We start from the raw sequence: 56,176 nt of genomic DNA, 5'->3' as shown, positions 1-56,176 counted from the left end.
ACGTGCTGGACTTCGACGACCTGATCCTGTTGCCGACGCTGCTGCTGCAACGCAACGAAGAGGTGCGCGAACGCTGGCAGCAGCGCATCCGCTACCTGCTGGTGGATGAGTATCAGGATACCAACACCAGCCAGTACGAGCTGGTTAAGCTGCTGGTGGGCAACCGCGCGCGCTTTACCGTGGTGGGTGACGACGACCAGTCGATCTACTCCTGGCGCGGCGCGCGGCCGCAGAACCTGGTGCTGCTGAAGGAAGATTTCCCGGCGCTGCAGGTGATCAAGTTGGAGCAAAACTACCGTTCCAGCGAGCGCATTCTGAAGGCGGCCAACATTCTGATCGCCAATAACCCGCACGTGTTTGAAAAACGGCTGTTTTCCGAGCTGGGGTATGGCGAAGAGCTGAAGGTGGTGACCGCCAACAACGAGGATCACGAAGCCGAGCGGGTGGTGGGAGAGTTGATCGCCCACCACTTCGTGAAAAAGACCAACTACGGCGACTATGCGATCCTGTACCGCGGCAACCACCAGTCGCGGGTGTTTGAAAAGATGCTGATGCAGAACCGCATTCCGTACAAGATTTCCGGCGGCACCTCATTCTTCTCGCGCCCCGAGATCAAGGATCTGCTGGCCTACCTGCGCGTGCTGACCAACCCGGAAGACGACAGCGCCTTCCTGCGCATCGTCAATACCCCCAAGCGCGAGATCGGCCCGGCGACGCTGCAGAAGCTCGGCGAATGGGCCAACCAGCGCAACAAGAGTTTATTCCACGCCAGTTTCGATCTGGGGCTGAGCCAGCACTTGACCGGACGCGGGCTGGAATCGTTGCAGCGTTTCACCCACTGGCTGGGCGGCATCGCCCAGCAGGCGGAGCGTGAGCCGGTGGCGGCGGTGCGCGATCTGATCCGCGGCGTGGATTATGAGAGCTGGCTGTTTGAAACCTCGACCAGCCCGAAGGCCGCCGAAATGCGAATGAAGAACGTCAATACGCTGTTCGGCTGGATGACGGAGATGCTGGAAGGCAGCGATCTGGACGAGCCGATGACGCTGACCCAGGTGGTGACGCGCTTCACCCTGCGCGACATGATGGAGCGCGGTGAAAGCGAAGAAGAGCTGGATCAGGTACAGCTGATGACGCTGCACGCCTCCAAGGGGCTGGAGTTCCCCTACGTGTTCCTGGTGGGCATGGAAGAGGGCCTGCTGCCGCACCAGAGCAGCATCGATGAAGACAATGTCGATGAAGAGCGGCGTCTGGCCTATGTGGGGATCACCCGCGCGCAAAAAGAGCTGATCTTCACCCTGTGCCGCGAGCGCCGTCAGTACGGCGAGCTGGTGCGGCCGGAGCCGAGCCGCTTCCTGCTGGAGCTGCCGCAGGACGATTTGGCATGGGAAACCGAGCGCAAAGTGGTGAGCCCGCAGGAGCGGATGCAGAAAGGGCAGAGCCATCTGGCCAATATCCGCGCCCAGCTGGCCAAGGCCAAAGGCGGGAATTAAAAAGACAGGGCTAGATGACTGACAAAGGAGGAAAAAGCGTGGTTTTTCCTCCTTTGTGGTTATCAGTCGAAAATCAATGAATTGATTTTCCTTATTTTTTATATGCTGTCTTCTGTAAACCTGGCAATGTCATCAGGTTTGCCATTAACCTCAGGCGTGAATCGCGCCCTGGTCATTTCAACGCTGTTCCTCCAACCGCAGCGTCCAGTGGACGTAGCTCTGCCAGTGGCTTTCCTGCTCCAGCGCCTCGGCGCGCAGCGGATGCTGTTCCAACCAACCCGGCGGCAAGATCACCGTCAGTTCATCGTCCTGATTGGCGCGCAACCGCACCGCCGGCAGCGTGTCATCGCGGCGGCGGCTGGCGAAGATGATCGCCAGGCGCAAAATGCGGCACAGACGCTGCGCAGTGCGCGGCGGCAGGGCGTTTTGCTGGTTCAACAGCGACAGGTCGAGGGGGTTGCTCTGGTTTTGCAGCAGGGTGGCCAGCAGTTTTTTCTGCGCCGGGGTAAAGCCGGGTAAGTCCAGGTGGCGGATCAGGTAGGCGGCGTGTTGCGGCGCCTGCTTGAAATCGACGCTGAGGCCGAGTTCGTGGATCAGACTGGCGCTGTGCAACAGCTCGCGACATCGCGCATCCAGCTGCCACTCGTTGGCGACCTGCTGCGAGAAGTTGGCGGCGAGTTGGCTGACGCGTTCGGCCTGCTCGGTGTCGATCAGGTAGCGGCGCTGCAGGTTGCGGATGGTGCGGATGCGAATATCCTGCTCCACCGGCAGATGCAGCATGCCGTAAACCAGGCCTTCACGCAGCGCCCCGCCGGCAAGCATCATGCTCTCGATGCCCAGTTCCTGGAAGATGGCCAACAGAATGGACAGGCCGCTCGGGAACACCAGCGCGCGCTCCAGCGTCAACCCTTCGATCTCCAGCTCTTCCAGCTTGCCGCACTGAATGGCGCGCTGTTTCAGCTGGCGCAGCTTGGGCAGGGTGATGCGCTCATCCATGCCTTGCGCCACCATGATCTCCTGCAGCGCCTGTACGGTGCCGGAAGCGCCGACGCAGATCTGCCAACCTTGCTGGCGCAGCTGCGGTGCGATCGGCCGCACCATTTCGCGCGCGGCCTGTTCGGCGCGCTCGAAGTTTTCTTGCCCGAGGTTGCGATCGCTGAAGTAGCGCTCCAGCCAGGTGACGCAGCCCATCGACAGGCTATACAGCTGCGATGCCTGTGCGCCGGTGCCGGTGACCAGTTCGGTGCTGCCGCCGCCGATGTCGACGACCAGCCGCCGATCCGGCCCGCCGGTGGTGTGCGCGACACCGTGATAAATCAGCCGTGCTTCTTCTTCGCCGCTGATCACCTGTACCGGGCAGCCGAGGATTTGCTCGGCTGCCTGCAGGAACTCATCGGCGTTGGACGCCAGGCGCAGCGTGGCGGTGGCGACGACGCGGATCTGCTCGCGCGGAATGTCCTGCAGGCGTTCGGAGAACAGCCGCAGGCACTGCCAGCCGCGTTGCATGGCCTCATGCGACAGGTGATTGTTCTGGTCCAGCCCGGCCGCCAGGCGCACCTTGCGCTTGATCCGCGCCAGGGTCTGAATGCTGCCGGCCACCTCGCGCACCACCAACATGTGGAAGCTGTTGGAGCCGAGATCGATGGCAGCATAAAGCGTGCTGGAGCTGAGCATGGCGATCAGCTCGAGCGTTTACGGTTGTTGCGCGGCGCGCCGCCGCGACGAGGCGCGGAGTTGCGACGTGGGCCGTTGCCGCCGCGCGGGCGCGACAGGCGTTTCGGCGCCGGCAGATCGGTCAGCAGCGCATCGCTATTGTACTTGCTTACCGGAATGCTGTGGTCGATATAGGTCTCGATCGCCGGCAGGTTGAGCGCGTACTCTTCACACGCCAGGCTGATGGAGTGGCCGCTGGCGCCTGCGCGGCCGGTACGGCCGATGCGGTGCACGTAGTCTTCGCAATCGTCAGGCAGATCGTAGTTGAAGACGTGGGTGACGGCAGGAATGTGCAGACCGCGCGCGGCGACGTCGGTGGCGACCAGGATGTCGAGGTTGCCTTTAGTGAAGTCGTCAAGGATGCGCAGGCGTTTTTTTTGCGCCACGTCACCGGTCAGCAGGCCCACGCGGTGACCGTCGGCGGCCAGATGGCCCCAGATGTCTTCGCAGCGGTGCTTGGTGTTGGCGAAGATGATGGCGCGATCCGGCCACTCTTCTTCGATCAGCGTCTGCAGCAGACGCATTTTTTCTTCGTTGGACGGGTAGAACAGCTCTTCTTTAATGCGGTGGCCGGTTTTCTGTTCCGGTTCCACTTCAACATATTCGGCGTTGTTCATCTGCTCGAAGGCCAGCTCGCGTACGCGATAGGACAGGGTGGCGGAGAACAGCATGTTCAGGCGTTGATCGGCCGCAGGCATGCGGCGGAACAGCCAACGGATGTCTTTGATAAAGCCGAGATCGTACATGCGATCGGCTTCATCCAGCACGACAACCTGCATCGCGCCGAGATCGACATAGTTCTGCTTGGTGTAATCGATTAAACGGCCGGTGGTGCCAATCAGAATGTCCACGCCGCTTTCCAGCACTTTCAGCTGTTTGTCGTAGCCGTCGCCGCCGTAGGCCAGGCCCAGTTTCAGGCCGGTGCTCTGGGAGAGCGCTTCTGCGTCGGAGTGGATTTGCACCGCCAGTTCACGCGTAGGCGCCATGATCAAGGCGCGCGGCTGATTGGTCTGGCGATCCTGTTTCGCCGGGTGAGTCAGCAAATAGTGAAAAGTAGACGCCAAAAACGCCAGCGTCTTTCCGGTACCGGTTTGCGCCTGACCTGCAACGTCACGCCCGGAGAGCGTGAGCGGCAATGCTAACGCCTGGATGGGCGTGCAATTGTGAAACCCTTTTTTCTCAAGGGCTTCAAGGACTAACGGGTGCAGGGCGAAGTCGGAAAACTTCTGTTCAGTCAAGTGTGTTTTGCTCATAGTGTGGTAGAATATCAGCTAACTATTGCTTTACGAAAGCACATCCGTTGAAATAAACGCGGTGCAATAAAATCACCTTGAGTTGGTTAATGCTACACCAACAAGGTAGACATAATCCTGTGGAGTAGAACATGAGCGATAAAATTATTCACCTGACTGACAGCAGCTTCGACGCTGACGTGCTGAAAGCGGAAGGGCCGATCCTGGTCGATTTCTGGGCTGAATGGTGTGGGCCGTGCAAGATGATTGCTCCGATTCTGGATGAGATTGCCGAAGAGTTCGAAGGCAAACTGACCATCACCAAGCTGAATATCGATCAGAACCCGGCTACCGCGCCCAAGTACGGTATCCGTGGCATCCCTACGCTGTTGCTGTTCAAGAACGGTGAAGTGGCCGCGACCAAGGTTGGCGCGTTGTCCAAAGGTCAGCTCAAAGATTTCCTGAACGCGAATCTGTAATCGGGCGGGAAGCCCAGTATCAGGCGCCTGGCGGTGATGTTCAATTCACCGCTAGACGCCTGCCAAGAAGCGTGTTAAGTTTAACCACACTGCATATAGAACTTGCCCGAAGTTTTAAATCTAAAGAGTTTGAATCTAAAGCTATACTCTGTGTCGAATCACTGGCGTTGAAAGTAAACTGAACTCAGCCCGTGTTTTGGCAATCAAACGGTTTTGCAAAAATCATTTTTAAGGTACCTTCGATCTTCAACCGTCAATGCGTGCGCCCGATGTAAGCCATTTCTTACCGCGACGGCTCTGCGCCCGGTGATCGAACGTCCAGTAAACAGGCACGCATCTCGCTGCCATACCATTCACGATACAAGTTCGAGACATACCCCGAGTTTAAGAACCCACCACTATGAATCTTACCGAATTAAAGAATACGCCGGTTTCTGAGCTGATTACTCTCGGCGAAAATATGGGGCTGGAAAACCTTGCCCGCATGCGCAAGCAGGACATTATCTTCTCCATTCTGAAGCAACATGCGAAAAGCGGAGAAGATATCTTCGGCGACGGCGTGCTCGAGATATTGCAGGATGGATTCGGTTTCCTCCGCTCTGGAGACAGTTCCTACCTCGCCGGTCCCGACGACATCTACGTATCCCCTAGCCAAATCCGCCGCTTCAACCTCCGCACAGGTGACACCATTTCCGGTAAGATTCGCCCGCCAAAAGAAGGCGAGCGCTATTTTGCCCTGTTGAAAGTCAACGAAGTCAACTACGACAAGCCGGAAAACGCCCGCAGCAAGATCCTGTTCGAGAACCTGACGCCGCTGCACGCCAATTCCCGTCTGCGGATGGAGCGCGGCAACGGCTCGACCGAAGACCTGACGGCGCGCGTACTGGATCTGGCGGCACCGATTGGCCGTGGCCAGCGCGGCCTGATCGTGGCGCCGCCGAAAGCCGGTAAAACCATGCTGCTGCAGAACATTGCGCAGAGCATCGCCTACAATCACCCAGACTGCGTGCTGATGGTGCTGCTGATCGACGAACGTCCGGAAGAAGTGACCGAGATGCAGCGTCTGGTGAAAGGCGAAGTGATCGCATCGACCTTCGACGAGCCGGCTTCGCGCCACGTGCAAGTGGCCGAAATGGTGATCGAGAAGGCCAAGCGTCTGGTTGAGCACAAGAAAGACGTGATCATTCTGCTCGACTCCATCACCCGTCTGGCGCGTGCCTACAACACCGTGGTACCGGCTTCCGGCAAGGTGCTGACCGGTGGTGTGGACGCCAACGCCCTGCATCGTCCGAAGCGTTTCTTCGGTGCGGCGCGTAACGTGGAAGAGGGCGGCAGCCTGACCATCATCGCGACCGCGCTGGTCGATACCGGTTCGAAGATGGACGAAGTGATCTACGAAGAATTCAAAGGTACCGGCAACATGGAATTGCACCTGGCGCGTAAAATCGCCGAGAAGCGCGTATTCCCTGCGATCGATTACAACCGCTCCGGTACCCGTAAAGAAGAGCTGCTCACCACTTCCGAAGAGCTGCAAAAAATGTGGATCCTGCGCAAAATCATTCACCCGATGGGTGAGATTGACGCGATGGAGTTCCTCATTAATAAGTTGGCGATGACTAAAACCAACGATGAATTCTTCGATATGATGAAACGCTCATAATTCGTTAAAAAATTCGCTGAACGCCACGCCTAGTCGTGGCGTTTTTCGCTTTTGGCGGATACGATAAGTAGCAGTAATGGAAAAGTAAGTTGTTTCCTCGACTTATTGAGAATTCATCTTGTTTGTCGGTCGGCTCGGTGCCGATCGGCTTTGCTGCTGTCGTTTTGTCAGCCGATGCGAAGAAAATAGGCATGAATCACCGTTGTCATAGGAAATGACCGAAAGGTGGCGGGGGTCGATGGCACAAGCTATTGCCCGTGGTAAGCTGCCTTATCTTCTACAGAGATCTGTTAACTGTGAACTTACTCACTATGAGTACTGAAATTCTATTTGTTTTCCTGTTTTCTTTGGCTTTTCTCTTTGTTGCCCGCAAGGCGGCAAAACGTATTGGTCTGGTAGATAAACCCAATTATCGCAAACGCCATCAGGGGCTGATTCCACTGGTCGGCGGTATTTCCGTTTATGCCGGATTGTGCTTCGCGTTTTGGATTTCCGAACAACCTATCGCGCACGCCAAGCTTTATCTGACCTGCGCCGGCATTCTGGTGTTTGTGGGCGCGCTCGACGATCGTTTCGACATCAGCGTTAAAATCCGCGCCCTGGTGCAGGCGTTGGTCGGCATCGCCATGATGGCGTTCGCCGGTCTGTATCTGCGCAGCTTCGGCCATGTACTGGGTGATTGGGAGATGTTGCTGGGGCCGTTCGGCTATCTGGTGACGCTGTTCGCGGTATGGGCGGCGATCAACGCCTTCAACATGGTCGACGGCATTGATGGCCTGCTGGGTGGGCTGTCGTGCGTCTCCTTCGGTGCGCTGGGTCTGTTGCTGTACCTGAGCGGCCACCATGAGATGGCGTTCTGGTGCTTTGCGATGATTGCCACCATCGTTCCCTATATTTTGCTCAACCTCGGCATTCTCGGCCGCCGTTACAAGGTGTTCATGGGGGACGCCGGCAGTACCCTGATCGGCTTTACCGCCATTTGGCTGCTGCTGCAAAGCTCGCAGGGCAAGGCACACTCGATTAATCCGGTGACCGCACTGTGGATCATCGCTATTCCGCTGATGGACATGATAGCAATCATGTATCGTCGTTTACGCAAGGGGATGAGCCCCTTCTCTCCCGATCGTCAACATATTCACCACCTGATCATGCGCGCCGGCTTTACGCCGCGGCAGGCTTTCGTGTTGATTACCCTGGCGGCCGCATTGCTGGCGGCGGTTGGCGTGATCGGCGAACGCCTGACTTTTATCCCAGAGTGGGTTATGTTGGCATTATTCTTGCTTGCTTTCTTCCTGTACGGTTACTGCATCAAGCGCGCCTGGCGGGTTGCGCGGTACATTAAGCGTATCAAGCGTCGCCTGCGGCGTTCGAGCGATAACAAGCAAGTATCTTAACCAGAGGCTTTTTGGCTGTGATGAATCCAGAAACAACGTCTGACAAGCATACCCCGGCGGTGGATAACGAACTCGATATCCGCGGCCTGTGCTGCACCCTGTGGCGCGGCAAACCGTGGATTATCGGCATTGCGGTGCTGTTCGCGGCGGTCGCGCTGATCGTCTCTTATCTGGTAAAGCAAGAATGGAGCGCGACCGCAATCACCGACAAACCCACGGTGAATGCGCTGGGCGGTTACTACTCCCAGCAGCAGTTCCTGCGCAATCTGGATGTGCGCACGCTGCCGGCGACGGCCGGCGATCAGCCGAGCATCGCGGACGAAGCCTACAATGAGTTCATCATGCAGCTGGCGGCTTACGATACGCGTCGCGATTTCTGGCTGCAGAGCGATTACTACAAGCAACGTCAGGAAGGGGATGCCCGCGCGGATGCGGCGCTGCTCGACGAGCTGATCAACAACATCCTGTTCACGCCGCGCGACGACAAGAAAGTGCCGAACGACGGCGTGAAGCTGACGGCGGAAACTGCCGCGGACGCCAACCGCCTGCTGCGTCAATACGTGGCCTTCGCCAGCCACCGCGCTGCCCTGCACCTGAACGAAGAGATCCAGGGGGCGTGGGCCGCTCGCACTACCTCAATGAAGGCGCAGGTCAAGCGGCAGGAAGCGGTGGCGGAGTCGGTTTACAAGCGCGAGCTGAACACCACGCAGCAGGCGCTGAAAATCGCCGAAAGCCAGGGGATCAGCCGCGCGCAGACCGACACCCCGGCCGAGCAACTGCCGGATTCGGATCTGTTCCTGCTGGGCCGGCCAATGCTGCAGGCGCGTCTGGAAGGTCTGCAGGCCTCCGGCCCGACCTATGACCTGGATTACGATCAGAACCGTGCGATGCTGGCGACGCTGAACGTTGGCCCGACGTTGGATGAGAAGTTCCAGACCTATCGTTATTTGCGCACGCCGGAAGAGCCGGTAAAACGCGACAGCCCGCGCCGGGTATTCTGGCTGATTCTGTGGGGCGCGATGGGCGCTTTGGTTGGCGCGGGCGTTGCCTTGGCGCGTCGGCCGCGTAGTTAAAAAATAATATAATAATCTGATGCAGGGCGCGTGAGCGCCCGATTCGCAGGCGTGGCCTGCGATTAACCGACCAAAAGAGAGTCGCTGTGAAAGTGTTGACTGTTTTCGGCACCAGACCTGAAGCCATCAAAATGGCGCCGCTGGTACATGCACTGGCCCAGGATGAGGCTTTTGACGCAAGAGTCTGCGTAACGGCACAGCATCGTGAGATGTTGGATCAGGTATTGCGGTTGTTTGAGATCACGCCGAATTACGACCTGAACATCATGAAACCCGGCCAGGGGCTAACGGAAATCACCTGCCGCATCCTGGAAGGGCTGAAAGGGGTGCTGGAAGACTTCAAACCGGACGTAGTACTGGTGCACGGCGATACCACCACCACGCTGGCGACCAGCCTGGCGGCGTTCTATCAACGCATCCCCGTCGGGCATGTCGAGGCCGGGCTGCGCACCGGCAATCTGTATTCTCCCTGGCCGGAAGAGGCCAACCGCAAACTGACCGGCCACCTGGCGATGTACCATTTCGCGCCAACCGAGAACTCGCGCCAAAATCTGTTGCGCGAGCTGCTGCCGGACAACCGTATTTTCGTGACCGGCAATACGGTGATCGACGCGCTGTTCTGGGTGCGTGACCGCGTGATGAGCGATGCCGCGCTGCGGGCTGGCCTGGCACAGCGTTATCCGTTCCTCGACGCCGACAAGAAACTGATCCTGGTCACCGGTCATCGCCGCGAAAGCTTTGGCGGCGGCTTTGAGCGGATTTGCAGCGCGCTGGCGGAGATCGCCCGCAATCACCCGGAAGTGCAGGTGGTGTATCCGGTGCATCTCAATCCGAACGTCAGCGAGCCGGTGAATCGCATTTTGAAAGGCATCGACAACGTCATGCTGATCGAGCCGCAGGATTATCTGCCATTTGTCTATTTGATGACCCAGGCTTACATGATCCTGACCGACTCCGGCGGCATTCAGGAAGAGGCGCCATCGTTAGGTAAACCGGTGCTGGTGATGCGCGACACCACCGAACGCCCGGAAGCGATAGATGCGGGCACGGTGCGTCTGGTCGGCACCGATGTGGCCAAAATTGTTGAAGCGGTGACCCGGCTGTTGACGGACGAAAGCGAATATCACGCGATGAGTCGGGCGCATAACCCATACGGTGACGGACATGCCTGTCAGCGTATCCTCGAAGCTTTAAAGAATCATCAGGTGACACTATGAGTTTTGACACTATTTCGGTTATTGGCCTGGGTTATATCGGCTTGCCAACGGCGGCGGCGTTCGCTTCCCGCAAGAAAAAAGTGGTGGGTGTAGGTGTTAACCAACATGCGGTAGATACCATTAACCGCGGCGCGATCCACATCGTCGAACCGGATCTGGACAAAGTGGTCAAGGACGCCGTCGACGGCGGTTTCCTGCGGGCGGTGACCAAACCGCTGGCGGCCGATGCGTTCCTGATCGCGGTGCCTACGCCGTTCAAGGGCGATCACGAGCCGGATCTGGCCTATGTCGAAGCGGCGGCGAAATCGCTGGCGCCGGTGCTGAAAAAAGGCGATCTGGTGATCCTGGAGTCCACCTCGCCGGTGGGGGCCACCGAACAAATGGCGGACTGGCTGGCGCAGGCGCGCAGCGATCTCAGCTTCCCGCAGCAAGCGGGCGAAGCGGCGGACGTGAATATCGCCTACTGCCCGGAGCGCGTGCTGCCGGGGCAGGTGATGGTGGAGCTGATTCAAAACGACCGCGTGATCGGCGGCATGACGCCGAAGTGCTCGGAACGTGCCAGCGCGCTGTACAAGATTTTCCTCGAGGGCGAATGTGTGATCACCAACTCGCGCACCGCCGAGATGTGCAAGCTGACGGAAAACAGCTTCCGCGACGTGAATATCGCCTTTGCCAACGAACTGTCGCTGATCTGCGCTGAGCAGGGGATCAACGTCTGGGAACTGATCCGCCTGGCGAACCGCCATCCGCGGGTGAATATTCTGCAGCCGGGGCCGGGTGTCGGCGGTCACTGCATTGCCGTCGATCCGTGGTTTATCGTGGCGCAGAATCCACAGCAGGCGCGCCTGATCCACACCGCACGCCTGGTGAACGACGGCAAACCGCTGTGGGTGGTCGACCGGGTGAAAGCGGCGGTGGCCGATTGTCTGGCCGCCACCGACAAGCGTGCGTCCGAGGTCAAAATTGCCTGCTTCGGCCTGGCCTTCAAACCGAATATCGATGATTTGCGTGAAAGCCCGGCGGTAGAAGTGGCGCACCTGATCGCCGAATGGCACGTCGGCGAAACGCTGGCGGTGGAACCGAACGTCGAACAGTTGCCGAAGTCGCTGGCTGGCCATGTGACGTTGACGCCAGTCGCGGAGGCGTTGCAGCAGGCCGATGTGATCGTGATGTTGGTCGATCACCAGCAGTTCAAGGCTATCCGGCCGGAAGAGATCAAGCAAAGCTGGGTGGTGGATACTAAGGGAGTCTGGCGTTGAAACGTATTTTAGTTACCGGTGGTGCCGGTTTCATTGGCTCCGCGGTTGTGCGGCACATCATCGAGGCCACCGGCGATCGCGTGGTGGTGGTGGATAAGCTGACCTATGCCGGTAACCTCGAGTCGCTGGCGGTGGTGGCCGAGAGCGAGCGCTATGCTTTCGAGCAGGTCGACATCTGCGATCGTGCCGAGCTGGATCGGGTATTTGCCCAGTATCAGCCGGACGTGGTGATGCACCTGGCGGCGGAAAGCCACGTCGATCGCTCTATCGACGGCCCGGCGGCCTTTATCGAGACCAACGTGGTGGGCACTTACACTATGCTGGAAGCGGCGCGCCAGTACTGGCAGCCGTTGGCTGCAGAGAAGAAGCAGGCTTTCCGTTTCCATCATATCTCCACCGACGAAGTGTATGGCGACCTGCACGGCACCGACGATCTGTTCACCGAAAGCACGCCGTATGCGCCGAGCAGTCCGTATTCCGCCTCCAAGGCGTCGAGCGATCATCTGGTGCGCGCCTGGTTGCGCACCTACGGTTTGCCGACCCTCGTGACCAACTGCTCGAACAACTACGGCCCTTATCACTTCCCGGAGAAGCTGATTCCGTTGGTGATCCTGAATGCGGTAGCCGGCAAACCGCTGCCGGTATACGGCAACGGCGCGCAGGTGCGTGACTGGCTGTATGTCGAAGATCACGCGCGCGCGCTCTATCAGGTCGTGACCGAAGGCGTGGTAGGCGAAACCTACAATATCGGCGGCCATAACGAGCGCAAGAATATCGAAGTGGTGCAGACCATTTGCGATCTGCTGGAAGAACTGGCGCCGAACAAGCCGCAGGGCGTGGCGAACTACCGCGATCTGATCACTTACGTGAAGGATCGCCCGGGTCACGATATGCGTTACGCTATCGACGCCGGCAAAATCGATCGTGAGCTGGGCTGGCGGCCGCAGGAAACCTTCGAAAGCGGCCTTCGCAAAACCGTGGTTTGGTACCTGAACAACGAAACCTGGTGGCGCCGGGTGCAAGACGGTTCTTATGCCGGCGAGCGTTTGGGGCTGTCAGATTAATTTAACGCCGTGTCGCTCTGCGGCTGCGCGGCGGGTTTTGGAGTACGTATGAAAGGTATTATTCTGGCCGGCGGTTCCGGTACGCGTCTGCATCCGATTACCCGCGGCGTATCGAAACAGCTATTGCCGATTTACGATAAGCCGATGATCTATTACCCGTTGTCGGTGCTGATGCTGGCGGGAATCAAAGATATTCTGATTATCTCCACGCCGGAAGATCTGCCTTCATTCAAGCGGCTCTTGGGCAGCGGCGAAGCGTTCGGCATCAATCTCAGCTATGCCGAACAGCCAAGTCCCGATGGCCTGGCTCAGGCATTTTTGATCGGTGAAGAATTTTTGGCCGGTGAGCCGAGCTGTCTGGTTTTGGGCGACAATATTTACTTTGGTCAGGGGTTCAGTCCCAAGTTGAGAAGCGTTGCAGCACGCACCACCGGCGCGACCGTGTTTGGCTATCAGGTGATGGATCCCGAGCGCTTTGGCGTGGTGGAGTTTGACGACCACTTCCGCGCGCTGTCGATCGAAGAAAAGCCGGTTAAACCGAAGTCTAACTGGGCGGTGACCGGCCTGTACTTCTACGATAGCCAGGTGGTGGAGTTTGCCAAACAGGTGAAGCCTTCGGAGCGCGGCGAGCTGGAAATCACCAGCATTAACCAGATGTATCTGGAACGCGGAGAGCTGAACGTCGAGCTGCTGGGGCGTGGTTTCGCCTGGTTGGACACCGGGACTCACGACAGTCTGCTGGAAGCCAGCAGCTTTGTGCAGACGGTAGAAAAACGCCAGGGCTTTAAAATCGCCTGTCTCGAGGAGATCGCCTGGCGCAATGGCTGGCTGGATGATGAGGGCGTAAAACGCGCGGCTCAGACGCTGGCCAAAACCGGTTACGGCAAATATTTACTGGATTTACTGCATGCGCGTCCACGCCAGTATTGAACCGCTGCAGTGGGAGAGCGACTTCTTCCACTTGGAAAGCGCCAAGTTACATTTCGATAGCTCGGCGGCACCCGTAGCCGAGGCTGATTTGGATGCCTATGCGTTGGTGCAGGCCAAAATCCCCGCTTGCCACCTGGAGTGGGCCGATGCGCTGTCGACGCTGGGATTCCGGCTGGTCGAAGGGGAAGTGGACCTGGTGGTGAACGTTGCGCCTGAAAGCGCGATGGCCGATGCCGCTTCGGCGGTTGCGGTGCGTCAGGCCGTTCCCGAGGACATCTCGTCATTGCGCGCTGCCGCCGGTGAGGTGTTCGCCGCCAGCCGATTTCGCGCCCCGTGGTACGATCGCGCCGATAGCGGGCGATTCTATGCGGCCTGGATCGAAAAAGCGGTGCAGGGCACCTTTGATCATCAATGCTTGCTGGTGCTGGATAGCCAGGGGCAACCCGAAGGCTTTGTCAGCCTGCGTGACATTGGCGGCCAGGAAATGCGCATCGGCCTGTTGGCGGCTTTCCCCGGCGCATCCGGCCGGGGCGTGGGCGCCAGGCTGATGACGGCGGCGATCGCCGAATGTCGGCAGCAGGGGATGCAGCGCCTGCGGGTTGCGACCCAGGTGGGCAATATCGCCGCATTACGACTCTATCAACGACAGGGTGCCGTGATTGAAAGCACCGCGTACTGGTTATACAGAGGTAGACATGATTCCATTTAACGCTCCACCGGTTGTTGGCACTGAACTGGAATATATGCAGGCTGCCATGGGCAGCGGCAAATTGTGCGGCGACGGCGGTTTCACCCGCCGCTGCCAGCAGTGGATGGAACAGCGTTTCGGCAGCGCGAAAGTGTTGTTGACGCCTTCCTGCACCGCGTCGTTGGAAATGGCCGCCATTCTGCTGGATATCCAGCCGGGTGACGAAGTGATCATGCCAAGCTTTACCTTCGTTTCCACCGCCAACGCCTTTGTGCTGCGCGGCGCCAAAGTGGTGTTCGTCGATCTGCGTCCAGACACCATGAACATCGACGAAACCAAAATCGAAGCGGCGATCACCGATAAAACCCGCGCGATTGTGCCGGTGCACTATGCCGGCGTGGCCTGCGAGATGGATACCATCATGGCGCTGGCGAAGAAATATAACCTGTTCGTGGTGGAAGATGCCGCGCAGGGCGTGATGTCGACCTACAAAGGCAAGGCATTGGGCACCATTGGCCATATCGGCTGCTTCAGCTTCCATGAAACCAAAAACTACACCGCCGGCGGCGAAGGCGGCGCGACGCTGGTGAACGATCCGGCTCTGATCGATCGGGCGGAAGTCATCCGCGAAAAAGGCACCAACCGCAGCCAGTTCTTCCGTGGCCAGGTAGACAAATATACCTGGCGCGACATCGGTTCCAGCTATCTGATGTCCGACCTGCAGGCCGCCTACCTGTGGGGCCAGCTGGAAGTGGCGGAGCGCATCAACCAGCGCCGTTTGGCTCTGTGGCAGAAGTACTACGACAGCTTCCTGCCGTTGGCCCGGTCAGGCCGCATCGAACTGCCGGTAATCCCGGCCGACTGCGTGCATAACGCGCACATGTTCTATATCAAGTTGCGCGATATCGAAGAGCGCACGGCCTTTATCGACTACCTGAAGGAAGCCGAAATCATGGCGGTGTTCCACTATATCCCGCTGCATGATTGCCCGGCCGGCGAACGCTTTGGCCGCTTTGCCGGCGAAGATCGTTACACCACGCAGGAAAGCGCGCGCCTGGTGCGCTTGCCGCTGTTCTACAATATGTCTGATGTCAATCAGCGTACGGTAATCAATACCATCCTGAGTTTCTTTGCCTGATATGTCGTTGGCAAAAGCATCGATATGGACCGCCGGCTCCACGCTGATCAAAATCGGCGTGGGGCTGTTGGTGGTGAAACTGCTGGCGGTGGCGTTTGGCCCCAGCGGGGTGGGGCAGGCGGGTAATTTCCGCCAGTTGATTACCGTGCTGGGCGTGCTGTCCGGCGCGGGCATTTTTAACGGTATCACCAAATACGTGGCGGAGTACCACCAGGATCCGCAGCGTCTGCGTCTGGCGGTGGGCACCGGGTCGAGCATCGTGCTGGGCTTTTCGACCTTGCTGGCGCTGGTGTTTCTGTTCGCCGCCGAACCGATTAGTATCGGGCTGTTCGGGCATGCCGATTACGTCGATGTGGTGCGCGCCGTCGCTTTCATTCAGATGGGCATCGCCTACGCCAACCTGTTTATGGCGGTGCTGAAAGGCTATCGCGACGCGATGGGCAATGCGCTGGCGGTGATCGGCGGCAGCCTGATCGGCGTGGTGGCTTATTACCTGTGCTTCAAGCTGGGCGGTTATGAAGGCGCGCTGGCGGGGCTGGCGCTGGTGCCGGCGTTGGTGGTGCTGCCGGCCGGGCTGATGCTGTGGCGGCGCAAAACGCTGCCGCTGCGCTATTTGGCGCCGCGCTGGGACAAACTCGTGGCCGGCAACCTCGGCAAGTTCACCGTCATGGCGCTGATCACTTCGGTGACGCTGCCGGTGGCCTATGTGATGATGCGTAACCTGTTGGCCGCGCATTACGGTTGGGATGAAGTGGGGATCTGGCAGGGCGTCAGCAGCATTTCCGATGCCTATCTGCAGTTCATCACCGCCTCGTTTACCGTCTATCTGCTGCCGACGCTGTCGCGGCTGACGGACAAGGGCGCCATCTCGCGGGAGATCGTGCGCTCGTTGAAATTCGTGCTGCCGGCGGTAGCGGCGGCGAGCTTTACGGTGTGGCTGCTGCGTGATTTCGCCATCTGGCTGCTGTTCTCGGACAAATTCGTCGCCATGCGCGATCTGTTTGCCTGGCAGCTGGTGGGCGACGTGCTGAAAGTCGGGGCTTATGTGTTCGGCTATCTGGTGATCGCCAAAGCATCGCTGCGCTTCTATATCCTGACGGAAGTCAGCCAGTTTCTGCTGCTGACGCTGTTCTCGCACTGGCTGATCCCGCTGCACGGCGCGCTGGGGGCGGCTCAGGCCTATATGGCAACCTACATCGTGTATTTCGCGCTCTGTAGCTGCGTATTTCTTATCTATCGTAGACGAGTATGACCACACTGATTCACGTTCTGGGATCCGATATCCCGCATCATAACCAGACGGTGCTGCGCTTCTTCAACGACGTGCTGGCGCCGCGTCTGCCGGCTGAGCAGACGCGGCATTTTATGGTGGCGGCCAAGGATGTGGCGGCACTGGGAGATTTCCCCGCCCTGAACATTGCGCCCTACGCGGACAAGAAAAGCCTGGCGGCGGCGGTCATCGCGCGTGCTCAGGCCGATCGCGATGCGCGCTTCTTCCTGCACGGCCAGTTCAATCCGGGGCTGTGGCTGGCGCTGCTGAGCGGCAAGATCAAGGCGCGTCAGGTCAGTTGGCATATTTGGGGCGCCGATCTGTATGAAGACGCCACCAGCTGGAAATTCCGGCTGTTCTATCTGCTGCGCCGCATTGCCCAGGGGCGGGTGGGGAACGTGTTTGCTACCCGCGGTGACGTGATTCACTACCAGCAGCGCCATGCGCGGGTGCCGGCCTCGCTGCTGTACTTCCCGACCCGCATGGATCCGGCGCTGACCGACGTTCACGTCGAGAAAAACCTGGCCGGGCCGATGACGATTCTGGTGGGCAACTCCGGCGATCGCAGCAATCGGCATATCGAAGCGCTGCAGGCGATTCATCAGCAGTTCGGCGCCGACGTGCGCGTGATCCTGCCGATGGGTTATCCGGCCAACAACGATGCCTACATCGAGCAGGTGCGCGCCGCCGGGTTGCCGCTGTTCGGCGAGAAAAACCTGCAGCTGCTCACGCAGCAGGTGGCGTTTGAGGACTATCTCAATATTTTACGCGCCTGCGATCTCGGCTATTTCATTTTCAATCGCCAGCAGGGGATTGGCACCCTGTGCCTGCTGATTCAGTTCGGCGTGCCTTTCGTGCTCAGCCGGCAAAACCCGTTCTGGCAGGATTTGGCGGAACAGCATCTGCCGGTGCTGTTCTACGGCGATTCGCTGGACGAGGCGGTGGTGCGTGAAGCGCAGCGTCAGCTGGCGGCGGTGGATAAACAGGCGATCGCCTTCTTCAATCCGAACTATGTCGACGGTTGGCAGCAAGCCCTGGCGTTGGCGGCGGGAGAGCACTCATGACGTTGGCGCAATTCGGCGGCCTGTTCGTCGTCTATCTGGTCAGCCTGACGTTTATCCTGACGCTGACCTATCAGGAGTTTCGGCGCGTGCGCTTTAACTTCAACGTCTTCTTCTCGCTGCTGTATTTGCTGACGTTTTATTTCGGTTTTCCTTTGACCTGCCTGCTGGTGTTCCAGTTTGACGTCGAGGTGGTGCCGGTGGAGTTTCTGCTGTACGCCCTGCTGTCGGCGACGGCGTTTTACGCCATCTATTACGTTACCTACAAGACCCGGCTGCGCAAGCGCCGCACGCAGCCGCGCGCTGCGCTGTTTACCATGAACCGGGTGGAAACCCATATGACCTGGGTGCTGCTGGCGCTGGTGGCGATCGGTACCGTTGGGATCTTCTTCATGCAGAACGGCTTCCTGCTGTTCAAGCTCAATTCCTACAGCCAGATCTTCTCCAGCGACGTGTCCGGCGTGGCGCTCAAGCGGTTCTTTTACTTCTTCATTCCGGCGATGCTGGTGGTCTATTTCCTGCGGCAGGATCTGCGCGCCTGGTTCTTGTTCCTGGTGGCGACGGTGGCGTTCGGCATTCTGACCTACGTGATCGTCGGCGGCACCCGCGCCAACATCATCATCGCCTTCGCGCTGTTCCTGTTTATCGGCATCGTGCGCGGCTGGATCACGCTGTGGATGCTGGCGGCGGCGGGCATATTCGGCGTGGTCGGCATGTTCTGGCTGGCGTTGAAGCGCTACAGCCTGGACGTCAGCGGCGCGGAGGCGTTTTATACCTTCCTCTACCTGACCCGCGATACCTTCTCGCCGTGGGAAAACCTGGCGCTGCTGTTGCAAAATTACGACAAGATCGATTTCCAGGGCCTGGCGCCGATCTTGCGTGATTTCTACGTCTTTATCCCTACCTGGCTCTGGCCCGGCCGGCCGGACGTGGTGCTGAACTCGGCCAACTACTTCACCTGGGAAGTGCTGAACAACCACTCCGGGCTGGCGATTTCGCCGACGCTGATCGGTTCGCTGGTGGTGATGGGCGGCGCGCTGTTTATCCCGCTCGGCGCGATTCTGGTGGGCATGATCATCAAGTGGTTCGACTGGCTGTATGAGCTGGGCAAAACCGAGCCGAACCGCTATAAGGCGGCCATTCTGCAGGGGTTCTGCTTCGGCGCGGTGTTCAACATCATCGTGTTGGCGCGGGAAGGGGTGGATTCATTCGTGTCGCGCGTGGTGTTCTTCTGCATTATTTTCGGCGCCTGTCTGGTGCTGGCGAAGTTGCTGTATTGGCTGTTCGATACCGCCGGGCTGATCAAGGCCAGAGTGACGCGCACCCGCGCGCTGGCGTCGCCGCCTCGGGCCAACGGTCTTTTGTAAGGGTAATGAGAACGATGGAAGCAAAGATTTCGGTGCCGCAGTATGAGCTGCGCGGTTTCAGCCTGTGGGGCTTTCGCGATATGGCGCACTGCATGGACTTTTTGTTCGACGGCGGCCGGGTAAAACAGGGCACGCTGGTGGCCATGAACGCGGAAAAGATCCTGAAGGCGGAAGAGGACCAGGCGCTGCATGCGTTGCTGGATGAGGCGGAGTACAAGTACGCAGACGGCATCAGCATGGTGCGCTCGATTCGCCGCAAATACCCGGCGGCGGACGTTTCGCGCGTTGCGGGCGCCGATCTGTGGGAAGCCTTGATGCAACGCGCCGGCCGTGAAGGCACGCCGGTCTTCCTGGTCGGCGGCAAGCCGGAGGTTTTGGCGGAAACCGAGCAAAAGCTGCGCAGCCAGTGGAATGTCAACCTGGTGGGCAGCCAGGACGGCTACTTCAAACCGGATCAGCGCGAGGCGCTGTTCGAGCGTATTCGTGCCAGCGGCGCCGCGATCGTGACGGTGGCGATGGGATCGCCGAAGCAGGAGATTCTGATGCGCGACTGCCGCAAGGTGCATCCGCAGGCGCTGTATATGGGCGTGGGCGGCACCTACGACGTCTTTACCGGCCATGTGAAGCGTGCGCACAAGGTGTGGCAGAACCTCGGTCTGGAATGGCTCTACCGCCTGCTCAGCCAACCCAGCCGCATCGGCCGGCAGTTGAAGCTGTTGAAGTTTGTCGGCTACTACTACAGCGGCAAGATGTAACCCCTCATCCGGGGCGGAAAGTGCTGTTCCGCTCCGGTCTGCTGTACCAATAATCTGCTTTTGCGCGTTTCTCCCGCATATCTATAACCCTCGGCCCTAAACGTCGTCGCATTTATTCCATAAAGTTTTAAATTGCGGTTTGCTTATAGCGGCGAAATGCGAAACGATACCGCCCGGAAATTATCCCTGGCCGCTGAAGCTTGATGCGACAGCGCTGAACGATGTCCTTCTCACGGCCACTTCGCTCCGACAACCCGTTGATGCCAATCCGATCGGCAGGGGATGATTTATTCTTTTAATAATGACAATAACGACCGGCAGCGGCCGGCAGGCAAACACGACCCGAGAAAAATTATTGAGGATTTATGGCACACAAAGAGAAACCGCAAGGGCTACACCGGGGCCTTGAGGCCCGGCATATCGAGCTTATCGCTCTGGGGGGCACCATCGGTGTCGGCCTGTTTATGGGCTCGGCCAGTACGCTGAAATGGGCGGGGCCGTCGGTGCTGCTGGCTTACATTATCGCCGGGCTGTTCGTGTTCTTCATTATGCGTTCGATGGGGGAGATGCTGTTCCTCGAGCCGGTTGCCGGGTCGTTTGCCGTTTACGCGCATAAGTACATGAATCCCTACTTCGGTTACCTGACCGCCTGGGGCTACTGGTTTATGTGGATTGCCGTCGGCATTTCTGAAATCACCGCCATCGGGGTGTATGTGCAGTTCTGGTTCCCGGAAATACCGCAGTGGGTGCCGGCGCTGATCGCCGTAGCGATGGTCGCGTTGGCCAACCTGGCGGCGGTGCGCCTGTACGGTGAGCTGGAGTTCTGGTTCGCCATGATCAAGGTCACCACCATCATCGTGATGATTCTGGTGGGGCTGGGGGTGATCTTCTTCGGCTTCGGCAACGGCGGTGAACCTATCGGTTTCGCCAATTTGACGGCGCACGGCGGTTTCTTTGCCGGCGGCTGGAAAGGCTTCCTGTTTGCGCTGTGCATCGTGGTGGCGTCCTATCAGGGGGTTGAACTGGTGGGCATCACCGCCGGGGAAGCCAAGAACCCGCAGGTGACGCTGAAACGCGCGATCAACAATATCCTGTGGCGCATCCTGATCTTCTATGTCGGTGCGATCTTCGTCATTGTCACCATCTTCCCGTGGAACGGCATCGGCACCACCGGCAGCCCGTTCGTGCTGACCTTCGCCAAGATCGGCATCGTTGCCGCCGCCGGCATCATCAACTTCGTGGTGTTGACCGCCGCGCTCTCCGGTTGCAACAGCGGCATGTACAGCGGCGGCCGCATGCTGTACGCCCTGGCCAAGAACCGCCAACTGCCGGCGGCGTTGACCAAGCTTTCCGCCAGCGGCGTGCCGGTGAACTGCATCGCCGTCACCATCGGCTGCCTGTTAGTGGGCTCCGCGCTGAACTACATCATCCCGAATCCGGAGCAGGTGTTCGTTTATGTCTACAGCGCGAGCGTGCTGCCGGGCATGGTGCCGTGGTTCGTGGTGCTGATAAGCCAACTCTATTTCCGCCGCGCCCATAAGGAAGCGATCAAAAACCACAGCTTTAAGTCGATCATGTTCCCGTATGTGAACTATCTGACCATCGCTTTTCTGGTTTGCGTGCTGGTCGGCATGGGAATCAACCCGGATACGCGCATTTCCCTGCTGGTCGGGGCGATTTTCTTAGCCGGCGTCAGCCTGTGCTACTTCGCTTTCGGCATGCACAAGAAACATCATCCGGTTGAAAATCGGGTAGAAACGCGCCAATAAACGGCGAAAAGGGGCTACGGAGTGCGCTTTTGTGCGCGGGAGTGAGCAAAGCGTAATCAAACGCAACATTTCTGCGAAAAAGCACTAGACAGGATTGGCGTAAATCCGTAGTATCCCCTCCCGCAACGGCGCTACGCGCCCGTAGCTCAGCTGGATAGAGCGCTGCCCTCCGGAGGCAGAGGTCTCAGGTTCGAATCCTGTCGGGCGCGCCATTAAGTTTGTGCGCAGGAGCTGCGGTGGTATATTACCGCGTGAGTAAGAAGTAGTAATGGTGGCTATAGCTCAGTTGGTAGAGCCCTGGATTGTGATTCCAGTTGTCGTGGGTTCGAGTCCCATTAGCCACCCCACTTCCTGACGAAGTGACGATTTAGCAGTATTTTGTGACAGTGCGAAGGTGGCGGAATTGGTAGACGCGCTAGCTTCAGGTGTTAGTGTTCTTACGGACGTGAGGGTTCAAGTCCCTCTCTTCGCACCACGCAAAATATCTGATAAATATAAGATTTATATGGACAATGGTCTGATAAATCGGGTAGTATGAGCAATATAAATCGGCGAGTAGCGCAGCTTGGTAGCGCAACTGGTTTGGGACCAGTGGGTCGGAGGTTCGAATCCTCTCTCGCCGACCACATTCGAAAAACCTGCTTTTTAAAGCAGGTTTTTTTTCGTCTGCAGTTTATGAGGATGAGTACCTCCGCAGGAGGTTCGAACCTCGCGAAGCGAGACGAAGGTAGGCCCGTGCAGCAATGCGCGGGCTTTTTGCGTATCTAAGGATGGGCACTTTGTCTCTGTCGGCAAGCGTGTTGGTTTTCAGCGACAGAGCCATCCAGCGCTGTCGTCAGGTTGAGACAAATAATTGATTGATTTAAAAAGATAAAATGGGCTTTGGCTTAAGTCGTCGTTTTGAGGCGACATTCTTATTACGGCTGCTGGCATGGAATGCCAGAGAGTGGCATATAACAGGAAAGACAGGGTTAAATTAAAAATTAATATATTTCAATGCATTGAGACCCGTTTTTTATTGGGAATGGCCTTGGCCTTAAAGTTGGCACGCCAAGTGCAATATCTATAGCGTAGATGCTCATTCCACCTCTTATGTTCGCCTTAGGCCTCATAAACCCTGGGAATGACGCAGAGCCGATTTAGGGTGCCTATCGCCCACGAGAACGATGACTAACCTGTCATCACGCTCAGGGCAAAACGTTGAGTGAGGCACCGCCCCTGTTGTCCTAGACCTGATTGCTTCTTTATACACTTGCCCTGCGGCAAGTGTTTTTTTTTGCGCCTCAGGATGTTAACTGGCAAAAAAAAGCGCGGCATCAAGAGCCGCGCTGTTCTTCAATCGTGCAGGGCGCTATTCGCCGCCGTTCTGTTTCAGCGTCAACATCAGTCCTTCGCGCCGCATCTGCGCCGCTTCATCCGAACGATGCAGTTTTTCCAGCGTATCGGCCAACCAGGCGTAGTCGTAGGCATCCGGGCGCTGTTTCAGCGCTTCGCGGAAGACGTCGGCCGCCTGCTGCCACTCGCCGTGTTTCATCAGCAGCTGCCCCAGCGTGCTGTTCAGCAGCGGCGTCGCGCCGTGCTGCTTCATCTGCTGGCGCAGCGCTTTCTCCAACTGCTCGGGGTTGCCGGACTTCAGCCGCGGCAGCAGCAGCACCAGGCGCTCGTCGTATTGGCGCTTCAGGCTGTCGAGCACGATCTCCTGCGCCAGTTCGTGGTCGTTGCATTCGATCAGGTGTTCCACCATCGCGATTTGCAGCGGCACTTCGTGACGCGTCTTGCGGCTCTGATCTTTCCACCAGCGCTTCAGGCCTTCGCTGCCTTCGTCCGCCATCGCCTGATTCATCAGCCCGATATAAGCCTGCTGCTGCAATGCCTGCAGTTGCTCTTCGCTGTGGAGTTCGATTTTACGCATCGACGGCAGCACTTCCAGCAGCGACGCATAGGCGCCGGTGCGCAGATAGGCTTGTTCCGCCAGGCGCAATACTTCCGGATGACGCGGCGCCTGGTTCAGCAGGCGATCGACGCCGTGGCGCGCGGCATGGTTCTCGCCCTGCGCCAGCTGGATGCGAACCCGGGTGATATCCACCGGCAGCTGATCGGTGTCGGCCGCTTCGGCAGCGCGCTCCAGATATTGGTTGGTGCGGAAATCATCGCCGCGTTGCTGTGCGGCCTCGGCGGCCAGCAGGTAGTTCACCACCGGCTGTTCGGCGTGATCGGCGTTGCGCGTCATCAGCTTCTCGACCTGCTTGTAGTCGCCTTCCGCCAGCTTGATCAGCGCGGCCTTGGTTTGCTGGCGCGCGCGAGTGCGCTTGCGGCCGATAAACCAACCGCGCGTGCGGGCGCCGGTGCGGAAGAGACGGCGCAGGATCCACTCGATCGCCAGCAGCACCACGAACAGCAGCACCAGCATGATCGCCAGGCCGGTGACGCTGGTTTCGATATTGTAGTTGTCGGTCTGGATCAGCACATAGCCTTGATGCCCGGCCAACATCGGCCCGAGCACCACGCTGGCGATCACCACCAGGAACAGAAATAGCACGCGTAACATGGCTTAACCCTCCTGGTGAGCGGCAGGGGACTGGGTCATCAGGTTGCGCACCCGGGTCTGCATCACTTTTTCCAGCAGCGGCTGGCTTTTCAGCTGATCCGGCACGTCCATCGAGATCGACTGTTGGCTCAGGCTGTCCAGCTCTTCCAGGAAGGCTTTAGTCGCCGGATCGGTGGTGTCGAAATAGGCGCGCACCCAGGTGGAGACGGTTTCCAGCGATTGCTTGTAGGTCTCGTTCTGGTGGCGCGGGATGGCCTGCGCGGCCACCAGCAGGCGCGAGCGGATGTTTTCGCGCAGGTAGATGTCCTGGTTCGGCGCCAGCAGCGGTTCGGCGCTGGCGTCGCGGCGGCGGATGGTAATGAAGTCGGCCATGAAATTGCGCCAGCTCTTGGCCAGGTTCTGCCGCCACTCGGCGATCGAACCGGAGAGCTCGCTGCTGTTTTGATCCATCGGCGCTTCGTCGGTGTCGTTGTCCGCCAAGCGCAGGTTATCCACCTGATTGGACAGCTGATTGACCTTGAGGATGATGCCGTCGTAATCGACCTGGGTCAGCGTAGCAAGCGTGCCGATGTCTTCGGTAATGGCGCGGCGCACGTCGAGCAGGCTAGGATCGTTCATGTCCGCCAGGCTGGCGTCGGCGCTTTTCAGCAGCGCGGCGGCGCTGGTCACGTCCTGATCGCTCCACAGCTTGCGGCCGGCCATTTTCACCAGGAAATCGGCCTGCGCCAGCAGCCAGGTTTTGGCGTCGCTGCCGGAGATGGTCGCCACTTTTTCCTGCAGCTCGCTCAGTTGGCGCGCGAGGTTAGCCTGCTCGCGATCGGCGGCGTCCAGGGTTTTACCCTGCTGCTGCAACAGGCCTTCCAGCGCATTTCTTTCCTGCTGCTGGCTCTGCTTCACGCCTTCAAGCTGCTGCTGCAGCGCCTGATTGGCGGCGATCAGCTGTTGCGCCTGCTGGTGCGTGTGGTAATAGCCGCCCGCGCCGAGGGCGATGACCAGCACGATAGCGATCGCGCCGAGCACCGGGCCGGTGTTCTTGCCTTTGCGGCTGGCAGCGGCTGGCTGCTGGGAGCTCTCAACCGCGATGGTTGGCTCTTCAACCGGAGCGGATGGGGTATTTTGTTCCGTCATAGTGGCACATCCCATAGTCAGATTATTGTAGCGCGCGGATCAGCGCGTCATTATCGGCGTTGTCAGCTACCCGAATCGTACGCCAGCCCAAATCCCGGGCGAGGGTAGCCAGGCGTTCGCTCACTACTACCAGGCGGCAACGCAGCAGCCATGAAGAACGATAGTAATCAGGAACTAAAGTATAGAGCTGTTGTAACATTTCACCGCTGGTCACCACCAGCGTATCCACACCGGCGCGCTGCCAGTGGGCGCTCTGCTCGCTGCCGTCGTAGTGCACCGGGCTGCGTTGATAGCATTCATAATAGCTGACGTCGGCGCCGCGCTCGCTCAGCGTCGTGCCCAGCAACTCGCGGCCGCCGTTGCCGCGCAAAATCAGCGCGCGTTTGCCCGCCAGCTTTTGCAGCGCCGGCAGCAGCAGCAGCGTTTCGCTGATCTCGCGTTCGCGCGGGTATTCCACCGGCAAACTGCTGATGCGGTGCAGCGCCAGCCCGGTGGTGCGGCCGATGGCGTAATAAGTCAGGTGCGCGGGCCAGCTCAGCCCGGCGCGGCCGATGACCGAATCGGCATAGTTCACCGAATGCTGCGACAGCACGAATACCAGATCGCCGGCGTTCAACTGCTGCAACGCCTGCGGCAGCTGCGGCAGATCGCCGCCGGGGGCGAAGTCGATCAGCGGTGCATGATAGGCAACCCGGCCGAGTGCGCGCAACCGGCTCACTAACTGCTCTCCCGAAGGCGATGGGCGGGTTACCAGGATCGTCATGCCGGCGGATTTCCCTGATAAACTTCGCGCAGGATCTCGCGCGCGCCGCGCGCCAGCAGCTCTTCCGCCAGCTCAACGCCCATCCGTTCGGCCTCGGCGGCCGGGCCGCGGCGCTCGCCGCGCACCATCTGGCTGCCGTCCGGCGCGCCGACCAAGGCGCGCAGCCACAGGCTGTCGCCATCCAGTTCGGCATAGCTGCCGATCGGCACCTGGCAGCCGCCTTCCAGACGGGTGTTCATCGCCCGTTCGGCGCGCACGCGGGTTTCGGTGGCCGCATGGTTCAGCGGCGCCAGCAGCGCGCGGGTGACGCTGTCGTCGAGACGGCATTCAATGCCGACCGCACCCTGGCCGACCGCCGGCAGGCACTCTTCGGCGCTCAGCGGGCTGCGGATGCGTTGCTCCAGCCCCAGGCGTTTCAGGCCGGCCACCGCCAGAATAATCGCGTCGTAGTCGCCGTTGTCCAGCTTGGCCAGGCGAGTGCCGACGTTGCCGCGCAGGTCGCGCACGATCAGATCCGGGCGGCGTTCACGCAGCTGGCACTGGCGGCGCAGGCTGGAAGTGCCGACCACGCTGCCCTGCGGCAGTTGATCGAGCGAGGCGAAACGGTTGGAAACAAAAGCGTCGCGCGGATCTTCGCGTTCGCAAATGGTGGTCAAACCGAGGCCGGCGGGGAAATCGACCGGCACGTCTTTCATCGAGTGCACGGCGATGTCGGCGCGGCCTTCCAGCAGCGCCAGCTCGAGTTCTTTAACAAACAGGCCTTTACCGCCGACTTTCGCCAGCGGCGTATCCAGAATAACGTCGCCGCGCGTCACCATCGGCACCAACTCGACCAGCAGGCCGGGATGGCAGGCCATCAGACGTTGCTGCACATAATGTGCTTGCCAGAGTGCAAGCGGGCTTTGTCGGGTGGCAATTCGAATAATTTTGTCTAACATGCTTGTTACCGTTTTTATATTTCGCCATCCATCCTACCACTGAGAGCCAATACTGTCAGTGCAAGAAGCCGGAGGCGGAAAAAGGACAACGGAATCAAAGGGACGTGTGATGTGCTTTGGGGCAGTTAACACTGCGGGTAAATCGTTTAGGGAAGCGCTACAATAATTGTGAAGCGTTACCTCCTTTACGGTCAATCAGCAAGGTGTTAAATTGATCACGTTTCCAGCAATAAGTCGCCAAATATTCTTCTTACACTAACGGCGCTTATGGAATACGGGTTTTTTTCTAAACACCGGGATAATCAGGCGAGACGTCTTGTACCTCTACATCGAGACATTGAAGCAGAGACTGGATGCGATCAATCAGCTACGCGTCGATCGCGCCCTGGCGGCTATGAAGCCCGCGTTTCAACGGGTATACAGTCTGCTGCCCACCTTACTGCACCACCATCACCCGCTGATGCCGGGTTACCTGAACGGTAACGTTCCCCACGGCATTTGCCTCTACACGCCTGATGAAACTCAACAAGATTACCTGAACGATTTAGAAGACAAATGGGGCAGCCCGTTTGACAAACCGGCCAGCGGCGAGCTGCCGATCACCGGCGTCTATTCGATGGGCAGCACCTCGTCTATCGGCCAAAGCTGCAGCTCGGATCTCGACATCTGGGTCTGCCACCAGTCCTGGCTGGACAACGAAGAACGCACCCGCCTGCAGCAAAAATGCAGCCTGCTTGAGAAGTGGGCCGCCTCGATGGGGGTGGAAGTCAGCTTCTTCCTGATCGACGAAAACCGCTTCCGCCATAATGAAAGCGGCAGCCTGGGCGGCGAAGACTGCGGCTCGACGCAGCATATCCTGTTGCTCGACGAATTCTACCGCACCGCGGTGCGCCTGGCCGGCAAGCGCATCCTGTGGAACATGGTGCCGGGCGAAGAAGAAGCGCACTACGATGAATACGTGCTGTCGCTGTACGCGCAGGGCGCGCTGACGCCGAACGAGTGGCTGGATCTCGGCGGCCTGAGTTCGCTGTCGGCGGAAGAGTACTTCGGCGCCAGCCTGTGGCAGCTGTACAAGAGCATCGATTCGCCTTACAAGGCGGTGCTGAAGACCCTGCTGCTGGAAGCCTATTCCTGGGAATACCCCAATACCCAATTGCTGGCGACGGACATCAAACATCGCCTGCATCAGGGCGAGATCGTCAGCTTCGGGCTCGACGCCTACTGCATGATGCTCGAGCGCGTCACCCGCTACCTGACCGACATCAACGACACCACCCGCCTCGATCTGGCCCGCCGCTGTTTCTACCTGAAAGTGTGTGAAAAGCTGTCGCTGGCCAAGGCCTGCGTCGGCTGGCGGCGCGAGATCCTCAGCCAGCTGGTCAGCGAATGGGGCTGGAGCGAAGAGCGTCTGGCGATGCTGGACAACCGCGCCAACTGGAAAATCGAACGGGTGCGCGAAGCGCATAACGAGCTGCTCGACGCGATGATGCAGAGCTACCGCAACCTGATCCGTTTCGCCCGCCGCAACAACCTCAGCGTCAGCGCCAGCCCGCAGGATATCGGCGTGCTGACCCGCAAACTGTACGCGGCGTTCGAAGCGCTGCCCGGCAAGGTGACGCTGGTGAACCCGCAGATTTCGCCGGACCTGTCGGAAAACGACTTAACCTTTATTCACGTGCCGGTTGGCCGCGCCAACCGCACCGGCTGGTACCTGTATAATCAGGCGCCGGCCATGGATTCTATTGTCAGCCATCAGCCGCTGGAATATAACCGCTACCTGAACAAGCTGGTGGCCTGGGCCTATTTCAACGGCCTGCTGACGCCGCAGACCCGCCTGCACATCAAGAGCGGCAACCTGTGCGACACCGCCAAGTTGCAGGAGCTGGTGGCCGACGTTTCTCATCACTTCCCGCTGCGCCTGCCGGCGCCGACGCCGAAAGCGCTGTACAGCCCGTGCGAAATTCGCCATCTGGCGATCATCGTCAATCTGGAAAACGATCCGACCGCCGCCTTCCGCAATCAGGTGGTGCATTTCGATTTCCGCAAGCTGGACGTGTTCAGCTTCGGCCAGCAGCAGCAGTGCCTGGTAGGCAGCATCGATCTGCTGTACCGCAACTCCTGGAATGAAGTGCGCACCCTGCATTTCAGCGGCGAGCAGTCGGTGCTGGAAGCGCTGAAAACCATTCTCGGCAAAATGCACCAGGACGCCGCGCCGCCGGAGTCGGTGGAAGTGTTCTGCTACAGCCAGCACCTGCGCGGCCTGATCCGCACCCGTATCCAGCAGCTGGTGTCGGAGTGCATCGAGCTGCGCCTGTCCAGCACCCGCCTGGAGCCCGGCCGCTTCAAGGCGGTGCGCGTCGCCGGGCAGACCTGGGGGCTGTTCTTCGAGCGCCTGAGCGTATCGGTGCAAAAGCTGGAGAACGCGGTGGAGTTTTACGGCGCCATCTCCAACAACAAGCTGCACGGCCTGTCTATCAAGGTGGAAACCGATCAGGTGCATTTGCCGCCGGTGGTGGACGGCTTCGCCAGCGAGGGGATCATCCAGTTCTTCTTCGAAGACACCTCAGACGACAAGGGCTTCAATATCTATATTCTGGACGAGTCGAATCGGGTGGAGGTGTACCACCACTGCGAGGGCAGTAAAGAGGAGCTGGTGCGCGACGTCAGCCGCTTCTATTCATCCTCGCACGATCGCTTCACCTACGGCTCCAGCTTCATCAACTTCAATCTGCCGCAGTTCTATCAGATCGTGCAGCTCGACGGGCGCACGCAGGTGATCCCGTTCCGCAGCAACGTGCTGTCCAGCCTGTGCGTGACGGTGGCCGATGGCGCCGCGCAGCCGCTGAAACAGCAGTTCCAGCTGCATTGACGCCGCAAGGGCTCGGTTGCCGAGCCCTGCTTAGCCTCAGGAAAAACGCAATTCCTCGCCGGCCTGCGCGCTGGCCGCTTCGCTGAGCAGCTGGTAAAACGGCTGCCCGCTGCGATCGCATAGCCAAACGCCGTCGCGGTAGTTGAAGTGGTAACCGCCGGCCTTGGTGGCGAGCCACACCTGGTGCAGCGGCTCTTGGCGGTTGATGACGATTTTGGTGCCGTTTTCGAAGCTCAGCGTCATTACGCCGCCATTGGTTTCGTAATCGATATCCGCATCGCCGTCAAAATCGTCCAGTGTCTCTTCAATATTCAGCATCAGCTGGTCGGCCAACTGGTGAAACTCGCTGTCGTTCATATTCAATTCCTATTGCTTTTCATGATCCACCTGCGATTATAGAGACCTTGGACGCATGAATTACAGGCATTAATGCAAATGAAAAAACAACTACGCTATGCGCTGATGGCCGTTCTGGTTACCGGCCTCGCCGGCTGTGGTCTGAAAGGCCCGCTTTACTTCCCGCCTGCCGACCCCGCCAGCCAAAAACCGGCCAAGCCGCCGGTGCAAACGGGCGATCAGGTGCAAAAGAACCAGCAGGAGCAGTCTGGCTCTCAGCAAAAACCGTCGATGGTCGACCAGTAACACCCTGTTTGCGGTGGCGAGCGCCGCCGTAAAATCAAGACGGATAGCGCGTCCAGATAGCGGAGTATGATATGCAGTTCTCCAAAATGCACGGTCTGGGCAACGACTTTATGGTGGTCGATGCCGTTACACAGAATGTCTATTTTTCACCTGAGCTGATCCGCCGGCTGGCCGATCGGCACCTGGGCGTCGGCTTTGACCAGATGCTGGTGGTAGAACCGCCTTACGATCCCGAGCTGGATTTTCACTACCGAATTTTCAACGCCGACGGCAGCGAAGTGGCGCAGTGCGGCAACGGCGCGCGCTGCTTCGCGCGCTTTGTGCGGCTGAAAGGGCTGACCAACAAACGCGACATCCGCGTCAGCACCCAAACCGGGCGCATGGTGCTCAGCGTCACCGACGACGATCTGGTGTGCGTCAACATGGGCGAGCCTAATTTCGATCCGCAGGCGGTGCCGTTCCGCGCCGCCAAGGCGGAAAAGACCTACATCATGCGCGCGGCGGAACACACCGTGCTGTGCGGCGTGGTGTCGATGGGCAACCCGCATTGTGTTTTGCAGGTGGACGATGTAAAAACCGCCAAGGTGGAGCTGCTCGGGCCGGTGCTGGAAGGGCATGAGCGCTTCCCGGAACGGGCCAACATCGGTTTTATGCAGGTGGTCAGCCGCGATCATATCAAGCTGCGCGTTTACGAGCGCGGCGCCGGCGAAACGCAGGCCTGCGGCAGCGGCGCCTGTGCGGCGGTGGCGGTGGGGATCCAACAGGAATTGCTGTCAGAAGAGGTGCATGTAGAACTGCCGGGCGGCAGCCTGCATATTCGCTGGAAAGGGCCGGGCAACCCGCTGTTTATGACCGGCCCGGCAACCCATGTCTATGACGGATTTATTCATCTATGAAAAGCGTAGAAGAACAGAGCGTCGCCGGCCTGGCGCTGGATGACGACACCGTGATGCAGTACCTGCTGCAGAACCCGGATTTCTTTATTCGCAACGCGCGCCAGGTTGAGCAGATGCGCGTGCCGCACCCGGTGCGCGGCACCGTTTCGCTGGTGGAATGGCATCTGGCCCGCCAGCGCAATCACATCGAGCGGCTGGAAGAAGAGATCACGCTGCTGATGGAGCAGGCCAGCGCCAACGAAGGGCTGTTCGCCCGGTTGTTGCACCTGCAGGCCGATCTGGCCACCGCCGACAGCCTGCAGGACATGCTCAACCGGCTGCAGCGCTGGGCGCGCGGTTTTGGTTTGGCCGGCGCCACGGTGCGCCTGTTCGCCGAGCGCTGGAAGATCGGCGCGCCTTCCGATTTCACCCATCTGGCGCTGACGCGTTCGGCGTTCGAGCCGTTTCGCATTCAGCGGCTGGGCAGCGAACAACATTACCTCGGCGGCCTGAACGGCCCCGAACTGCTGCTGCTGTTGCCGCAGGCCAAACAGATTGGCCAGATTGGCTCGGTGGCGCTGTCGATGCTGGGCGACGACGGCGAACTGGGCATGGTGATCTTCAGCAGCCGCGATACGCAACACTATCAGCAGGGCATGGGCACGGTGATGCTCAATCAACTGGCGCGCATGCTGCCGGCGCTGCTGGAACGCTGGGTCGAACGCGCATGACGCCGATTGCGCCCAGCCTGCAGCAGCCGGTGGACGCTTTTCTGCGTTATCTCAAGGTAGAACGGCAACTCAGCCCGCTGACGCAGCTTAGCTATTCGCGCCAGCTGGCGGCGCTGATGCGCCTGGCGCAGGAGATCGGCGTCACCGACTGGGCGGCGCTGGACGCCGCCCGGGTGCGCATGCTGGCGGCGCGCAGCAAACGCGCCGGCCTGCAGTCCGCCAGCCTGGCGCTGCGGCTTTCTTCATTGCGCAGTTTCCTCGACTGGCTGGTCAGCCAGGGCGTATTGCACGCCAACCCCGCCAAAGGCATCCGCACGCCGCGCAGCGGCCGCCATCTGCCGAAAAACATCGACGTCGATGAAATGAACCAGCTGCTGGAGATCGATCTCAACGATCCGCTGGCGGTGCGCGATCGCGCCATGCTGGAGGTGATGTACGGCGCCGGTCTGCGCCTCTCCGAACTGGTGGGGCTGGATTGCCGCCATGTCGATATGGCGGCCGGCGAGGTGTGGGTGATGGGGAAAGGCAGTAAAGAGCGCAAATTGCCGATCGGGCGCACCGCCGTCACCTGGCTGGAACACTGGCTGGCGATGCGCGATCTGTTCGGACCGGACGATGACGCGATGTTCCTGTCCAATCAGGGGCGGCGCATCTCGACGCGCAACGTGCAAAAGCGCTTCGCCGAATGGGGCGTGAAACAGGGCGTCAACAGCCATATTCACCCGCACAAGCTGCGCCATTCCTTCGCCACTCACATGCTGGAGTCCAGCGGCGATCTGCGCGCGGTGCAGGAGCTGCTCGGCCACGCCAACCTGACCACCACGCAAATTTATACCCACCTCGACTTTCAACATCTGGCGAACGTGTACGATGCCGCGCATCCGCGCGCCAAACGGGGGAAATCCTGATGCATTTTTATCGCCCGCTGCGCCCGCTGGCGGCGCTGACTTTCGATCTGGACGACACGCTGTATGACAATCGCCCGGTGATCCGGCAAACCGAACAACAGTCGGTGGCCTTCCTGCAGAGCTACCACCCCGGTCTGAACAGCTTCCAGTCGGCGGATTTCCACCGCCTGCGCCAGGAGCTGCGCGAGCAGGATCCGGAGATCTACCACGACGTCACCCAGTGGCGCTGGCGCGCCATTCATCTGGCGCTGAGCCGGCAGGGGCTGCGCGATGCCGACGCGGCGATCGGGGCCGATGCGGCCATGCAAAACTTCGCGCTGTGGCGCAGCCGCATCGAGGTGCCGCAAGCGACCCACGCCACGCTGAAGGCGCTGGCCGCGCGCTACCCGCTGGTGGCGATCACCAACGGCAACGCCGATCCGGCGCAGTGTGGCCTGGACGGCTACTTCCGGTTCGTGTTGCGCTCCGGGCCGGACGGGCGCGCCAAGCCGTATCAGGACATGTATCACCTGGCCGTCGAGCGGCTGGGCGTGGCGCCCGAGCAGATCCTGCACGTGGGCGACGATCTGACCACCGACGTCGCCGGCGCGCTGCGCGCGGGGCTGCAGGCCTGTTGGATCAACGATCGGCAACGCTGCCTGATGCAGGCCGCCGACAGCCGCCTGCTGCCGCATATTGAGATTTCGCAGTTGGCATCGCTGACAGCATTGTTATAATCCCTGCCAGAACTCTGTATAAATTTCCAGTGAAAAACCCGTCAGCGGCGGGTTTTCCCTTAACCATTAGTGGTGCCTATGGACGTCTCCGATCTGCTCGACAGCCTGAATGAAAAACAACGTGAAGCCGTGGCGGCGCCGCGCAGCAACCTGTTGGTTCTGGCCGGAGCGGGCAGCGGCAAGACGCGGGTGCTGGTGCATCGCATCGCCTGGCTGCTGTCGGTGGAAAACTGCTCGCCGTATTCGATCATGGCGGTGACCTTCACCAACAAGGCGGCGGCGGAAATGCGCCACCGTATCGAACATCTGATCGGCACCAGCCAGGGCGGCATGTGGATCGGCACCTTCCACGGCCTGGCGCATCGTCTGTTGCGCGCCCACCACCTGGAAGCCAACCTGCCGCAGGATTTCCAGATCCTCGACAGCGACGACCAGCTGCGGCTGCTCAAGCGCATCATCAAGGCGCTGAACGTCGACGAGAAGCAGTGGCCGCCGCGTCAGGCGATGTGGTACATCAACGGCAAGAAAGACGAGGGCCTGCGCCCGCAGCACGTCGAGACCTACAACAACCCGGTAGAAGCCACCTGGCTGCGCATCTACCAGGCCTATCAGGAAGCCTGCGATCGCGCGGGGCTGGTGGATTTCGCCGAGCTGCTGCTGCGCGCGCACGAGCTGTGGCTGAACAAGCCGCATATCCTCAACCACTACCGCGAACGTTTCACCAACGTGCTGGTGGACGAATTCCAGGATACCAACAGTATCCAGTACGCCTGGATCCGCCTGCTGGCGGGCGGCAACAGCAACGTGATGATCGTCGGCGACGATGACCAGTCGATCTACGGCTGGCGCGGCGCGCAGGTGGAAAACATCCAGCGCTTCCTGAAAGATTTCCCCGGCGCGGAAACCATCCGCCTGGAGCAGAACTACCGTTCCACCAGCAACATCCTGAAAGCGGCCAACACCCTGATCGCCAACAACGACGGGCGCATGGGCAAAAACCTGTGGACCGAAGGCGGCGAAGGCGAACCGATCTCCATCTACTGCGCCTTCAACGAACTCGACGAAGCGCGCTTCGTGGTCAACCGCATCAAGACCTGGCAGGACAACGGCGGCGCGCTGAACGACTGCGCCATCCTGTACCGCAGCAACGCCCAGTCGCGCGTGCTGGAAGAGGCGCTGCTGCAGACGGCGATGCCGTACCGCATCTACGGCGGCCAGCGCTTCTTCGAACGCCAGGAAATCAAGGATGCGCTGGCCTACCTGCGCCTCATTTCCAACCGCAACGACGACGCAGCCTTCGAGCGCGTGGTCAACACCCCGACGCGCGGCATCGGCGATCGCACCCTCGACGTGGTGCGCCAGGCGGCGCGCGATCGCCAGCTGACGCTGTGGCAGGCGACGCGTGAGCTGATGCAGGACAAGGTGTTGGCCGGCCGCGCTGCGTCGGCGCTGCAGCGCTTTATCGAACTGGTGGAGTCGCTGGCGCACGAAACCGCCGACATGCCGCTGCACGTGCAGACCGACCGGGTGATCCGCGATTCCGGGCTGTTCATCATGTATGAGCAGGAGAAAGGCGAAAAGGGGCAGGCGCGCATCGAAAACCTTGAGGAATTGGTGACGGCGACGCGCCAGTTCAGCTATCAGGACGAAGATCAGGATCTGATGCCGCTGCAGGCGTTCCTGTCGCATGCGGCGCTGGAAGCGGGCGAAGGCCAGGCCGACGCCTATCAGGACGCGGTGCAGCTGATGACCCTGCACTCGGCCAAGGGGCTGGAGTTCCCGCTGGTGTTTATCGTCGGGATGGAAGAGGGCATGTTCCCGAGCCAGATGTCGCTGGATGAAGGCGGCCGTCTGGAGGAGGAGCGCCGCCTGGCCTATGTGGGCGTAACGCGCGCCATGCAGAAGCTGACGCTGACCTATGCCGAAACGCGCCGTCTGTATGGCAAAGAGGTTTACCACCGGCCGTCGCGCTTTATCGGCGAACTGCCGGAAGAGTGCGTGGAAGAAGTGCGCCTGCGCGCCAGCGTATCGCGCCCGGTCAATCACCGCCGCATGGGCACGCCGATCAGCGAGAACGATACCGGCTACAAGCTGGGCCAGCGCGTGCGCCATCCCAAGTTTGGCGAAGGCACCATCGTCAATCTGGAGGGCAGCGGCGAGCACAGCCGGCTGCAGATCGCCTTCCCGGGCGAGGGCATCAAGTGGCTGGTGGCGGCCTACGCTCGCCTGGAAACGGTATAAAAGAGAGGGGCGCGTTGCAGGGGGCAGCCCCTGCAATCGTTCAGGATCAGTGAGGGTAGCGATCGCCGACCTGCGCGGTGGCATACCAGCGCATCACCGCTTCGGTGCCTTCACCGCCTTCCTGCGGTGCCCACGGCATGCAGTCCTCTTCGGTCAACGCCTGATACGGGCCCTGCTTTACTTCGAACACCACGCCGCCGGCATCGACCGACAACACCGCATGCCAGGTAAATGCCGGCATCTCCAGCACTTTGGTTTCTTCGCCGAGCAGGGTGCGCTGCGTCACGACGCCGTCATCGTTGAACTGCAGCACGACAAAACGGCCGCGCAGCGGCGTCAGCAGTTCCCAGGTTTGCGGGTGACGGTGCGGGCGGATATAGGTGCCGGGTTCCATGGCGATCGCCAGGCGTTGCACCGGGTCGCTCAACTCTTCGTGTAAGGTGCGGTGCGCGCGCAGGCGGGGCACGCTGGCGGCCTGTTCGCTCATCGCGGTCAGTTCATGGGCGGTAATCTGTTTCATCGTTTAAATCCGCATGCTTGTCGTACCATTAGGGTGATGTCATCTTAGCAACATTCTTGGTGGCGGTAAGCGATCGCCGCGACTTTTTCAGTACGGTTTAGGCGCCATTTTTGCCATTGAACATCGTGATGATTTGTTGCGCAATTATCCCGCCTAACGTGTTGACAGGCTTTTTCTTCTCGGCGTAACATGCGCGCACTATTATCATTGAGGACAGACGCCTTGGACACACCCAGTAGATACTGGCTCACTGACCTGCGCCGCAGGTATAACTTCTAAGGCTCTCCGTTTTTGCTGATAGCCTTCGTGGTTGTCGGCGACCCCGCAAAGCGTCGCTATGAGTCAGATCTCTTCATGGTCTGAAACAAATCGGTGATACGCATCCCCTCTGTTTCTGTGCTTCAACGCGTTGTCCGCACCCGTTACCTTCACGGAGTTTTGGCACATGCTGAGCGCTTTTAAATTAGATAACCGCCGCTTGTCCCGTCTGGAGCTGGACGACTCGGATGATCTCACGTCATCGCTGTGGGTTGATCTGGTCGAGCCGGAAGAGGGCGAGCGTGAGCGCGTGCAGAATGAGCTGGGACAAAGCCTGGCGACGCGTCCCGAACTGGACGACATCGAAGCCTCCGCCCGTTTCTTCGAAGATGAAGACGGTCTGCATATCCACTCCTTCTTCTACTTTGAAGATGCGGAAGATCACGCCGGCAACTCCACGGTGGCGTTCACCATCCGCGACGGCCGCCTGTATACCCTGCGCGAGCGTGAACTGCCGGCGTTTCGCCTGTACCGCATGCGCGCCCGCAACCAGACCATGCTCGAAGGCAACGCCTACGAACTGCTGCTGGATCTGTTCGAAACCAAGATTGAACAGCTGGCGGACGAGATAGAGAACATCTACAGCGATCTGGAACAGCTCAGCCGGGTGATCATGGAAGGGCATCAGGGCGATGAATACGACGCCGCGCTGTCGACGCTGGCGGAGCTGGAAGATATCGGCTGGAAGGTGCGTTTGTGTCTGATGGATACCCAGCGCGCGCTCAACTTCCTGGTGCGCAAGGCGCGTTTGCCGACCGGCCAGCTGGAGCAGGCGCGTGAAGTGCTGCGCGACATCGAATCCCTGCTGCCGCACAACGAATCGCTGTTCCAGAAGGTGAACTTCCTGATGCAGGCGGCGATGGGCTTCATCAACATCGAACAGAACCGCATCATCAAGATCTTCTCGGTGGTGTCGGTGGTGTTCCTGCCGCCGACGCTGGTGGCCTCCAGCTACGGCATGAACTTCGAATTCATGCCGGAGCTGAAATGGTCGTTCGGCTACCCGGGCGCCATCACCTTGATGATCCTGGCCGGTCTGGCCCCTTACCTGTACTTCAAGCGCAAGAACTGGCTGTAACCCGGCGGCGACGGGCTCAGCGCAGCTTGCGTTGGGTGTAGAGCGCGTCGAGGGTGAACAGGATCAGCGCCGCCCAGATAAAGCCGAAGGTCACCAGTTTGTCCTGGCCGACGGTTTCGCCGTAGAAGGTGATCGCCAGCAGGAACATCAGCGTCGGGCCGAGATACTGGAAGAAACCGAGCGTCGACAGGCGCAGCCGGGTGGCCGCCGCGGTGAAGCACAGCAGCGGCACGGTGGTGACGATGCCGGCGGCGACCAGCAGCAGGTTCAGCGACCACGGGTTGGCGCTCAGGTGGCTGGTGGGGCTGTCGGCGAACAGGAACAGATAGGCCGCCGCCACCGGCAGCAGCCACAGCGTTTCGATCAGCATGCCGGTCTGGGCGTCGATGGCGATTTTCTTGCGCAGCAGGCCGTAGAAGGCGAAGCTGAACGCCAGCCCTAGTCCGATGATCGGCAACGAACCGAACTGCCAGAGCTGCACCAGCACCCCGGTGAACGCCAGCGCCACCGCCACCCACTGCATGCGGCGAAAGCGCTCGCCGAGAAACAGCATCCCCAACAGCACGTTAACCAGCGGGTTGATGAAGTAGCCCAGGCTGGCTTCCAGCATATGGTGGTTGTTCACCGCCCAGATGAACAGCAGCCAGTTGCCGCCGATCAACAGCGCGGTGACCGCCAGCAGCAGCAGCCGTTTGCGATTTTGGCAGGCGGCGCGCACTTTCGGCCAGTTGCGGCCCAGCGTGATCAGCGCCAGCATGAAGAAAAACGACCAGATGATCCGGTGGGTGAGGATCTCGTCCGCGGATACTTGCTGAATCAGTTTGAAATAGGCCGGGGCGATGCCCCACATAAAATAGGCGGCCAGGGCGAAGAAAATGCCCTGACGCGTTTGCTTTGCGTCCATGACGTCACTCGGTGGGGAACGTAAGATGCGGTGAGTGTACTGAAGACGCCCACCGCACACAATCATCAGCCGACCAGATAGGTGGCGGTCGCGGTCGCGATATGCAGGCCGTCGTGGTTATGCAGTTCTACGCGCGCGACGGCGACCTTATTGCCGCTGCGCAGCACGCTGGCGGAGGCGACGAAGTGTTCGCCGCGGCCGGGGCGCAGGTAGTCGACGCGCAGATCGATGGTGCCCATGCGCGACAGTTTGGCGGCGATCTCTTCTTCGATCAGCGGCTCCATGCGCGTCAGCACCCCGCCGGCGCAGGCCAGCCCGGCGGCGACGTCGAGCACCGCGGCGATCACGCCGCCGTGCAGAATTTCCTGTGCGGCGTTGCCCACCAGCTTGCGCTGGTTGGTGAAGCTCAGCTCGACGTAATCATCATCGAAGCGGCGTAGCTCCAGGCCAAGCTCGCGGTTGAACGGCATGTGGTAGACAAAGATTTCGCCGATCTTGCGGCGGGCGGCTTCCAGGGTCAGTGGTGTGGTCGACATAGCGGGTTTCCGTTTTTCTTTTGCGTTTTAAGGGAGCTAACTGGTCAGTCCAGGTTAATGGAATGTTGATTTTATGCTTAACCTTTGTTGCTTTCCAGACTATTCCAATAAAACCGGCCTGCGCTGCGGTAAAGCCTCCTTTGTGTGTAAAATGGCCTGATTTTTTCCGGGATTGCCCTTTTTCGTTGGAGTGAGGAGAGGTTATGCGCATTTTGTCAGGGATCGTTTCCGCCACGCTGCTGATGCCGGCGCTGGCATTGGCTGAGGAAGCCAAAGAGCAGCAGATTCACGATAAGCCGGCGGTGCGCGGCAGCATTATCGCCAACCTGCTGCAGGAGCACGATAATCCGTTCACGCTGTACCCTTACGATCCCAATTACCTGCTGTACACCGACACCAGCGATATCAACCAAGAGGCCATCAAGACATACAACTGGGCCGACAAGGCGCGCAAGGACGAGGTGAAATACCAGCTTAGCCTGGCGTTTCCGCTGTGGCGGGGCATTGCCGGCGACAACTCGGTGCTCGGCGCGTCTTATACTCAGCGCTCCTGGTGGCAATTGTCCAACCGCGGCGAGTCTTCGCCGTTCCGCGAGACCAACTACGAGCCGCAGCTGTTCGTGGGGTGGGCGACCGATTACCGCTTTGCCGGTTGGACGCTGCGCGATGTTGAAATCGGCGTTAACCATCAATCCAACGGCCGCTCGGACCCGACGTCGCGCAGCTGGAATCGCGGCTATGCGCGGCTGATGGCGCAAAACGGCAACTGGCAGGTGGATCTCAAGCCCTGGTTCCGTTTCTCGGAGAGCTCGAGCAACGACGACAACCCGGACATCACCAAATACATGGGATACTACCGGCTGAAGGTCGGTTACGCCTGGGGCGACAGCGTGTTCAGCGTCGACAGCCACTACAATTGGAACAGCGGCTACGGCGGCGCGGAACTGGGCTGGAGCTATCCGATCACCCGCAACGTGCGTTTCTATACCCAGGTGTTCAGCGGCTACGGCGAATCGCTGATCGACTATAACTTCCGGCAGACACGGGTGGGCGTTGGTGTCATGCTGAACGATATTATGTAATCATACCCGGTGGGTGTGTACCGATGAAAAAATGGGGAAGTGTGTGTCAACCGCAGCAGTGATTAACAGAGAGTTGCTGGCCGAGCAGGTATTGCGCGATACCTTCGGCTACCAGCAATTCCGTCCGGGCCAACAAACGATTATCAACGCCGCGATCGGCGGGCAGGATTGCCTGGTGGTGATGCCGACCGGCGGCGGCAAGTCGCTGTGTTACCAAATCCCGGCGCTGGTGATGGACGGCCTGACCCTGGTGGTTTCCCCGCTGATCTCGCTGATGAAGGACCAGGTCGACCAACTGTTGGCCTACGGCGTTTCCGCCGCCTGCTACAACTCGACGCAAACCCGCGAGGAGCAGCTGGACGTCATGGCCGGCTGCCGCAACGGCACCATTAAGATGCTGTACATCGCGCCGGAACGGCTGATGATGGAAAGCTTCCTCAACCTGCTCGACCACTGCCCGCCGGCGATGCTGGCGGTGGATGAGGCGCACTGTATTTCGCAGTGGGGCCATGACTTCCGGCCGGAATATCGCGCGCTGGGTCAGCTGAAACAGCGCTTCCCGTCGATGCCGGTGATCGCGCTGACCGCCACCGCCGACGAGTCCACCCGCGGCGATATCGTGCGCCTGCTGTCGTTGCAGGATCCGCTGGTACAGGTTAGCAGCTTTGACCGGCCGAACATCCGCTACACGCTGGTGGAAAAATTCAAGCCGCTCGATCAGCTGTGGCGCTTCGTGCAGGATCAGCGCGGCAAGAGCGGCATTATCTATTGCAACAGCCGCGCCAAGGTGGAAGACACCGCCGCGCGTCTGCAGAGCCGCGGGCTGAGCGTCGGCGCCTACCACGCCGGGCTGGACAACGATCGCCGCGCGCAGGTGCAGGAAGCGTTCCAGCGCGACGATCTGCAGGTGGTAGTGGCCACCGTCGCCTTCGGCATGGGCATCAACAAACCCAACGTGCGCTTCGTGGTGCATTTCGACATCCCGCGCAATATCGAATCCTATTATCAGGAGACCGGCCGCGCCGGGCGCGACGGTCTGCCGGCCGAAGCCATCCTGCTGTACGATCCGGCCGACATGGCCTGGCTGCGCCGCTGTCTGGAGGAAAAACCCGCCGGGCAGCAGTTGGACATCGAGCGCCACAAGCTGAACGCCATGGGCGCGTTCGCCGAGGCGCAAACCTGCCGTCGCTTGGTGCTGCTCAACTACTTCGGCGAAGGCAAGCACGAGAACTGCGGCAACTGCGATATCTGCCTCGATCCGCCCAAGCGCTACGATGGGCTGGAGGATGCGCGCAAGGCGCTGTCCTGCGTGTACCGCGTCGGCCAGCGTTTCGGCCTGGGGTACATCGTGGAAGTGCTGCGCGGCTCCAACAACCAGCGCATTCGCGAATACGGCCACGATAAACTGCCGGTGTACGGCATCGGCCGCGATCAGACCACCGAACACTGGACCAGCGTGCTGCGCCAACTGATCCACCTGGGCTTTATCACCCAGAACATCGCCATGCACTCGGCGCTGCAATTGACCGAGGCGGCGCGTCCGGTGTTGCGCGGCGAAGTGGCGCTGCAGCTGGCGGTGCCGCGTATCCAGAGCCTGAAGTCGCGCGGCAGCGCCAACCAAAAATCCTACGGCGGCAATTACGATCGCAAGCTGTTCGCCAAGCTGCGAAAACTGCGCAAATCGATCGCCGATGAAGAGAACATTCCGCCGTATGTGGTGTTCAACGACGCCACGCTGCTGGAAATGGCCGAGCAGATGCCGATCAAGGCCGGCGATCTGCTGAGCGTCAACGGCGTCGGCCAGCGCAAACTGGAGCGTTTCGGCGCGCCCTTTATGGCGATGATCCGCGACCATCTCGACAATGACGAAGACTGAGGGCGATAAATCATGCTGATGCTGTTTCTCACCGTGGCGCTGGTGCATCTGATTGCGCTGATGAGCCCGGGGCCGGACTTCTTTTTCGTGTCGCAAACCGCTGCCAGCCGCTCGCGCCGCGAGGCGATGATGGGCGTGGTCGGCATTTCTCTCGGCATCGTGGTATGGGCCGGCGTGGCGTTGATGGGGCTGCATCTGATCCTGCAGAAGATGGCCTGGCTGCATCAGATAATCATGGTCGGCGGCGGCATTTACCTGTGCTGGATGGGGTGGCAACTGCTGCGTTCCGCGCGGGCGCAGCAAGCGCAGCCGGCGGCGGAGGCCCAGGTGGCGTTGCCGAAGGCCGGGCGCAGCTTTATTCGCGGCTTCCTGACCAATCTGTCCAACCCGAAGGCGGTGATCTATTTCGGCAGCGTGTTCTCGCTGTTCGTCGGCGACAGCGTCGGCGCCGGGGCGCGCTGGGGGCTGTTCCTGCTGATCGTCGCCGAGACCTTCGTCTGGTTCAGCCTGGTGGCGGTGGTGTTCGCGCTGCCGGCGATGCGCCGCGGCTACCAGCGGTTGGCCAAGTGGATCGACGGGGTGGCGGGGGTGCTGTTCACCGGCTTCGGGTTACACCTGATCTTTACCCGCTGATCGGCAGTGACATGCCCAAGGCCGAGCAGCGATGCCCGGCCTTTTTTTCAGGCCTTGCGGGCGGTCGCCAGCAGCCCCGCCACCAGAATGAACAGCGAACCGAATACTCGGTTGAGCAGCTGCATTTGGCGCGGCGTTCTCAGCCAGCCGGCGATGCGCGTCGCCAGGGTGGCGTAACCGATCATCACCAGAATATCCACCACCACGGTGGTGACGCCGAGCACCAGATACTGCTCGGCCTGCGGCTGATTGGGCAAAATGAACTGCGGGAACAGAGCGGCGAGGAACACGATGCTTTTCGGGTTGGTCAGGTTGACCAGCACCGCGCGGCGGAACAGACGGCGGCGCGGCATGCTGCCCGCCAGCGCATGCAGATCCAGCGCCCCGGCGGCGCGCCATTGCTGGATGCCGAGCCACACCAGGTAGGCGGCGCCCAGCCATTTCAGCAGCTCGAACGCCAGCAGCGATTGCGATATCAGCGCACCGAGGCCGATGCCTACCAGCACGATGTGCGCGCTCAGCCCGACCTGTAGCCCGGCGATCGACGCGGCGGCGCCGCGATAGCCGTGGCTGATGCCGGTGCTCATGGTGTTGATGGCGCCTGAGCCGGGGGACAGGCTGAGGATAAGCGTGGTCAGCAGATAGGTTAACCACCAGTCCAAGGTCATGGTTCTTCGGCTCCCTGAAAGTGTCGTTTTGTGCCACAATGCGCCGAGGCGGCGCTGTTTTTTGTAAGAATTGAATCACAATACGCTAGTATGATTTCTTGTGCCAGCGGTCACATTTTCCGCCGGCCCCACAGGGAAAACGCTCTCGATGACCTCGTTCACTCTCAGCTCCGATGACTGGTTAACGCGTGAAACGCAGTTCGCTGCCTTCGCCACCGGGCCTCTGTTGGACTTCTGGCGGCTGCGGGAAGAGGGCGAGTTCAGCGGCGTGGACGGCGTGCCGATCCGCTTTGTGCGTTTCAGTTCCGCGCGGCATCAGCGGGTGGTGGTGGTCAGCCCCGGCCGCATCGAAAGCTACGTGAAATACCCCGAGGTGGCCTACGATCTGTTCCACTGCGGTTACGACGTGGTGATCGTCGATCATCGCGGCCAGGGGCGCTCCGGCCGTTTACTGGCGGATACGCACCGCGGTCATGTGGTAAACTTCGCCGACTACGTGGACGATTTCGAGCAGCTTTGGCAGCGCGAGGTCGAATCGCGCGGTTATCGGCAGCGCTTCGCGCTGGCGCATTCGATGGGCGGCGCGATCCTGGCGCAGTTCCTGCAGCGCCGGCCGCAGGCGTTCGACGCGGCGGCGTTTTGCGCGCCGATGTTCGGCATCCAGTTGCCGATGCCGGATTGGCTGGCCGACCGCATTCTCGACTGGGCGGAGAGCCGCCCGGCGATCCGCGACTATTACGCGGTGGGCACCGGCCAGTGGCGGCCGCTGCCGTATGTGGTCAACGTGTTGACCCACAGCCGCGAACGCTACCGGCGCAGCCTGCGCTATTACGCCGATTACCCCGAGCTGCAGGTGGGCGGGCCGACCTACCATTGGGTGCGGGAGAGCATCCGCGCCGGCCGGCAGATTATCGCTCGGGCCGGGGCGATCACAACGCCGCTGTTGCTTTTGCAAGCCGGTGAAGAACGAGTCGTCGACAACCGTTCGCACCAGGCTTTTTGTCAGGCTCTGTCAGACGCGGGGCGCCCTTGCGAAGGGCGGCTTCCGTGGGTTATCAACGGCGCACGCCATGAGATCCTGTTCGAGCGGGACGCGATGCGCGCCGAAGCACTGAACGCAATCCTGCGCTTCTTTGCTCAACACTTAGGCGGCGCGCTGCCGCCGACAACTCCATCAGAGGTTAGAACATAACGCTATGTATCACGTCGTCGCTTCCGATTTAGATGGCACGCTGCTGTCTCCCGACCATACCCTGTCGCCGTACGCCAAAGAAACGCTGAAGTTGCTGACCCAGCGCGGCGTGCATTTCGTATTCGCCACCGGCCGCCACCATATCGACGTGGCGCAGATCCGCGACAGCCTGGAGATCAGCGCCTTTATGATCACCTCCAACGGCGCGCGGGTGCACAACACCGCCGGCGAGCTGATTTTCAGTCATAACCTGGACGAGGATATCGCCCGCGATCTGTACGGCATGCTGCACGACGATCCGGAGATCACCACCAACGTCTACCGCAACGACGATTGGTTTACCAACCGCGAAAGCCCGGAGCAGGAAGAATTCTTCCAGGAGTCGGTGTTCAAATATCAGCTGTTCGAACCGGGCCTGCTGGAAACCGACGGCGTCTGCAAGGTTTACTTCACCTGTGAAGATCACGAGCGGCTGCTGCAGGTGGAAGACGCCATCAACGCGCGCTGGGGCGATCGGGTCAACGTCAGCTTCTCGTTCCCGACCTGCCTGGAAGTGATGGCGGGCGGCGTGTCGAAAGGGCATGCGCTGGAAGAAGTGGCCAAGATCATCGGCTATACGCTGCAAGAGTGCATCGCCTTCGGCGACGGCATGAACGATCTGGAGATGCTGTCGATGGCCGGCAAGGGCTGCATCATGCGCGACGCGCATCAGCGCTTGAAGGATATGTTGCCGGAGCTGGAAGTGATCGGCTCCAACGTCGATAACGCGGTGCCGCACTACCTGCGCAAGATGTTCCTCTGAAATAACCCGGGCGTTTCTCGGAAATAACAAGGGCGCCTTGCGGCGCCCTTGGCATTACTTGTGCTGGCCCTGCTTCTGCAGGAACTGCACGCCCTTGTCCGGGAAGTCGGTGAACACGCCGTCGACGCCGGCCTGGTTGTAAATCACGTCATACAGCTGGTTCACGTCGGTCACGTACTTCGGCAGCGCATCGGCGCGGATGGTGAACGGATGTACCGCCAGCTTGCTGGCGTGCGCTTCTTTCACCATGTCGGTCAGCACGATGTGGCCCGGCTTGGATTTATCCGCCACCACCAGCATGTGGTAGTCCGGCCCGATGCCGTCGGCATACTGAGCGATTTTCTGCATCGCGCCCGGCTTGAACATCCAGTCGTAGTCGTATTCTACCCACTTGCCGTCGGCTTTCTGCTCGTAGGTTTCCTGCCAGTCGTTATAGGCGATCAGCTGCACCAGCTTCAGATCCATGCCCAGCTTCGGCTCCAGCTCGTTCTTGATGCGTTTGAGCTCGTTGGCGTCGAAGCACTGCAGGTAGACGTTGTCGTTTTTGCCGGTGTAGCCGTATTGCTTGAGCACCGCCAGCACTTTGCTGGAGATGTCCTTGCCTTCCTGTTTGTGGAACCACGGCGCCTTGATTTCAGGGTAGATGCCGATGTTCTTGCCGGTCGAATGGTTCAGACCCTGCACGAACTCGATCTCTTCCTGGAAGGTGTGTACGCGGAAGTCGGATTTGCCCATCGGGAAGCGGCCAGGGTAGCCCTGCACCTTCTTGCCGTTTTCGATTTCAAAGCCTTCGGTGAACTTCAGCGATTTGATCTCCGCCAGCGTAAAGTCGATGGCGTAATAACGGCCGTCCTTGCGCGCGCGGTCCGGGAAGCGTTCGGCAACGTCGGTGACGCGATCGAGGTAATGGTCGTGCAGCACCACCAGCTCGTTGTCTTTGGTCATCACCAGATCTTGTTCGAGGTAATCGGCGCCCTGCGCGTAGGCCATCGCCTTCGCCGGCAGGGTGTGTTCCGGCAGGTAGCCGCTGGCGCCGCGGTGGGCGATCACCACTTTGTCCGCCGCCTGCGCGGCGCTGACCATTGAGGTAGCGAGAATGATCCCTGTCAGCAGGGCTTTGACTTGAGTCCGCATTCCGTTTTCTCCGTGTTGTTGGGGGCAGGGTAGTAAAAAGGCCGCAGGGCGGCCTTTAAATCATGCAAAAGTCGTGTGACGGTTAGCCGCGTTTGCCGGCAGCGATTTCCGCGTGGTGTTTCTTTTCGTTCAGCATGGTCAGCAGCAGCAGGATAACCGCCAGCACGCCGCCGCCGATCATCACCATGAAGCCGCCGTCCCAACCGAAGAAGTCTACGGTGTAGCCGACGATGGCGCTGGCCGCGACCGAGCCGCCCAGGTAGCCGAACAGGCCGGTGAAGCCCGCGGCGGTGCCGGCGGCTTTCTTCGGCGCCAGCTCCAGCGCGTGCAGGCCGATCAGCATCACCGGGCCGTAGATCAGGAAGCCGATGACCAGCATACAGATCATGTCCACGGTCGGGTTGCCCGGCGGGTTCATCCAGAACACCACGGTGGCGATGGTCACCAGCGTCATGAAGAACACGCCGGTGGCGCCGCGGTTGCCTTTGAACACTTTGTCCGACATCCAGCCGCACAGCAGGGTGCCCGGGATACCGGCGTATTCATACAGGAAGTAGGCCCAGGAAGACTTGTCCAGCGCGAAGTGCTTCACTTCTTTCAGGTAGGTCGGCGACCAGTCCAGAATGCCGTAACGCAGCAGATAGACGAACACGTTGGCGACCGCGATGTACCACAGCAGCTTGTTCGGCAGGATGTACTGCATGAAGATCTGCTTGGCGGTCAGCTCTTCTTCGTCTTTTTCGCTGTAGTCGTCCGGATAGTCGTTTTTGTACTCTTCAATCGGCGGCAGGCCGCAGGATTGCGGGGTGTCGCGCATCAGGCCGAAGGCGATCAGGGCCACCAGGATGGCGCCGAAGGCCGGCATGTACAGCGCAGCGTGCCAGTCGTTGAACCAGGCCATGCCCAGCAGGAACAGCAGCGGCGGCAGGCCGCCACCCACGTTGTGGGCGCAGTTCCAGATGGAGACGATGCCGCCGCGTTCTTTCTGCGACCACCAGTGCACCATGGTGCGGCCGCACGGCGGCCAACCCATGCCCTGGAACCAGCCGCACAGGAACAGCAGGACGAACATGATGGCGATGCTGGAGGTGGCCCACGGCACGAAGCCCATGAACAACATCACCGCCGCCGCCAGGATCAGGCCGGCAGGCAGGAACACTCGCGGGTTGGAACGGTCGGAGACCGAACCCATGATGAATTTGGAGAAGCCGTAGGCGATGGAAATGCCCGACAGCGCGAAGCCGAGGTCACCGCGGCTGAAGCCTTGTTCGATCAGGTAAGGCATGGCCAGGGTGAAGTTCTTACGCACCAGATAGTAAGCGGCGTAACCGAAGAAGATCCCCAGGAAAATTTGCCAGCGCAGCTTACGGTAGAGCGGGTCTACCTTATCGCTCGGCACACGGGCGATGTGTGCGGCCGGCTTAAAAATACTCAACATGAGCGCCTCCGATGGCTTTATCTGTTATCACATCAATATGACCTTTTACGTTCATTTGATGATTGAGCGGATATCGAATGTGGTGTTTTTGTGTTCCATAACGAGCGCCATTGTCGTCAAATACGCCTGGTGTCGCTGTGACGAATGGCGCAATTGTTACACTTTTATGAAACCACGGCGGATTTTGAGCGATTCGTTAACGTTATGAAATAGAAAAACGTCCAAAAATCGTGATTATGATCACATTGATGGCTTTTTGTGGACATTTTTATTTCGTTTGATGTTCGTTATTGTTCCTTATCAAACAAAGACCCTTATAACCGTGGCTCAATAGGCTCATAACTACCGATCCTGAGGGAGCGACATGAGCAGCTATTTTGACGGCGGCGAAACGGATGTGATCATCATCGGCGGCGGCGCCACCGGCGCAGGCATCGCCCGCGACTGCGCGCGGCGCGGCTTGCGCTGCATTTTGCTGGAGTGCCACGACATCGCCACCGGCGCCACCGGCCGCAACCACGGTTTGCTGCACAGCGGCGCGCGCTATGCGGTGACCGACGGCGAGTCGGCGCGCGAGTGCATCGAAGAAAACCGCATCCTGAAACGCATCGCCCACCACTGCATCGAGCGCACCGATGGGCTGTTCATCACCCTGCCGCAGGACTCGCTGGGCTATCAGCAACAGTTTATCGCCGCCTGTCGCCAGGCCGACATCGGCGCCGAAGCGATCGACCCGCAGCTGGCGCTGCGGCTGGAGCCGGCGGCTAACCCGGCGCTGATCGGCGCGGTGCGCGTGCCGGACGGCACCGTCGATCCCTTCCGGCTGACCGCCGCCAACATGTTGGACGCGCGCGAACATGGCGCGCAGATCCTGACCTACCACCAGGTGGTGGGATTGTTGCGCAGCGGCGATCGGGTGACGGGCGTGCGCGTTTACGACCATCAGAATCAGCGGCGCTATGCGCTGCATGCGCCGGTGGTGGTCAACGCCGCCGGCATCTGGGGCCAGCAGATCGCCGAATACGCCGATTTGCGCATCCGCATGTTCCCGGCCAAGGGGGCGCTGCTGATCCTCGGCCACCGCATCAACAACATGGTGATCAACCGCTGCCGCAAACCGGCGGACGCCGACATCCTGGTGCCGGGCGACACCATCTCGCTGATCGGTACTACCTCGACCCATATCGACTACGACCAAATTGACAACATGCTGGTGACCCCGCAGGAAGTGGACATTCTGATCCGCGAGGGGGCGCTGTTGGCGCCCACCCTGGCGCAGACCCGCATTCTGCGCGCCTACGCCGGGGTACGGCCGTTGGTGGCCAGCGACGACGACCCCAGCGGGCGCAACGTCAGCCGCGGCATCGTGCTGCTCGATCACGCCGCCCGCGACGGGCTGGAAGGGTTTATCACCATCACCGGCGGCAAGCTGATGACCTACCGCCTGATGGCGGAGTGGGCCACCGACAAGGTGTGCGAAAAGCTTGGCGTAAACCGCCCGTGCACCACCGCGCAGGATGCGTTGCCCGGCTCCCGCCAGTCGGCGGAGGAGACGGTGCGCAGCGTGGTTTCTCTGCCCGCCAGCATTCGCGGCTCGGCAATTTACCGCCACGGCGATCGCGCCAGCCAGGTGCCGGCGGCCGATCGGCTCGACACCAGCCTGGTGTGCGAATGCGAGGCGGTGACCGCCGGGGAAGTGCGTTATGCGGTCAACTCGCTGACCGTCAATAACCTGGTGGATCTGCGCCGCCGCACCCGCGTCGGCATGGGCACCTGCCAGGGCGAACTCTGTGCCTGCCGCGCCGCCGGGCTGTTGACGCGCTTTAACGTCAGCACGCCGCAGCAGTCCATCGCGCAGCTGTCGCAGTTCCTCAACGAACGGTGGAAAGGCGTACGGCCGATCGCCTGGGGCGACGCGCTGCGCGAGAGTGAATTTACCAGCTGGGTTTACCAGGGGCTATGCGGGCTTGAAGCCCAGGCCGACAAGGAGCAGGAGGCGGATGATGCGATTTGACGTAGTGGTGATTGGCGGCGGCCTGGCGGGCCTGAGCTGCGCCATTGCCGTGGCCGAACAGGACAAGCGCTGCGCGGTGGTCAGTTCCGGCCAGAGCGCGCTCTACTTCTCCTCCGGCTCGCTCGACCTGCTGGCGAGATTGCCGGACGGCACGCCGGTCGAAATGCCGCTGGCGGCGCTACCGCAACTGGCGCAGCAGGCGCCGCAGCATCCGTATGCCCTGATCGGGCCCGGCCGGGTGGCGGCGCTGTCCGCCGCCGCGCAGCGGTTGTTGGAGCGCTGCGGGCTGAACCTGCAGGGCGAGGGCGCCAACAACCATCTGCGCATTACGCCGCTTGGCACGCGTCGCGCCACCTGGCTCAGCCCGCAGGCGATCCCGACGCTGCCGCTGACCGGCCAACTGCCGTGGCGGCGCATTGCGGTGATCGGCATCGAAGGCTTCCTCGATTTCCAGCCGCAGATGGCCGCCGACTCTCTGAGCCGGGAGCTCGGCGTAGAGACGGAGGTGGCCTATCTGCACATGCCGGCGCTGGACAGATTGCGCAATAACCCCAGCGAGTTCCGCGCGGTAAACATCGCCCGGGTGCTGGATTTGATGGAAAGCCTGCCGCCGCTGGCCGAGGAACTGCGGCGGTTGGCGGGGGAAGCCGACGCGCTCTTCCTGCCGGCCTGTTTGGGATTGGAGGACGACGCGTCGCTGGCGGTGCTGCAGGATGCGGTCGGCAAGCCGATCCGGCTGCTGCCGACGCTACCGCCTTCGGTGCCCGGCATGCGCTTGCATCAGGCGCTGCGGCGGCGTTTTCAACAGCTGGGCGGCGTTTTCATGCCCGGCGACAGCGTGCTGCGCGCCGAGTGCGAAGCCGGCCGCGTCACGGGCCTGTATACCCGCAACCACGGTGATATTCCGCTGCGGGCGCAGCAGGTGGTGCTGGCCAGCGGCAGCTTCTTCAGCAACGGGCTGGTGGCGGATTTCGACGGGGTGCGTGAGCCGATCTTCGGGCTGGATGTACACAGCCGCGCGGATCGCGCCGACTGGAGCCGGCGCGAGCTGTTCGCGCCGCAGCCTTATTTGCAGTTTGGCGTGCGCACCGACGGCAGGCTGCGGGCGATGAAGCAGGGCATGCCGTTCGACAATCTGTACGCCATCGGCGCGGTCGCCGGCGGCTACGATCCGCTGCAGCAAGGCTGCGGCGCCGGCGTGTCATTGATCGGTGCGCTGCACGTCGCACAGCAGATCGCCGCGGAGGAAAACGCATGAGCCTGCATCAGGACCACAGCTTTGAAAGCTGCATCAAATGCACCGTCTGCACCACCTATTGCCCGGTCGCCAAAGTGAACCCGCTCTATCCGGGGCCGAAACAGGCGGGGCCGGACGGCGAGCGGCTGCGGCTGAAAGATCCGGCGCTGTACGACGAAGCGCTGAAATACTGCACCAACTGCAAACGTTGTGAAGTGGCCTGCCCGTCCGACGTCAAAATCGGCGATATCATTCAGCGCGCCCGCGCCGACTTCGCCCAGAGCAAGCCGACGCTGCGCGACGCCATCCTCAGCCACACCGATATCATGGGCTCGCTGTCGACGCCGTTCGCGCCGATCGTCAACGCCGCCACCGGGCTGAAACCGGTGCGCAAGCTGCTGGACAAGGCGCTGAAGATCGATCACCGTCGCGAACTGCCGAAATACTCGTTCGGCACTTTCCGCCGCTGGTACCGGCAACAGGCGCAGGCTCAGCGGCGCTATGCCGAGCAGGTGGCGTTTTTCCACGGCTGCTTCGTCAACTATAACCATCCGCAGCTGGGCAAGGATTTGATCCGGGTATTCAACGCGCTGGATATCGGCGTGCAGCTGCTGAAGCGCGAGAAATGCTGCGGCGTGCCGCTGATCGCCAACGGGTTTATCGAGCAGGCCAAAAAGCAGGCCAGGGTTAACGCCGAGTCGCTGCATGAAGCGGTGCTGGAGCGCGGCATCCCGGTGGTGGCGACCTCATCGAGCTGCACCTTCACCCTGCGCGACGAATATCCTCATCTGCTGGACGTGGACACCACCCCGGTGCGCGACCGGGTGGAGCTGGCGACGCGCTATCTCTATCGCCTGATCAATCAGGGGCGCAGCCTGCCGCTGAAGCGCACGCCGCTGCGGGTGGCTTATCACACGCCTTGCCATATGGAGAAGATGGGCTGGACCGCCTACACGCTGGAGCTGCTGCGGCAGATACCGGGGCTGGAGCTGGTGGTGCTGGATTCGCAGTGCTGCGGCATCGCCGGCACCTACGGGTTCAAATCGGAGAACTACGCCACTTCGCAAGGCATCGGCGCGCCGCTGTTCCGGCAGATCGAAGAGAGCGGAGTGGATCTGGTGGTGACCGACTGCGAGACCTGCAAATGGCAGATAGAAATGTCCACCAGCAAGCACTGTGAGCATCCGATCACCCTGCTGGCGCAGGCGCTGGCATAAAAACGAAAGGGCCGGCAAGCCGGCCCTCTGTGGGATTACTGCTTCAGCTTCAGGGTGGAGATGATGCCTTCGGCTTCGGCCTGCGCCTGCTGCTGATTGTCCGCCGGCAGCGTCACCTGAATGGTCAGCATGTTGTTGTTCAGCGAGCCGATCAGGACGGAGGAATAGGCTTTTTCGCCGCCGCTGGTGATGATGCTGTCCAGCTGACGCAGCGGCACGCCGTTGACGTCGAGCGCTTTGTTGGTGATCACCTGCAGGTTGGCGTCACGCGCGCGCTGGGTATTCTCCAGGCGCTTGGCCAGGGTCTCCAGGCTGTCGGCGGTCTTGTCGCCCAGGATCACGATCACCGCGCGCTGGCCGGTGCTGTCTGCGTAAACATGCATGTTGTTGGCCTGGTTGCCCAGCTTGCCGCTCTGATCCGCCATGCCGACCGGCAGGGTGAACGCCAGTTTACCGTCCAGCAGGCTGACCTGCTGCCCGGCCGGCGCGCTGGCCGCCGCGCCGTCAGACGCTGCCTTGGTGTCTTTGGTGTCGCCGTCGCAGGCCGCGAGGCCAAGCGCCAGCAGGCTGATACCCATCAATTTCGCTACTTTACGCATCGGGCTTCCTTCTTCCTTTCCGGTAGGGATTCACTGTCGTATCGCAACCTATTCCAGGCTGAAATGCAAGGCAGATGTTGTCACAAGTTTTTCTCCAGTAATAGCCGATAATCAGCCACTTCGCCTTTCTTTTCCAGCTGAACAATCTGATAGTGGTGGGCGAGCAGCATCGTCAGCATGGCGCGGAACCGGTTACGGGTTTTGACCGTCAGCCGGCGATAGCCCTGCGCCCGCGCCCAGCGCTCCTGTTCGGCCAACAAGGCCTGCGCCACGCCGTGGCGACGAAATGCCGGCAGCACGCCGCCCAGCCAGCTGTAAAACACCGTTTCCCGCTGTTGATAACCGAGTTTGAAACCGGCCGGCTGGCCGTCGATGTCGGCGATCAACAGGCTGGCGGAGGCACCGCCGATGCGCCGCTGCAGATCGGCCAGGCTATGCAGGCCGCCGAATTCGGGGATGCGTTGGTAAAGGCGGTGGATTTCTTCGAGCGTGGCGGTGCGGACGATTGGGGTCATGGGCGGCCTCCAAAGGATAGGGCCGCCCAGAATAACACGGCTCAGCCCGGCTGCAGGCTGCCGCTGCGCGCCGCGATGCGTTTGAGCAGCATGTTCAGCAACACGCCGTACATCGGCAGGAAGAACAGCAGGCAGATCATTACCTTGAAGCTGTAATCCACCAGCGCGATCTCCACCCAGTTGTTGGCCATGAAGGGATCGCTGCTCTTGTAGAAGGCGATGAAGAAGAACGCCAGCGTATCGCTGATATTGCCGAAGAACATCGCCGCCGCCGGCGCTACCCACCAGGCGCTGCGTTGGCGCAGGCGATTGAAGACGTGAACGTCGAGGATCTGGCCGAGCACGTAGGCCATAAAGCTGGCGACGGCGATACGCGCCACGAACAGGTTAAAACTGCCCAGCGCCGCGAAGCCCTGCCATTCTCCCTGATAGGTGACGGTGGAGATCACGTAGGAGATGAACAGCGCCGGCACCATCACCGCCAGGATAATCCGCCGCGCCAGCGGCGCGCCGAAGATGCGCACGGTCAGATCGGTCGCGAGGAAGATAAACGGGAAGGTAAAGGCGCCCCAGGTGGTATGGAAGCCGAAAACGGTGATCGGCAGCTGCACCAGGTAGTTGCTGGAGGTAATGATGGCGATATGAAACAGCGAAAGCCAGACCAACGCCGTGAAGCGCTGCTGTGCGGTAAACGAATACATATTGTAGCCTTTTTAGCAGTGGGGTGAGGGAACCCAGTGTGTCTTGTCAAAACAGCAAAAAACGCTGCGCGGCGGCATGATACGCGTTTGCGCAACCAATGCAATGGTTAAATTTAACGCAAACGTTAACGCATCTTGCGCAGAAAAACTACCGGCGTAAACTAGGCGCTAATGAGATGCGGCGAGCGTTCGCCGATCGTTTTTGAACGAGAAAAATTGCATGACTGACTTATTTGCCCAGGCAGACCAGACGCTCGACGCGCTGGGCCTGCGTTGCCCGGAACCGGTGATGATGGTGCGCAAAACCGTGCGCCATATGGACAACGGCGAAACGCTGCTGATTATCGCCGACGATCCGGCCACCACCCGCGATATTCCGGGGTTCTGCCGCTTTATGGAGCATACGCTGGTGGCGCAGGAGACCGAGCAGGCGCCATACCGTTATCTGTTACGTAAAGGTGTATAGTTTTTAATCGCCTCGTGAGATAAGCTCCCTGCGATCGGGGAGCGTTCGAAGGGGACAAACGATGAGTATTTTACTACTGCCTACGGTTGCCAAGATGGAAAATGAGGAACGTACACAGGGCTATGAGCGCTGGTTTCTTGAAAGAGTTCAGGAAGCCATGGATGAGCCGCGGCCCGGCATTCCTCATGATGACGTGATGGCTGAAATGGATGCTGTTATCGCTGCTGCAGAAGCCAGGATCAAAGCGAAGCAGGCATAATGCTCAACATCGAATGGACTCGAGCCGCACGTCAGGATCTGGCGGAGATTGTGGGATTCATCGCCAATGATAACCCTCTGGCGGCCAGAAAAATGAAGGTTCTCATCATGGAGGCCGTCATTCCCGCCGCCAGACATCCTCGAATTTTCCGGCGCGGCAGAGTGGACGGCACGCATGAAATCCCCCTACATCCCCATTATCTCCTGGTTTACCAGGTGCTGGAAACTCACATCCGGGCGTTGCGGGTTTTACATACGCGCCGACAATATCCTTAATATTGCCACTGCAATCGATAATGCCGGGTTCCCATTGAGGAACCCGGCCTGGCGCCGCGTTATTGGCGCTTTCTCAACAGCCGCAGCGCGTTGGCGGTGACCAGCGCGGTGGCGCCGGAGTCGGCCAGCACCGCCAGCCACAAACCGGTCAGCCCCAGCAGGCTGGTGATCAGGAAGACCCCTTTCAACCCCAGCGCGATGGTGATGTTTTGCCGGATATTGGCGTGGGTGGCGCGCGAGATGCGGATCATCTCAGCGACGCCCAGCAACCGGTTGTGGGTCAGGGCGGCGTCGGCGGTTTCCAATGCCACGTCGGTGCCGCTGCCCATGGCGATGCCGATGCTGGAGGCTTTCATCGCCGGGGCGTCGTTGATGCCGTCGCCGATCATCGCCGTCGGACGCAGTTCGCTCAGCTCGGTGACCGCGTTGACCTTATCTTCCGGCAACAGACTAGCGCGATAGTCGAGGCCCAGCTCGCCGGCGATCGCCGCGGCGGCGCGCGGGTTGTCGCCGGTCAGCATCACGCCGCGAATACCCAGCGCGTTCAGTTCGGCTATCGCCTGTTTGGCGTCGCTGCGCAGCGTGTCGCGCAGCGCCAGCAAGCCGATGGGCGCGCCGTCTTCCAGCACCACCACCGCCGTTTTACCGGCGTTTTCCAGCTTGTCTACCTTGCTCTGCCATTGAACGTCGAGCAGGCCCGGCGCCAGCTTGCCCGGCGCGCTGATCAGCACGGTCTTGCCGTCCACGATCCCTTCCACGCCGACGCCGGCCAGCGCGCGGCGCGCCTGCGCCAG

General features: G+C 60.4%; 52 protein-coding genes and 4 tRNA genes (2 of these 56 running past the window's edge). 39 read left to right on the top strand and 17 right to left on the bottom strand.

Features of this window, described 5'->3' with window-relative positions:
- A protein-coding gene (rep, locus tag ACF8MC_RS20270) for a DNA helicase Rep (RefSeq protein ID WP_033654001.1) crosses the window boundary here: on the top strand, positions 1-1,490 show its 3' portion. Its footprint begins 535 nt before the window's first position; 1,490 of the gene's 2,025 nt are visible here — the last part of the coding sequence; the start codon falls outside the window, past its left edge; its stop codon occupies positions 1,488-1,490.
- Positions 1,491-1,667: 177 nt separating this feature from the next.
- On the opposite strand, the gene ppx is transcribed toward rep, so the two are convergent.
- Both ppx and rhlB read right to left on the bottom strand, forming a co-directional pair.
- The gene (ppx, locus tag ACF8MC_RS20265) at positions 1,668-3,164 is read right to left on the bottom strand and encodes an exopolyphosphatase (protein WP_033636627.1); all 1,497 of its coding nucleotides are present in this window, start codon (positions 3,162-3,164) and stop codon (positions 1,668-1,670) included.
- 5 nt (positions 3,165-3,169) lie between these two features.
- On the bottom strand, positions 3,170-4,456 hold the full coding sequence (rhlB, locus tag ACF8MC_RS20260; protein WP_004934183.1) for an ATP-dependent RNA helicase RhlB: 1,287 nt from the start codon (positions 4,454-4,456) through the stop codon (positions 3,170-3,172).
- Between the two features lie 131 nt (positions 4,457-4,587).
- Here rhlB and trxA point away from each other — a divergent pair, with 131 nt between their 5' ends.
- From trxA to ACF8MC_RS20165, 19 genes are all read left to right on the top strand, one after another.
- Positions 4,588-4,914 (top strand): thioredoxin TrxA, encoded by a 327-nt coding sequence (gene trxA / locus ACF8MC_RS20255; protein WP_033636629.1) that lies wholly within the window; start codon positions 4,588-4,590, stop codon positions 4,912-4,914.
- A gap of 400 nt (positions 4,915-5,314) precedes the next feature.
- On the top strand, positions 5,315-6,574 hold the full coding sequence (gene rho / locus ACF8MC_RS20250) for a transcription termination factor Rho (protein ID WP_004934188.1): 1,260 nt from the start codon (positions 5,315-5,317) through the stop codon (positions 6,572-6,574).
- A 296-nt stretch (positions 6,575-6,870) separates the two neighbouring features.
- The gene (wecA, locus tag ACF8MC_RS20245; RefSeq protein WP_154618228.1) at positions 6,871-7,968 is read left to right on the top strand and encodes a UDP-N-acetylglucosamine--undecaprenyl-phosphate N-acetylglucosaminephosphotransferase; all 1,098 of its coding nucleotides are present in this window, start codon (positions 6,871-6,873) and stop codon (positions 7,966-7,968) included.
- A 20-nt stretch (positions 7,969-7,988) separates the two neighbouring features.
- Positions 7,989-9,041, top strand: a complete 1,053-nt coding sequence (gene wzzE / locus ACF8MC_RS20240) for an ECA polysaccharide chain length modulation protein (RefSeq protein ID WP_033636634.1) — start codon at positions 7,989-7,991, stop codon at positions 9,039-9,041.
- A gap of 86 nt (positions 9,042-9,127) precedes the next feature.
- A complete protein-coding gene (gene wecB, locus ACF8MC_RS20235; RefSeq protein WP_041037227.1) occupies positions 9,128-10,258 on the top strand; it encodes a non-hydrolyzing UDP-N-acetylglucosamine 2-epimerase in 1,131 nt (376 codons plus the stop codon).
- Complete coding sequence (gene wecC, locus ACF8MC_RS20230) at positions 10,255-11,517, top strand: UDP-N-acetyl-D-mannosamine dehydrogenase (RefSeq protein WP_392423871.1); 1,263 nt, start codon at positions 10,255-10,257, stop codon at positions 11,515-11,517. The genes wecB and wecC overlap by 4 nt, the downstream gene beginning before the upstream one ends.
- On the top strand, positions 11,514-12,581 hold the full coding sequence (gene rffG, locus ACF8MC_RS20225) for a dTDP-glucose 4,6-dehydratase (RefSeq protein WP_079656108.1): 1,068 nt from the start codon (positions 11,514-11,516) through the stop codon (positions 12,579-12,581). The genes wecC and rffG overlap by 4 nt, the downstream gene beginning before the upstream one ends.
- Before the next feature lie 48 nt (positions 12,582-12,629).
- A complete protein-coding gene (gene rfbA / locus ACF8MC_RS20220) occupies positions 12,630-13,511 on the top strand; it encodes a glucose-1-phosphate thymidylyltransferase RfbA (protein WP_041037221.1) in 882 nt (293 codons plus the stop codon).
- Positions 13,489-14,220 carry a dTDP-4-amino-4,6-dideoxy-D-galactose acyltransferase gene (gene rffC / locus ACF8MC_RS20215; protein ID WP_164105539.1) on the top strand — a complete coding sequence of 244 codons (732 nt, stop codon included), beginning with the start codon at positions 13,489-13,491 and terminating at the stop codon, positions 14,218-14,220. Before rfbA ends, rffC begins: the two co-directional genes overlap by 23 nt.
- On the top strand, positions 14,207-15,337 hold the full coding sequence (rffA, locus tag ACF8MC_RS20210; protein WP_033636640.1) for a dTDP-4-amino-4,6-dideoxygalactose transaminase: 1,131 nt from the start codon (positions 14,207-14,209) through the stop codon (positions 15,335-15,337). The genes rffC and rffA overlap by 14 nt, the downstream gene beginning before the upstream one ends.
- Before the next feature lies 1 nt (position 15,338).
- Entirely contained in the window at positions 15,339-16,589 is a 1,251-nt protein-coding gene (wzxE, locus tag ACF8MC_RS20205) for a lipid III flippase WzxE (RefSeq protein ID WP_033636642.1), read from the top strand.
- The gene (locus ACF8MC_RS20200; RefSeq protein ID WP_033636643.1) at positions 16,586-17,671 is read left to right on the top strand and encodes a TDP-N-acetylfucosamine:lipid II N-acetylfucosaminyltransferase; all 1,086 of its coding nucleotides are present in this window, start codon (positions 16,586-16,588) and stop codon (positions 17,669-17,671) included. The genes wzxE and ACF8MC_RS20200 overlap by 4 nt, the downstream gene beginning before the upstream one ends.
- Positions 17,668-19,035 (top strand): ECA oligosaccharide polymerase, encoded by a 1,368-nt coding sequence (wzyE, locus tag ACF8MC_RS20195; RefSeq protein ID WP_164105541.1) that lies wholly within the window; start codon positions 17,668-17,670, stop codon positions 19,033-19,035. The genes ACF8MC_RS20200 and wzyE overlap by 4 nt, the downstream gene beginning before the upstream one ends.
- A 14-nt stretch (positions 19,036-19,049) precedes the next feature.
- A complete protein-coding gene (wecG, locus tag ACF8MC_RS20190; protein WP_164105543.1) occupies positions 19,050-19,790 on the top strand; it encodes a lipopolysaccharide N-acetylmannosaminouronosyltransferase in 741 nt (246 codons plus the stop codon).
- A gap of 365 nt (positions 19,791-20,155) precedes the next feature.
- A complete protein-coding gene (locus ACF8MC_RS20185; protein ID WP_033649864.1) occupies positions 20,156-21,559 on the top strand; it encodes an amino acid permease in 1,404 nt (467 codons plus the stop codon).
- A gap of 135 nt (positions 21,560-21,694) precedes the next feature.
- Positions 21,695-21,771, top strand: a tRNA-Arg gene (locus ACF8MC_RS20180).
- Between the two features lie 59 nt (positions 21,772-21,830).
- Positions 21,831-21,906: transfer RNA gene (locus tag ACF8MC_RS20175), tRNA-His, on the top strand.
- Between the two features lie 41 nt (positions 21,907-21,947).
- Positions 21,948-22,034 (top strand) — tRNA-Leu (locus ACF8MC_RS20170).
- Positions 22,035-22,108: 74 nt separating this feature from the next.
- A tRNA-Pro gene (locus ACF8MC_RS20165) sits at positions 22,109-22,185 on the top strand.
- A gap of 725 nt (positions 22,186-22,910) precedes the next feature.
- Here the strand turns inward: ACF8MC_RS20165 and hemY are convergent.
- From hemY to hemC, 4 genes are read right to left on the bottom strand one after another with little or no spacing between them, the layout of a single operon-like run.
- Positions 22,911-24,107, bottom strand: a complete 1,197-nt coding sequence (gene hemY / locus ACF8MC_RS20160; RefSeq protein WP_033649634.1) for a protoheme IX biogenesis protein HemY — start codon at positions 24,105-24,107, stop codon at positions 22,911-22,913.
- Positions 24,108-24,110: 3 nt separating this feature from the next.
- Positions 24,111-25,235 (bottom strand): uroporphyrinogen-III C-methyltransferase, encoded by a 1,125-nt coding sequence (gene hemX / locus ACF8MC_RS20155; protein ID WP_164105545.1) that lies wholly within the window; start codon positions 25,233-25,235, stop codon positions 24,111-24,113.
- Between the two features lie 22 nt (positions 25,236-25,257).
- A complete protein-coding gene (hemD, locus tag ACF8MC_RS20150) occupies positions 25,258-25,998 on the bottom strand; it encodes a uroporphyrinogen-III synthase (RefSeq protein WP_033636649.1) in 741 nt (246 codons plus the stop codon).
- Positions 25,995-26,936 carry a hydroxymethylbilane synthase gene (gene hemC, locus ACF8MC_RS20145; protein WP_164105547.1) on the bottom strand — a complete coding sequence of 314 codons (942 nt, stop codon included), beginning with the start codon at positions 26,934-26,936 and terminating at the stop codon, positions 25,995-25,997. The genes hemD and hemC overlap by 4 nt, the downstream gene beginning before the upstream one ends.
- Positions 26,937-27,252: 316 nt before the next feature.
- Between hemC and ACF8MC_RS20140 the strand changes: the two genes are divergently transcribed.
- Positions 27,253-29,805: a class I adenylate cyclase gene (locus tag ACF8MC_RS20140; RefSeq protein WP_019452546.1), complete on the top strand. Its 2,553-nt coding sequence runs from the start codon at positions 27,253-27,255 to the stop codon at positions 29,803-29,805.
- 36 nt (positions 29,806-29,841) lie between these two features.
- Here the strand turns inward: ACF8MC_RS20140 and cyaY are convergent, their stop codons facing one another.
- Entirely contained in the window at positions 29,842-30,162 is a 321-nt protein-coding gene (gene cyaY, locus ACF8MC_RS20135) for an iron donor protein CyaY (protein ID WP_015376263.1), read from the bottom strand.
- Between the two features lie 78 nt (positions 30,163-30,240).
- On the opposite strand from cyaY, the gene ACF8MC_RS20130 reads away from it, so the two are divergent.
- The 6 genes from ACF8MC_RS20130 (at position 30,241) to uvrD (ending at position 35,918) form a co-directional block, all read left to right on the top strand.
- On the top strand, positions 30,241-30,447 hold the full coding sequence (locus ACF8MC_RS20130) for a lipoprotein (RefSeq protein WP_004934241.1): 207 nt from the start codon (positions 30,241-30,243) through the stop codon (positions 30,445-30,447).
- A gap of 71 nt (positions 30,448-30,518) precedes the next feature.
- Positions 30,519-31,343: a diaminopimelate epimerase gene (dapF, locus tag ACF8MC_RS20125; protein WP_004934244.1), complete on the top strand. Its 825-nt coding sequence runs from the start codon at positions 30,519-30,521 to the stop codon at positions 31,341-31,343.
- Positions 31,340-32,053, top strand: coding sequence for a DUF484 domain-containing protein (locus ACF8MC_RS20120; RefSeq protein ID WP_033636652.1), 714 nt, complete (start codon positions 31,340-31,342; stop codon positions 32,051-32,053). Before dapF ends, ACF8MC_RS20120 begins: the two co-directional genes overlap by 4 nt.
- Positions 32,050-32,961 (top strand): tyrosine recombinase XerC, encoded by a 912-nt coding sequence (gene xerC, locus ACF8MC_RS20115; protein WP_060429084.1) that lies wholly within the window; start codon positions 32,050-32,052, stop codon positions 32,959-32,961. Before ACF8MC_RS20120 ends, xerC begins: the two co-directional genes overlap by 4 nt.
- Complete coding sequence (yigB, locus tag ACF8MC_RS20110) at positions 32,961-33,677, top strand: 5-amino-6-(5-phospho-D-ribitylamino)uracil phosphatase YigB (protein WP_164105549.1); 717 nt, start codon at positions 32,961-32,963, stop codon at positions 33,675-33,677. Before xerC ends, yigB begins: the two co-directional genes overlap by 1 nt.
- A 78-nt stretch (positions 33,678-33,755) precedes the next feature.
- Positions 33,756-35,918, top strand: a complete 2,163-nt coding sequence (gene uvrD, locus ACF8MC_RS20105; protein WP_033649640.1) for a DNA helicase II — start codon at positions 33,756-33,758, stop codon at positions 35,916-35,918.
- A 46-nt stretch (positions 35,919-35,964) separates the two neighbouring features.
- Here the strand turns inward: uvrD and ACF8MC_RS20100 are convergent, their stop codons facing one another.
- The gene (locus ACF8MC_RS20100) at positions 35,965-36,438 is read right to left on the bottom strand and encodes a WbuC family cupin fold metalloprotein (RefSeq protein ID WP_033636654.1); all 474 of its coding nucleotides are present in this window, start codon (positions 36,436-36,438) and stop codon (positions 35,965-35,967) included.
- Positions 36,439-36,883: 445 nt separating this feature from the next.
- On the opposite strand from ACF8MC_RS20100, the gene corA reads away from it, so the two are divergent.
- Positions 36,884-37,834 carry a magnesium/cobalt transporter CorA gene (gene corA, locus ACF8MC_RS20095; RefSeq protein WP_004934262.1) on the top strand — a complete coding sequence of 317 codons (951 nt, stop codon included), beginning with the start codon at positions 36,884-36,886 and terminating at the stop codon, positions 37,832-37,834.
- 16 nt (positions 37,835-37,850) lie between these two features.
- Here corA and rarD read toward each other — a convergent pair whose 3' ends face one another.
- On the bottom strand, positions 37,851-38,738 hold the full coding sequence (gene rarD, locus ACF8MC_RS20090; protein WP_033636655.1) for an EamA family transporter RarD: 888 nt from the start codon (positions 38,736-38,738) through the stop codon (positions 37,851-37,853).
- A 65-nt stretch (positions 38,739-38,803) separates the two neighbouring features.
- Positions 38,804-39,274: a thioesterase family protein gene (locus ACF8MC_RS20085; RefSeq protein ID WP_033636656.1), complete on the bottom strand. Its 471-nt coding sequence runs from the start codon at positions 39,272-39,274 to the stop codon at positions 38,804-38,806.
- A 203-nt stretch (positions 39,275-39,477) separates the two neighbouring features.
- Here ACF8MC_RS20085 and pldA point away from each other — a divergent pair, with 203 nt between their 5' ends.
- From pldA to rhtC, 3 genes are read left to right on the top strand one after another with little or no spacing between them, the layout of a single operon-like run.
- The gene (gene pldA / locus ACF8MC_RS20080) at positions 39,478-40,356 is read left to right on the top strand and encodes a phospholipase A (RefSeq protein WP_033636657.1); all 879 of its coding nucleotides are present in this window, start codon (positions 39,478-39,480) and stop codon (positions 40,354-40,356) included.
- A 43-nt stretch (positions 40,357-40,399) separates the two neighbouring features.
- Positions 40,400-42,232 (top strand): ATP-dependent DNA helicase RecQ, encoded by a 1,833-nt coding sequence (recQ, locus tag ACF8MC_RS20075; protein ID WP_033636658.1) that lies wholly within the window; start codon positions 40,400-40,402, stop codon positions 42,230-42,232.
- 12 nt (positions 42,233-42,244) lie between these two features.
- Positions 42,245-42,865: a threonine export protein RhtC gene (gene rhtC, locus ACF8MC_RS20070; protein WP_016929486.1), complete on the top strand. Its 621-nt coding sequence runs from the start codon at positions 42,245-42,247 to the stop codon at positions 42,863-42,865.
- Between the two features lie 47 nt (positions 42,866-42,912).
- On the opposite strand, the gene rhtB is transcribed toward rhtC, so the two are convergent.
- A complete protein-coding gene (rhtB, locus tag ACF8MC_RS20065; protein WP_025304879.1) occupies positions 42,913-43,533 on the bottom strand; it encodes a homoserine/homoserine lactone efflux protein in 621 nt (206 codons plus the stop codon).
- Positions 43,534-43,681: 148 nt separating this feature from the next.
- Between rhtB and pldB the strand changes: the two genes are divergently transcribed.
- On the top strand, positions 43,682-44,725 hold the full coding sequence (pldB, locus tag ACF8MC_RS20060; protein WP_060423412.1) for a lysophospholipase L2: 1,044 nt from the start codon (positions 43,682-43,684) through the stop codon (positions 44,723-44,725).
- Between the two features lie 4 nt (positions 44,726-44,729).
- Positions 44,730-45,527, top strand: coding sequence for a sugar/pyridoxal phosphate phosphatase YigL (yigL, locus tag ACF8MC_RS20055; protein WP_033636660.1), 798 nt, complete (start codon positions 44,730-44,732; stop codon positions 45,525-45,527).
- 54 nt (positions 45,528-45,581) lie between these two features.
- Here the strand turns inward: yigL and glpQ are convergent, their stop codons facing one another.
- Together glpQ and glpT are read right to left on the bottom strand one after the other, a co-directional pair.
- Positions 45,582-46,661 carry a glycerophosphodiester phosphodiesterase gene (gene glpQ, locus ACF8MC_RS20050; protein ID WP_033649644.1) on the bottom strand — a complete coding sequence of 360 codons (1,080 nt, stop codon included), beginning with the start codon at positions 46,659-46,661 and terminating at the stop codon, positions 45,582-45,584.
- 82 nt (positions 46,662-46,743) lie between these two features.
- Positions 46,744-48,099 carry a glycerol-3-phosphate transporter gene (gene glpT, locus ACF8MC_RS20045; protein WP_033636663.1) on the bottom strand — a complete coding sequence of 452 codons (1,356 nt, stop codon included), beginning with the start codon at positions 48,097-48,099 and terminating at the stop codon, positions 46,744-46,746.
- 364 nt (positions 48,100-48,463) lie between these two features.
- Here glpT and glpA point away from each other — a divergent pair, with 364 nt between their 5' ends.
- From glpA to glpC, 3 genes are read left to right on the top strand one after another with little or no spacing between them, the layout of a single operon-like run.
- A complete protein-coding gene (glpA, locus tag ACF8MC_RS20040; protein WP_164105551.1) occupies positions 48,464-50,113 on the top strand; it encodes an anaerobic glycerol-3-phosphate dehydrogenase subunit A in 1,650 nt (549 codons plus the stop codon).
- Complete coding sequence (gene glpB / locus ACF8MC_RS20035; RefSeq protein WP_164105572.1) at positions 50,103-51,371, top strand: glycerol-3-phosphate dehydrogenase subunit GlpB; 1,269 nt, start codon at positions 50,103-50,105, stop codon at positions 51,369-51,371. Before glpA ends, glpB begins: the two co-directional genes overlap by 11 nt.
- Positions 51,368-52,567 (top strand): anaerobic glycerol-3-phosphate dehydrogenase subunit GlpC, encoded by a 1,200-nt coding sequence (gene glpC / locus ACF8MC_RS20030; RefSeq protein WP_033636667.1) that lies wholly within the window; start codon positions 51,368-51,370, stop codon positions 52,565-52,567. Before glpB ends, glpC begins: the two co-directional genes overlap by 4 nt.
- 35 nt (positions 52,568-52,602) lie before the next feature.
- Here glpC and ACF8MC_RS20025 read toward each other — a convergent pair whose 3' ends face one another.
- The 3 genes from ACF8MC_RS20025 to ACF8MC_RS20015 all read right to left on the bottom strand — a co-directional run bounded on the left by ACF8MC_RS20025 (position 52,603) and on the right by ACF8MC_RS20015 (position 54,382).
- A complete protein-coding gene (locus ACF8MC_RS20025; protein WP_033636670.1) occupies positions 52,603-53,166 on the bottom strand; it encodes a DcrB family lipoprotein in 564 nt (187 codons plus the stop codon).
- An 80-nt stretch (positions 53,167-53,246) separates the two neighbouring features.
- Positions 53,247-53,681: a GNAT family N-acetyltransferase gene (locus tag ACF8MC_RS20020; RefSeq protein WP_164105553.1), complete on the bottom strand. Its 435-nt coding sequence runs from the start codon at positions 53,679-53,681 to the stop codon at positions 53,247-53,249.
- A gap of 41 nt (positions 53,682-53,722) precedes the next feature.
- On the bottom strand, positions 53,723-54,382 hold the full coding sequence (locus tag ACF8MC_RS20015; protein WP_033636672.1) for a 7-cyano-7-deazaguanine/7-aminomethyl-7-deazaguanine transporter: 660 nt from the start codon (positions 54,380-54,382) through the stop codon (positions 53,723-53,725).
- A 220-nt stretch (positions 54,383-54,602) separates the two neighbouring features.
- On the opposite strand from ACF8MC_RS20015, the gene tusA reads away from it, so the two are divergent.
- The 3 genes from tusA (at position 54,603) to ACF8MC_RS20000 (ending at position 55,382) form a co-directional block, all read left to right on the top strand.
- Positions 54,603-54,848: a sulfurtransferase TusA gene (gene tusA, locus ACF8MC_RS20010; protein ID WP_025304890.1), complete on the top strand. Its 246-nt coding sequence runs from the start codon at positions 54,603-54,605 to the stop codon at positions 54,846-54,848.
- Between the two features lie 61 nt (positions 54,849-54,909).
- Complete coding sequence (locus ACF8MC_RS20005; protein ID WP_033649649.1) at positions 54,910-55,107, top strand: hypothetical protein; 198 nt, start codon at positions 54,910-54,912, stop codon at positions 55,105-55,107.
- The gene (locus ACF8MC_RS20000; protein WP_164105555.1) at positions 55,107-55,382 is read left to right on the top strand and encodes a type II toxin-antitoxin system RelE/ParE family toxin; all 276 of its coding nucleotides are present in this window, start codon (positions 55,107-55,109) and stop codon (positions 55,380-55,382) included. Before ACF8MC_RS20005 ends, ACF8MC_RS20000 begins: the two co-directional genes overlap by 1 nt.
- Before the next feature lie 59 nt (positions 55,383-55,441).
- Here the strand turns inward: ACF8MC_RS20000 and ACF8MC_RS19995 are convergent, their stop codons facing one another.
- Positions 55,442-56,176: the end of a zinc/cadmium/mercury/lead-transporting ATPase gene (locus ACF8MC_RS19995; RefSeq protein WP_164105558.1), read on the bottom strand. 1,584 nt of this gene lie beyond the right edge of the window; only the last 735 of its 2,319 coding nucleotides appear in the window; its start codon lies beyond the right edge, outside the window; it ends in the stop codon at positions 55,442-55,444.

It is taken from the genome of Serratia sp. LACPHL-BACT-2024-00286 (genome assembly GCF_043109535.1).
Taxonomy (GTDB): domain Bacteria; phylum Pseudomonadota; class Gammaproteobacteria; order Enterobacterales; family Enterobacteriaceae; genus Serratia; species Serratia sarumanii.
Note: the sequence above shows the minus strand (reverse complement) of the source record. Positions and strands in the feature narration are given on the sequence as shown.

Excerpts from the sequence above, each read along its gene's own strand:
- dapF (WP_004934244.1), top strand. The coding sequence starts at position 30,519 with ATGCAGTTCTCCAAAATGCACGGTCTGGGCAACGACTTTATGGTGGTC.
- tusA (WP_025304890.1), top strand. The coding sequence starts at position 54,603 with ATGACTGACTTATTTGCCCAGGCAGACCAGACGCTCGACGCGCTGGGC.
- rarD (WP_033636655.1), bottom strand. The coding sequence starts at position 38,738 with ATGGACGCAAAGCAAACGCGTCAGGGCATTTTCTTCGCCCTGGCCGCC.
- ACF8MC_RS20020 (WP_164105553.1), bottom strand. The coding sequence starts at position 53,681 with ATGACCCCAATCGTCCGCACCGCCACGCTCGAAGAAATCCACCGCCTT.
- wzzE (WP_033636634.1), top strand. The coding sequence starts at position 7,989 with ATGAATCCAGAAACAACGTCTGACAAGCATACCCCGGCGGTGGATAAC.
- ACF8MC_RS20120 (WP_033636652.1), top strand. The coding sequence starts at position 31,340 with ATGAAAAGCGTAGAAGAACAGAGCGTCGCCGGCCTGGCGCTGGATGAC.
- rffA (WP_033636640.1), top strand. The coding sequence starts at position 14,207 with ATGATTCCATTTAACGCTCCACCGGTTGTTGGCACTGAACTGGAATAT.
- rho (WP_004934188.1), top strand. The coding sequence starts at position 5,315 with ATGAATCTTACCGAATTAAAGAATACGCCGGTTTCTGAGCTGATTACT.
- hemD (WP_033636649.1), bottom strand. The coding sequence starts at position 25,998 with ATGACGATCCTGGTAACCCGCCCATCGCCTTCGGGAGAGCAGTTAGTG.
- ACF8MC_RS20130 (WP_004934241.1), top strand. The coding sequence starts at position 30,241 with ATGAAAAAACAACTACGCTATGCGCTGATGGCCGTTCTGGTTACCGGC.
- rhtC (WP_016929486.1), top strand. The coding sequence starts at position 42,245 with ATGCTGATGCTGTTTCTCACCGTGGCGCTGGTGCATCTGATTGCGCTG.
- glpQ (WP_033649644.1), bottom strand. The coding sequence starts at position 46,661 with ATGCGGACTCAAGTCAAAGCCCTGCTGACAGGGATCATTCTCGCTACC.
- corA (WP_004934262.1), top strand. The coding sequence starts at position 36,884 with ATGCTGAGCGCTTTTAAATTAGATAACCGCCGCTTGTCCCGTCTGGAG.
- uvrD (WP_033649640.1), top strand. The coding sequence starts at position 33,756 with ATGGACGTCTCCGATCTGCTCGACAGCCTGAATGAAAAACAACGTGAA.
- hemC (WP_164105547.1), bottom strand. The coding sequence starts at position 26,936 with ATGTTAGACAAAATTATTCGAATTGCCACCCGACAAAGCCCGCTTGCA.
- rhtB (WP_025304879.1), bottom strand. The coding sequence starts at position 43,533 with ATGACCTTGGACTGGTGGTTAACCTATCTGCTGACCACGCTTATCCTC.
- glpB (WP_164105572.1), top strand. The coding sequence starts at position 50,103 with ATGCGATTTGACGTAGTGGTGATTGGCGGCGGCCTGGCGGGCCTGAGC.
- ACF8MC_RS20015 (WP_033636672.1), bottom strand. The coding sequence starts at position 54,382 with ATGTATTCGTTTACCGCACAGCAGCGCTTCACGGCGTTGGTCTGGCTT.
- wecC (WP_392423871.1), top strand. The coding sequence starts at position 10,255 with ATGAGTTTTGACACTATTTCGGTTATTGGCCTGGGTTATATCGGCTTG.
- ACF8MC_RS20025 (WP_033636670.1), bottom strand. The coding sequence starts at position 53,166 with ATGCGTAAAGTAGCGAAATTGATGGGTATCAGCCTGCTGGCGCTTGGC.
- ppx (WP_033636627.1), bottom strand. The coding sequence starts at position 3,164 with ATGCTCAGCTCCAGCACGCTTTATGCTGCCATCGATCTCGGCTCCAAC.
- ACF8MC_RS20005 (WP_033649649.1), top strand. The coding sequence starts at position 54,910 with ATGAGTATTTTACTACTGCCTACGGTTGCCAAGATGGAAAATGAGGAA.
- wzyE (WP_164105541.1), top strand. The coding sequence starts at position 17,668 with ATGACGTTGGCGCAATTCGGCGGCCTGTTCGTCGTCTATCTGGTCAGC.
- glpA (WP_164105551.1), top strand. The coding sequence starts at position 48,464 with ATGAGCAGCTATTTTGACGGCGGCGAAACGGATGTGATCATCATCGGC.
- pldA (WP_033636657.1), top strand. The coding sequence starts at position 39,478 with ATGCGCATTTTGTCAGGGATCGTTTCCGCCACGCTGCTGATGCCGGCG.
- ACF8MC_RS20100 (WP_033636654.1), bottom strand. The coding sequence starts at position 36,438 with ATGAAACAGATTACCGCCCATGAACTGACCGCGATGAGCGAACAGGCC.
- ACF8MC_RS20000 (WP_164105555.1), top strand. The coding sequence starts at position 55,107 with ATGCTCAACATCGAATGGACTCGAGCCGCACGTCAGGATCTGGCGGAG.
- rfbA (WP_041037221.1), top strand. The coding sequence starts at position 12,630 with ATGAAAGGTATTATTCTGGCCGGCGGTTCCGGTACGCGTCTGCATCCG.
- hemX (WP_164105545.1), bottom strand. The coding sequence starts at position 25,235 with ATGACGGAACAAAATACCCCATCCGCTCCGGTTGAAGAGCCAACCATC.
- pldB (WP_060423412.1), top strand. The coding sequence starts at position 43,682 with ATGACCTCGTTCACTCTCAGCTCCGATGACTGGTTAACGCGTGAAACG.
- glpT (WP_033636663.1), bottom strand. The coding sequence starts at position 48,099 with ATGTTGAGTATTTTTAAGCCGGCCGCACACATCGCCCGTGTGCCGAGC.
- glpC (WP_033636667.1), top strand. The coding sequence starts at position 51,368 with ATGAGCCTGCATCAGGACCACAGCTTTGAAAGCTGCATCAAATGCACC.
- trxA (WP_033636629.1), top strand. The coding sequence starts at position 4,588 with ATGAGCGATAAAATTATTCACCTGACTGACAGCAGCTTCGACGCTGAC.
- xerC (WP_060429084.1), top strand. The coding sequence starts at position 32,050 with ATGACGCCGATTGCGCCCAGCCTGCAGCAGCCGGTGGACGCTTTTCTG.
- yigL (WP_033636660.1), top strand. The coding sequence starts at position 44,730 with ATGTATCACGTCGTCGCTTCCGATTTAGATGGCACGCTGCTGTCTCCC.
- cyaY (WP_015376263.1), bottom strand. The coding sequence starts at position 30,162 with ATGAACGACAGCGAGTTTCACCAGTTGGCCGACCAGCTGATGCTGAAT.
- rhlB (WP_004934183.1), bottom strand. The coding sequence starts at position 4,456 with ATGAGCAAAACACACTTGACTGAACAGAAGTTTTCCGACTTCGCCCTG.
- rffC (WP_164105539.1), top strand. The coding sequence starts at position 13,489 with ATGCGCGTCCACGCCAGTATTGAACCGCTGCAGTGGGAGAGCGACTTC.
- wzxE (WP_033636642.1), top strand. The coding sequence starts at position 15,339 with ATGTCGTTGGCAAAAGCATCGATATGGACCGCCGGCTCCACGCTGATC.
- ACF8MC_RS20085 (WP_033636656.1), bottom strand. The coding sequence starts at position 39,274 with ATGTCGACCACACCACTGACCCTGGAAGCCGCCCGCCGCAAGATCGGC.
- yigB (WP_164105549.1), top strand. The coding sequence starts at position 32,961 with ATGCATTTTTATCGCCCGCTGCGCCCGCTGGCGGCGCTGACTTTCGAT.
- ACF8MC_RS20200 (WP_033636643.1), top strand. The coding sequence starts at position 16,586 with ATGACCACACTGATTCACGTTCTGGGATCCGATATCCCGCATCATAAC.
- hemY (WP_033649634.1), bottom strand. The coding sequence starts at position 24,107 with ATGTTACGCGTGCTATTTCTGTTCCTGGTGGTGATCGCCAGCGTGGTG.
- wecG (WP_164105543.1), top strand. The coding sequence starts at position 19,050 with ATGGAAGCAAAGATTTCGGTGCCGCAGTATGAGCTGCGCGGTTTCAGC.
- ACF8MC_RS20185 (WP_033649864.1), top strand. The coding sequence starts at position 20,156 with ATGGCACACAAAGAGAAACCGCAAGGGCTACACCGGGGCCTTGAGGCC.